A 43,754-nucleotide genomic window follows, 5' to 3' on the forward strand; every position below is an offset into this window, starting at 1 on the left:
TGGTAGTGTGGGGTCTCCCCATGTGAGAGTAGGGAACTGCCAGACATTAAATTAGTGAGAAAGCCACCCATTGGGTGGCTTTTTTGCGTTTGGGGGGTAGGTGATGAGGCGTGGCAGTGTGGAGCGAAGAGTGAGGTGTTCAGTCTCAGGGCGACTCTGATTGTGAGGGCTCTGCCTAGGGGAATGAGGCATTGAGACCACTGCATATTTTATTATCCTGTAGGCTAACTTCTAACTTCTAACTTCTAACTTCTAACTGCTAACTGCTAATGTCTAGCTTCTAAATTAACAGTCTGATTAGCAGAGGACTAGGTTAACCCCTCATTAGTGCAGAGATATTCTTTTCCTGCCCATCTCGTTTTCAGCAATTAAGTCACTTCGGTGAAAGGGATGATGACACGAGTGGGTGTTCTCTTTGTTGACGTGGCTCGTGTGACTTCTCGTGATTAATCATCAGCTTAGTGAATGTGCTTTGTATTTATGGCACTTATTGTCATCGAGGACCAATAATCCACTCAGTAACTTACGAGTACGTCTACTTCATTTTTTATCATCTTAACCCTTATCGTAGTTCCTTTTCTCATCTAAAATCACCCTCAGTATTTATGCTACATCTTGTTGTTGCTAGTCAATAATTCACTTAGCAACTAACTTGTGTGATCACCTTGCTTATTGTGCTCGTGCTTTTTATTCGGTTTCTTATCATCGTATTGGTTATAGTCATGCATAAGCCCTTATTACTGGCTTTGGCAAAATGACATCTATATAGAAAATACAGATAAATGGCAGATATGGTTCGAAATGATGGGCTAATTAGTAGTCAGCTCAGTAATTAATTTTTTTGTATCTTAGGCGAAATTGATAGTGGCTAATAGGTGCTCATTTTGTTTACTTAGCCCGTTACTTCTCATGATTGAAAACAGAAAAAATAGAAAGCGGTAAGCTAATCAAAAATTAGCTTAATAATTAATCACTGTAATTATGATAATTTTTAAGCTTAGCTAAATAATAACCAACTTAGAAATTAACTTTTATTATTAAATTATTATTGCGCTAGTTTTTATTGTATCCCTTATCATTCAATTATATAGATGCCAATAAATCATATTTTACGATGTATTAAAATATAAAATTGATTGATTTAAAACGAATGGTCTGGCATTACTTATTGTCCTCTATATTTAATGAAATTTGCTATTAAACATAATAAAACTATACCATTATAATTATTATTCCTCCCTAATTAATAATGTTTGATAGTTAAAGTTTAAAAATGATGAGTTTTAGTTTTTACTATAAATAACTAAAAAGACAGTTGTAAATTGTTTATTTTTTATTTTTTATTTTTTAGAGAGGGTATATGGTTTTGCTGAATGGAAAAAACTTAAAACTTCATGATATAGAATCAATTATGAATGGTGAAGATATTGCTGTGGATTATATGGTAGTGGAAAAATTAGAAGAAAGCCATAACCTATTAATATTAGAGGCCGAGAAAGGAGCAAGGATATATGGTCTAACAGTAGGTGTTGGCTTAAATAAAGATACGGAATATATAAAATTAAATGGTAGGTTTACTGAAGAGCTAATTGAAAAATCAACGATATTTAATAAAAAACTAATACGCGCACATTCTGTGGGTATAGGTAAGCCAATAGATAGCTGTTTAATTAGAGGGATCATGGGAATTCACATTAACATGTTACTTAATGGTTATAGTGGAATTCAACCTAGAATAATTAATAGCTATGTCGAATTACTTAACAGAGATATCATTCCTTTTATCCCAAGCATGGGTTCTATTGGTGAGGGGGATATCACTATATTGAGTCATATAGGGCTTACATTATTAGGTGAGGGAGAGGTAATTTACCAAGGTAAAACAATGTCTTCTTCAAAGGCACTTCAACTTGCGGGCATTACTCCCATAGAACCTTGGGCAAAAGATTCACTCTCTTTATTATGTTCAAACGCTTATTCTGTTGCTATAGCAGCAGCTGCGTTATTAAAAACAGCACATTACATAAATATAAGTGAGTTATTGTATTGTTTAAATCTTCAAGCCTTAAATGGTAATCTCTCACCTTTAAATCAGCAGGTTTTGGATGCTTGTGCATACCCTGAAGTTATTGCAATGGGAGAAAAACTTAGAAGCCTATTAGTTGGTTCTTCGTTGGAATGTTACGACGATGAACGTCATTTACAAGACCCTCTAAGCTATCGTTGTGGGATATATCGGCTAGCAGAGTTGCGTTTAAGCTATGAACAAGCTAAAGAACAGCTCCTCATTCAAGTAAATGGATCAAATGATAATCCATGCGTGCTCACTAAACATGTAAATAATAATTTGGCTGAAAATGATTGTCGTCAGGCAGTGCTTCCAAGTGGAAATTTTGAAACACTACCTTGGGTTTTATCTATCGAAAAATTAAGTTTAGCGATTGCTCATAATGCACTAGCAAGTGTACAGCAGATAGTAAAACTTAATGACCCTTATTTTACACAGCTAACTCGGTTTTTAGGTAATAGAACTGCATTTCATGCACTTGGTGCCATTGAAAAGCCCGCAGTTACTTTAGCAATGAGAATTAAATATCTAGCAATGCCAGCTTCATTAGATTACTTCTCTGTCGCAGGTGGTGTTGAGGATACTGCGACGAATGCACAATTTGTTGCTGAAAAATTAAAAAATCAATTAATGTATGGATATGAATTAGTTTCGATTGTGTTTTTATGTGTGGTACAAGCAATTAATTTAAGAAAAGAGAAAGATCCCTCTTATTTATTATCTTCAAAAACAGACAGTATTTATCATATGATAAGTGAATGTATTGATTTAAATGGTGAAGATAAATCACTTTCAAAAGAATTAACATTGATACATGATTATATCTTAAATTATGAAATATAATCATCGGGCAGTTAATTAAGCTAAATTGAAATTTAATGACGGGTATTTAGTCAGTATTTTTTTAAACCAAGGAGTAAAACTCTCCGGTTGTTGATTAACTTCATAAATAAGTTTAGAAATACTAACCCAACGGATGGATGCGACTTCTTCAATATTGGGATAGATTACTTTATTATAGTGGCCAACATATAGGTGGTCATATTCATGTTCTATTAATCCTCCACTCACTTCAGCATGGTAAGTGAATGAACCAACATGAGTTAAAGGCGTGATGAACCCTAATTCTTCATTAAGTCGTCGTTGTGCGGCTTGTAGGGTATCTTCATGTGGTTTTGGATGACTACAGCATGAATTAGCCCATTGGCCAGCAGAGTGATACTTATGAAGCGCTCTTTGCTGGATAAGCAATTCATTTTGGTCATTAAAAATGAAAATAGAGAAGGCGCGATGTAAGCGACCGAGTTGATGTGCGAGTAATTTAGGCATTACACCTATTGGTTCATCATTTTCATTAACTAAAATTAACTGATCTTCCATTTTTATTATTTCCATTAAAAACTATACGTATAGTTTATTATAACTAAAAATAAAAGTTTGCAAATTAGAGCTATTTATCTCTTATTTTAGTTTAATTCTTAGTCTTATTTTTTTTAACTCGCAGCTATTTTATTATTTATATAGCTGCGATAGGGTTGTCGTGAGGATTATTTTTGTTGTAATACCCAAACAGCAGCTTCAACCCTAGATTTTAAGTTTAATTTTTTAAGCAAATGTTTAACGTGAACTTTTACTGTACTTTCTGCAATATCTAGTTTGCGAGCTATCATTTTATTGGACAACCCTTGTGAAATGAGTTCTAAGATGTCCGCTTCTCTTGGTGTTAAGGATGCAATATGGTTTTCATCTTGTGTTGTATTATCCCTTAATGATTCAGCAAGTACTGAAGCTAGCGTTGGGCTGACAACTAATTTTCCACTGGCAGCCTCTTTAAGAGCCACAATAAGCTCTTCTGGTTCCATATCTTTAAGTAGATAACCATCAGCCCCTCTTTTTAACGCGTTGACTAGGTCATCACTATAGTTAGAGACGGTAAAAAGGATAATTCTTCCAGAAAGTTCCCTTTTTCTTAGCTCATCTAGAGTTTCAAAGCCATTCATACCCGGCATATTCAGATCGAGAAGAATTAAATCAGGGTCTTGTTCTGCTGCGATTTGGATACCTGTTTTCCCATCTCCTGCCTCTCCGATGACTTGTAATGAAGGTTCTAAACTAATCAGTTGTTTGACCCCATTTCTTAGCATCGGATGATCATCAATAAGTAGGATGGTTGATTTTTCATTCATTATATTTGTATTCTCCATAGATGATTTTTCCGGTGTTTTAAGCGTCAGGTAAAGGGAAAGTCACTTTAACTTGAGTCCCCCCTTGCTCTCTAGAAATAATAGAACACTCACCCTTAAGACTCAGTGCCCTTTCCCTCATAATAATTAGCCCATAATGGTTAAGTTTATCAGCATTAGATGAGATTCCAGTGCCATCATCAGTAATAGTAATGCTAGCGATACCCGCATGTTGACTTAATGATACTTCAGCCCGCTTAGCATTTGCATGTTTTAGGATATTACTAAGGGCTTCTCGGATTATTTGTATAATATGGATTGATTGGTGTGGCGAAATACTTTTCGCTGGTAGGTTATAATTTAATCCTATTGAATAGCCCATTCGTTCACTGAATTCGCTGATTGTACTCTCTAGAGAGGGTAAGAGCCCAGGCTCAGTTAATTTAAGCCTAAAGGTGGTTAATAACTCTCTTAACTGACTATACGCGGTATTAATCTCACTGCGCATTTCAGTTAACAACTGTTGAGGCCTTTCTGGTAATGGTTCAGGTTGCAATTGCAAATAGCTAATTTGCATTTTTAAGCAGGATAATGATTGAGCTATAGAGTCATGAAGCTCACGAGCAATGGCTGAGCGCTCATCCATTATCAATAGCTGTTGTTGTTGCTCTATTTGATGCTCCATTGCTAACATGCCTGAAATTTGCTTGGCCAATACAGAAACTAGATTGCTTTGTTCATCTGAAAGGACTTCTGTATCTTCAATTTCACCGATGATGACACCATATCGGTGCATGTTGTCAGACAAATCCCACTGCATAGTTATTGCTTTTTTTATTATCGGGGAGGGTTGTTTTGTAACATGATTATCTAATTCAGATAGCCCTATTGAATCACAACATATTTCATGAAAATAGGCATCATTACTTTCTTCGTATAACCGTAAGCTGAGATTTTTTAATAGGGTAATATTTTTGAGCTCAATCAGCACTTTTTGTAAGCGTGAATACAGAGGCTCCGAAGAATGTAAGATTTGGTTTGATTGATATAAATAAGATAAAACGCGATTTTTTGTCATCAGGTCCGCTGTTTTTTCTGCAACCCTTTCCTCTAATTGATGGTAACTTTGAGCCAACTCATCGGACATTTGGTTAAGTGTTTCACCCAAAGCGTTTAACTCATCTTGTTGGTGATTTTTAGGGTAGCGCTGACTAAAATCTTTTTGGCCAATAGCAGTCACCATTGACAATAATTTTACCCATGGGTAATAAATTTTCCGTCTTAGGTGCCACATTGTTCCCATTAATAACAAAAAAACTAAGCTAATAAAAACGAGCTGGGTCATTGCGACATAAGCAATTTTTCTTTCTGTTTTTTCATCAATATTATGGACTAGTTCATCAAGCTTATTAACGAATGATATTACTTCGTATCTTGCATCATTTGGTGACTCAGCAGCCATTAGCGCTGGTTTCAGTGTATGTAGCCAATAATTATGAAGTTCATTAAATTGGGGGGTTAAATTTTCGACTTTTACTACTTGTGTTAGTTCTGGGCTTACTAAATCATTTTCTAATATGCCTAGATAACGTTGATTTTGAGTATTTAATGGTACTAAGGAAAGTAACCTGTAGCTTTGCATTCTTAAGGAGCCTGATTTATTTATTGCATGGGCATTGCCTTGGACGCTAATAATCATACGATTTGAAATCGTCATTCCAATAATCCCCAAGATCGCAATAAGTAGCATCAGGCCGATTACTTGGTTAATAATTGAAAAGCGACGATACAGAGTCGGCATTTTTCCTTCCTCAAAAATAAAGCTCATAGTAAATTAAAAAGCTTGAACACCTAGTATTGTTCATAAAGAGCATAATATTAAATATACTACTTTGGTGGTATATTTTTTCGGTGGTGTGAGCGCTAAAGCAAAAAATTAAGCTTTAATATATATACTGATGATTTCAACTAATTGATATTTAATGGTTAATCTATTTTTTTGTTATATTCTAAAATACACATCTACGTATTATAACGTAAATTAAAGATGAATTTCTTTTGATTTAGATCAGTTTGCTTATGTTTGTAACTCGATATGCAATTAAATTTATAGCGAACAAATAAAAATGGTAAACAATGGAGAGAAAGATAGCACTCAACCGTCTGTGCTATCTTATTTTTGAGGTTAACTTTTTTTAAGTTTTTTGAATAAATTGATTATTGCAACTAGAAGTAAACCTACGATTAAACCAAAAAATAAATTAATAATGGTAGGTAAGACAAACTGCATTGTACTGCCAATAATAGGGGGCAAAATTGCGGTAAAAGCAATTTCATCGATCCATTCTGAAATGTAACTAATACCATGTGTCAAAATACCACCACCAACCATGAACATTGCGGCTGTGCCTACAATAGATAAGGTTTTCATTAGATATGGTGTGATATAAATTAAAGCATTGCCACATTTTTTTAATGCTGTAGATGCTTTCTTCTGCAAGTAAAACCCTAAGTCATCTAATTTAACAATACCTGCGACTAGCCCATAAACACCTATTGTCATTACAATCGCAATAATAGAAAGCACAATAACTTGATTCATAAAGGTCGTTGAAGAAACAATCCCTAATGTTATTGCAATGATTTCAGCAGATAGTACAAAGTCAGTACGGATAGCACCTTTGATTTTTTTACTTTCAAACTCGCTTAGCATTTCAGGAGATAATTGTTTTTGCATAGTAGCGGCTGTTTTTGTTTCGGGGTGCAATAACTTATGTGCAATTTTCTCTGCACCTTCAAAACATAGGTAAGCCCCACCAAGCATAAGTAATGGTGTAATAGCCCAAGGTAAAAAGGCACTAATTAGTAGTGCTAAAGGGACAAGTATCAATTTATTAATAAACGAGCCTTTAGCAACTGACCAAACAACAGGAAGTTCTCTATCAGCCCGTACTCCTGTGACTTGCTGAGCATTTAAAGCGAGGTCATCACCCAAAACGCCAGATGTTTTTTTAGCTGCCATTTTAGTCATGACGGAAACATCGTCTAACACTGCGGCAATATCATCAAGTAATGTGAGTAAACTGCTTCCAGCCAAAATAATATCCTCATTATTTTCTTTTTTAAGGTGTAGTTAATGTTTATTAGGTTGGTTTAGCGATAATTAGTTCACTTGGTATTAACCATAATCTATAAAATTTAATAATACCATTACAGTTAAAAATGCCGCGCATTGAATTATTAAATTTTTATGACAATGGAACCAATGCGTTTTTTGTGTTTCTAACTAATTAATTTTAGTGAAGTAACACATTTATAGTTGGTCTTTCGGTCTGACTTAACCACTTTGGGTTATAAATAATTTTAAGTAGATTGGTATAAGGTTAATACATGTCTTCTCAGCCAGTTTTGAGCATTGTTGTTGCCGTTTATAATGGTGAAAAATTTCTACCTCAGTTTTTTGAAAGTTTAATAGCGCAAAAATTAGAGAACTGGGAGCTTATTGTTGTTAATGATGGCTCTAAGGATGATAGTGAAAGCGTTATCAATGCTTATGCAGATAAGTTTGCTTGTTTCAAAGTATTATCTCAGGAAAATCAAGGTGTTTCGGTTGCTCGTAATACTGGAATGGCTGAAGCAACGGGGAAATATATTACATTTCCTGATATAGACGATGAAATTAACCCTAAAATGTATGGACGTCTATTAGAAATCGCATTATCTGGAGACCTAGACGTTGCAACCTGTAATGGGACATATGTTTATACCAATGGTGACGCACCGAAGGCTATTTTCCCACCAAACAAAGTACCCTCTACGGGGGTGATATCTGGTCCTGAATGGCTTGAAAAAGGGTTAAGCTCACGTAAGTTTTTACATGTGACTTGGTTGAACTTATACCGTTTAGAGATGTTACGCCAACATAATTTTTTCTTTGAGCCTAAGTTGCATCATCAAGATATTCCTTGGACGACTGAAGTTTTGTTAGTAGCAAAACGTGTGCAATTTATTAATGAACAGTATTATCGTTATTTGATCCATAACCAATCAGTTTCTCACTCATTGACGGGTGATGAACGCTCAGTTCGTAAGATAAACACTTATTTGAAAATCATTGATATGTTGCTAGATATTTATCGGCGCTATCCTGAGCAAGTCAAACAAGCACCAGCTTGCTTATGGCAGGTTGGTAAGGAAGGCTTAGGGGTGATCCAAGCCTTACTGGCAATTAAGTCACCTGAAACACAAAAAGAGATGGTGCAGCAGTTTTTTGATAAAGGTTACTGGCAAGTAGTATGGGAACATGCGACGACAGTAAAACTTAAGTGGCGTTTAATTAGGCGCTATACCAAATTAAAAGAAATCCTTAAATCATAATCTTTTGAAAAGGTAGCTGACAGAGGCTACCTTTTCATTATTTATTTACCTAATTGCTTAAGGGAATTTATAAACATTTCCCATAGTTTTGGGTTATCGAGCTTTGTGGCAACTTGTGTATGGCATTCGGCTTTGGCCGGCATACGAAAATCAGTGACAGTCATCCCTGTAGTTAAAGTACCTTGTAACTCGATATCAATTGGCGCTTTAACTGTTTCCATTATCGATGGGTTAATAACATAAGCGACGGCACAAAGGTCATGGACAGGTGCATGGTCGCTATAACCATTACGTTGGCGATAACCTGTTGTGTAGTAATTTAGGGATTCCACAACAAATTGGCTAATTGGTGTATTCAAACGAGCAATTTGTTCCATAATTAGATCATTTGGCCTAGCCTGGTGGGTGAGGTCTAATCCAACCATGGTAATCGGCCATTTTTCATTAAATACAATATGGGCGGCTTCAGGGTCTATGATGATATTAAATTCAGCTACAGCAGAGCGATTACCGGTATGGTAGCCTCCCCCCATCAGAACGACTTCTTTTACTAACTCTACAATTTCAGGTGCTTTTCTGACGGCTAAAGCAATATTTGTTAATCCACCAATAGGAACGAGAGTAATTGTTTTAGGGGGATGAGATTTGATTGTATCGATGATCAAATCGACAGCATGGCGTTGGTCAATTGGCTGTGTTGGCTCTGGAAGATGTGTCCCATCAAGCCCTGTGCTTCCATGAACTTCAGGGGCAGTTTGTATTGTCCTTACTAAGGGACGAGGGCAGCCAGCAGCTATAGGGATATTATTTGCACCAACGAATTCCATAATTGCGCGTGCGTTGTGAGTCACTTTGTCTAGAGTTTGGTTTCCAACGACAGTCGTGACAGCGAGTAAATCTATATTTGGGTTACCTAACGCCAAAAAGATAGCCATAGCATCATCATGTCCAGGATCACAATCTAAAATAATTTTGTATTTCTGCATTTTTGCTCCTTTCATTATGTTATTTACTTTTGATTAACATAATATAAGGATTTATTTATTATTTTGTGATTTAAGCTTCATTTTAATGAATACTAATGTAATGAAACTATTCATTAATGTTACTAATATCATAGTGACATAATTAACATATTAATAACAATCATGTTGAGTTTATAAAGATTATGTGTTTCTTATATCCTTTAGCTTGGAGTATAAATACACTTTATTAATAAGTTAATAAACTAGGAGGGAGCATGGATAATTATCTCAATAAATTGCCAGATGTAATTGATTCTGTTGCAACTAACCAGTTTTACCCTAATTTATTATCATGGTTATCTTCATTCATCACATTTGATAATGCGATTGTATATTCTTTTGAGAAAGGTGCGCCTCCTCGATTTCTATCTAAAGTCGAACGTCGCAATAGTGATAGTGTTAATAGGATCTATCAGCGAGGTGCTTATTTAATGGACCCATTCTATCAAGAAATCCAGAAAGGGGGCGCTTCGACGGTACTCACGCTAAAAGAATTGGCACCTAAAGGTTTTTATCACACTGATTATTATCTTAATTTCTATCGTAAAACGGGTTGGTGTGATGAAGCGGGTTTATTGTTAGAAATCTCAACAGGTAGGCAACTAGGGATCTTTTTTGGTAACGAAGATAGACCTTTCTTCTCAGGAAAGCATACACAAGCCCCACTTAAAGATGCTTGCGATATTATTCGTAGTATGGCTAGGCTTCATAAAGAAGTCTCTCCTCATGCAGTTTCTCATCATTACCGAAATGCGGATATGCAAACGCGGTTTGGGTTAACCCCAAGAGAGTGTGAGGTTGTTGAACTGATCCTTGCTGGTAAAGGCTCCCCACAGATTGCACAGTCGCTTTTTATCAGTTTAGGGACAGTCAAAAATCATCGTAAGAATATTTACCAGAAATTAGATATTAATTCGCAAGCTGAATTATTTAACTTATTTATGAATAGGCCAATTCAATAGGTAGGGTGAATTTCCTTACCTCAAAATATTAGAATTATTTAGTTTATTTATCATGGTGTTAGTTTTATCTAATATTTATTAGAATACTTTTAAGTATTTCAACTCATAAATTGTTATATTATTAATATGGCAATAATTATCTAATTAATTGAATTTTATTTAAAAAAATAAACTTTACTAAATTTTATTTTTATATAAATATTCTACTCACGTCACAAATGTTAACTTTATGTTTCGAATGTCCCTAAAGGGCTATGTAATTGTTAATGCAAGGTTAAGATAATCAGGTTATCGAAAGATACTAAACAGGGTATCCGTTATGAATAACCAAGTAGAATCACTAACTTATTATGCTGCAACTAAGAAATATGACTTACGCTTTCCTACATTAAAAGAAGATCTTGATGTGGATGTTGTCATTATTGGTGGTGGCTTTTCAGGGGTCCACACGGCACTCGAGTTGTGTGAAAAAGGTATTACCAATATTGCTATCTTGGAGGGGCGTCACCTAGGCTATGGTGGTTCTGGGCGTAATGGCGGCCAAGTTATGGCAGGTATTGGCCATGATATTGATGCAATTAAAAAATATGTTGGCCCTGAAGGGTTAGAAACGATCTTTAAGCTCAGTAACATGGGGGCTGGGATCATGCGTGAGCGTATCGCTAAATATGATATCGATGCTGATTTCTGCCGCGGTTACGCTTATTTAGGTAGCAACAAGCGCCAAGAAAAAACCTTACGTGGTTGGCTAAAGGATTTTAAATCCGTTGATCCCGATGAGGAAATTGAATTCTATAGTGGTACAGAACTGAAACAGATTATCGGTTCTGATGCTTATACCTGTGGTATCAAACACATGGGGGGTGGGCATGTTCATTCATTGAATTTGCTATTGGGTGAAGCAAAAGCAATAAGTGAAATTTATGGCGCTAAAATTTTTGAAAATAGCCAAGTATTAAATGTTGAGTATGGAAATACCATCACGGTAAGAACGGCGATGGGCACGGTTAAAGCCCAAAAAATGTTATGGGCTTGCGATTCGTTCTTAAACGGTCTTGAACCAACAATTTACCCTAAAACGATTAATACTTACGCATATCAATTAATGACGGAAGAATTGCCGGACGAGCTAATTGAACAGATCAGCCCAATCCGAGGCGCATATAGTGACATTCGCCCTGTAATTGATTACTACCGTGTGACGAATGAAAACCGTTTATTATTTGGCAGTTCGACGCATTTCCTTGAGTACATTCCATCTGATCTTAAAGCATGGAACCGGAATTTAATGTTAAAAGTCTTTCCTTACCTCAAAGATGTCAAAATCGAACTTGCTTGGGGGGGGCCAATGGCCTGTAGTGCAAATTTATTTCCCCAAATTGGTACATTACCACAGCATAAAAATGTGTTTTATGCTCAAGGGTATTCCGGTTTCGGTGTCACGCCTAGCCAAATTGTCTGTAAAGTTCTTGCTGAGGGGATGGTGGAAGGTTCGCATCGTTATGACTTAATGAGCTCTATTCCTCATGCCAACATTATTGGTAAAGATAGCATGCGTAATGTCATTGTTTCACTTGCCAAAATTATGCATCAAACATCGGGTTATTGGCAGGGGCGGCGCTAGTTCGTTATCAGTCCATCTATTTTATTAAAATTGATTAAAGGTAAAAATCATGATTAGTCCATTATTATTGAATAAACCACTGCCGGAATTACTGAATGTAGGTAGTGTTACAAACTTAGGGTCTGTAGTTGTCGAGGGCGATCCTCAAGCGAGTGTTGCGATGATACATGGCGAACCCACTGATAATCTGACATGTGGAATTTTCGCTTGTACAAAAGGTAAGTTCAAAATGGTATACCCATTTGATGAAATGGCGACCGTTCACGAAGGTTCAGTCAAGTTAACCGATGTGAAAACGGGTGTAACGGTTGAATATCATAAGGGTGATACATGGTTTGCAGCGAAAGGGACAGAAGTTTTGTGGGAAATTGATGCCCCGCGTTTTGTCAAACATTACCTAGCTTGTGTCAATGCCTAATTAATTCCTATTAAGTGGAGTGATAACGATGAGTGAGTTAACCCTATTACCAGAGGTCAGTGAATTTCTGAAACGTCAACATGGCCATTTTATCAACGGGTTGCCGGTTTCTGGCATGGGCGATACTTTTTTTAATGTCGTTAATCCAGCCACTGAGCAAGTCATTGCGAAAGTGAAAGAAGGCACATTAGCAGACGTTGATGCAGCAATGGAAGCTGCTCACGCTGCATTCAAAGGGGCTTGGGCAAATACAACACCGATGGAGAGAGGGAATTGCTTAAACCGCCTTGCTGATTTGTTTGAGAAACATCTTGAAGAACTGGCTCAGCTAGAAACCCTTTGTTCAGGGAAAACAATTCAGCTTTCTCGTTTTCTTGAAGTGGGTTCGTCCGCACAATTTTTACGTTATTTTGCTGGTTGGGCAACGAAAATCAGTGGTGAGACTCTCAATGTTTCATTGCCTTCATTTAATGGTGAAAAATACACGGCATTTACACAGCGGGAGCCTGTTGGGGTAGTAGCAGGTATTATTCCTTGGAATTTTTCCATAATGATTTCTATTTGGAAATTAGCCGCTGCATTAACTTGCGGTTGTACCATTGTGTTAAAGCCGAGTGAATTTACCCCTTTAACGATGTTAAGGGTAGTTGAGCTAGCAAAAGAAGCAGGTATCCCAGACGGGGTTATTAACATCATTAATGGTGGAGGTCGTGAAGTTGGGCCTGCACTGATCCATCATCCTCTATGTTCCAAAGTGACATTTACGGGTTCTGTACCAACGGGGCTAGCGGTAGGGCGTACCGCAATGGAAGGAAAATTAACCCGTGTTACGCTTGAGTTAGGTGGTAAAAATGGCGCTGCATTCTTAGCGGATTTACCCGTTGAAAAAATAGTCAATGGCATCATTGAGGCTGGATATCTGAATCAGGGGCAAATTTGTGCAGCCGCGGAGCGTTTCTATATTCCATCTAAGTTAATGGAACCCGTATTAACTGAGTTAAAAGCCCGCTTGTCTGTGATGAAAGTGGGGGCGCCGTTAGATGAAACAACAGAAATGGGGCCACTCGCAAATAAAGCGCATTATGAAAAAATTCTCGCTTTATTTGAAAAAGCACGCCAAGAGGGTAATGAAATTATTTATGGTGGCCAGCCTATTGCTGGTACAGGTTATTTTGTACCGCCAACCATTATTCGTGCAAATAGCCCAGATGATGCGTTGATGAAGGAAGAAACATTTGGCCCTGTAGGGACATTCCTCAGTTATGACAATGAAGATGAACTTATTGAGTTAATGAATAGTACTCCATTTGGTTTAGCGGCTAGCTTATGGACTAATGACCTAAGTAAAGCGATGCGCATGATTTCACAAATTGAAGCGGGGACTGTTTGGGTGAATATGCATACCTTCCTTGATCCAGCAGTGCCTTTTGGTGGAATTAAGTCATCAGGGGTTGGGCGTGAGTTTGGTAGTGCCTTTATCGAGTATTACACCGAGTTAAAATCTGTCATGGTGCGTTATTAGTATTTAGCTAACATGAAATTAATCAATATTTCCCGGCGATTAAGCCGGGTTTTTTGTATTTTATTGCGCATAGAGTGCAAGTTATGGTTAAGATAGGTTAATTATCATTACTGGTAGATAACCTAATGCAAAAAGTGTTGATTACAGGGGGGAGCAGGGGGATTGGCCGTGCTACCGCCATCCAGTTAGCAAGCCTAGGTATGCATGTGTTGGTCAATTATAAAAGTGACCAACAGTCCGCAGAAAATCTTGTTAGGGAAATCCAAGCCTCAGGTGGTATGGCTGATGCATTTCAATGTGATATTAGTGATGAAAGTGATGTTGTTAAGCTATTTGACACTATCAGGCAACAGTACGGTGACCTTCATTTTTTAGTCAATAATGCCGGTGTTTTATTTCAACAATCGACTACTGAGGGGTTGTCAGCGGAACGTATTAATAAGGTGCTGGCGACTAACGTAACTGGGCTACTGATTTGTTGCAGAGAATTCATTAAGCATGCCCGTTTCTTTAATCAATTTCAAAATAAAGCCATTGTTAATGTTTCCTCAGCTGCGGCTCGGTTAGGGGCTGCGGGGGAGTATATTGATTATGCGGCTTCTAAAGGTGCTGTGGACTCTATTACGAAAGGGTTGTCATTAGAACTGGCTGAGCTAGGTATTCGTGTGAATGGAGTACGCCCTGGCTATATCTATACACAGATGCATAAGGATGGTGGTGAGGAAGGTCGAGTGGATCGCATTGCGGCACAGTTACCGATGAAAAGAGGTGGAGAGCCTAGGGAAATTGCGGAGATTATCACTTGGTTACTGAGTGATGCTTCATCCTATGTCACAGGGACAATAATTGATGCGGCTGGTGGCCGTTAGGGCTAAAAATGCTTTTCTTGGCGAATAATGAACCCTGATGAAACAAGTTCTGTCCGGTTGGTGACTTGTGCTTTGGTAAAAATATTCCGCAAATGCGTTTTTACCGTAGACAGAGATACACCTAATAATAATGCAATACGTTTGTTGCTTGCACCTTCTCGTACTAAGTGGATAATTTCTTGTTCTTTAGGAGTATAAGAAACTAAGGAATCAGGCAGCACATCAAATGTCATTAGCTCTGCAACAGGTAAAATTGCATTTAACCGCATGATTTCTTGTTGGCTAAAAGGGCTATCTCGCATGATTGAAATTCCAGCAATAATCTTATTTTTCCGCCGAATAAAGATTTCAGCCATATCCGTCATATTATTTGGTTGCATAAAGTCATGGAAGAATGCCTGATTTTGCTGACGTGCCTCCGCCCCCATTCTCACTAAGCGTAAGTCACTGCTACGAAAGTTATTCGGGTGTAAAGGATCTAGCTGATAAAAACAGGCAAGATAATCTTGGTGCATTTTTGCGGGAACCCCATAAAGTATATAGTTATCGGGTTGCCAGTGGTCATTAACCAGATAATACACGGATGCTGATATAGGAATAATATGAGCAATCGTATTTAGGCAGCAATCAATCAATGTTTGTTGGTGAGGGCTAAACAATAAAGAGCTCATCATATTACCTTCCGTAGCCAATCGAATTATTATCATGCGCCTTATTGATATTAACATAAAGTAAACATGTTAATAACGTGAGGTTGCTTGCAGTATTTAAAAATCGTTAAAACCCATCCAATAATGCTCTATTGCTTTTGGGTATCTTTAGTGAACTTATTATTAATATATTAACAAAGCGTTTTTTTGTTATGCATTGATATCTAATTAATTATCTATTTTTTGATTCAGTTGTTGGTACTTTTTGCGCTGTTTTTTGGTTCCCCCCTCTCTCTGGGTATCGTCCTTTAGAACGATAGCGAGTCGTTTGTGCTTATTTTTATAGTGGCAATTCAGTCACTATATTTTTACAAAAAATTCACATTCATGACTGTGTATGGAGCGAGAGGGAAGAAAAATGAATTTATCCTCAAAATTGTCGTCACATCTAGAGAATGGGAAAGTTGGCTTTCCTACAACATTGGCAAGTTCTGCCGGTTTGATTATGGCTAGTCCTGTTATCTTAACGGTTATTAGTGGATTCGGCATTGGCGGTGATACTTTTGCTTTAGCGGTGTTGTTGAGTTTTATTATGATGCAAGCTCAGCTAACAACATTTTCTGAAGCTGCTGCAATCCTACCAACATCAGGTTCGGTATATGATTATATTTCTTGTGGAATGGGGCGCTTCTGGGCAATTACTGGGGCGCTTTCTGCCTATTTAATAGTGCATGTCTTTGCTGGAACGGCCGAAACAATTCTTTCTGGAATTATGGCGTTGGTTAATTTTGAGCATTTAAATACGGTTTTAGAAACCAGTAATTCCTCGTGGATGGTTGGTGTTGGGCTTGTTGTTACTTTTGGTATTTTAAACGCTTTTGGGATCGAAGCTTTTGGTAAGGTGGAAGTTGTGCTGACGTTTGCTATGTGGTCTACATTAGTGATCTTCAGCATAAGCGGCTTGTTATTACCATTTCATGTACAGACGGATGGTTGGTTTGGTCAGCCATTGAATACAGACCCAACATTAGTGCTGAGTTTTATTGGAATGGCCATGTTTATGTTTGTAGGGTGTGAGTTAGTGACACCAATGGCGCCTGAGATTAAAAACTCAGCCAAAGTTATTCCGCGGGCAATGACAACAGGGTTGTTCTGTGTCGCTCTGTGTATGGTGCTATTTGGAGCCGCATTAGCGAACCAAGTGGAAAATGTGGTGGTTGACCCACAAACGGGAACCCGTTTATTGGAAACACCAATGGCTATTCCAGCATTTGCGGAATTAGTGATGGGTGAGTTTGGTAAATATTGGATTGGTGTGGCACTTTTACTTGCTGGTGGAGCCACAATCAATACTTTAATGGCCGCAGTACCGCGTATTCTTTACGGGATGGCACTTGATGGTGCATTACCTCGCATCTTTGCTTACTTACACCCACGCTTTAAAACACCAGTATTTGGTATTTTAGTTGCTGTGATGATCCCTTGTTTACACGCCTTTGCTATCCAAGGCGATCTTGACCGCATCATTCCTTTAGTATTAGCCGCTGTGTGCTCTTGGGGAGTTGCTTATTTATTGGTAACTATTTCCGTGGTGCTATTGCGTATCCGTCGCCCTGATTTACACCGCGCTTATCGTTCACCATTCTTCCCTCTGCCACAGATTATTTCGAGTGTGGGCATTATTTTAGCCATTGTTTATATCACTCCACCGGGTATGAGTAAGTCTGATGTATATATTCCTTTTGCAATAATGTTAGGTTTAACTGCTGGTTATGCCTTAATTTGGACGGTTTTTGTGCAAAAAGTTAACCCATTCAAACCGCTAAGTGTAGAGTCAGTCCTATCAAACTCATTCCGAGATGAAGAAATTGAGGGAGGCCAACTTGAGCCATTACGCAACCTCGCCTAAATATTCGCTATGGCAGCGGCTAGGCAGCAGATTAACCAAAAAACGTTTACCAGTGGGCTATCAAACTGGGCTAACACTTAATCGTATTGAGCGAGATATGCTTCCTTATCCGTGTGAATGGCGGGCACCGGGAACGCTCCTTATTCAATTACAACCTGAATTAACGATTGAAGTCACTGAGCGCCCAAGAAAGCTGTTTCTTGCTTTTATTGTATATAGCCGTTTTGCCGTTTCTGGTATTTGTCATCAGGATATTAATGCAAAAATTGAAGTAAAAACGCGAGGAAGTGTAAGGAAAAAACATATCCATTTTGTATCTAAACAAATAGATGGGGCTAAGGTTATTGGCTGGTTGAATGAATATCCCATTATTCGGCAAACATTAGAAGAGTTGGATTTTAACCGATGCCAAATAGAGCTTAATCATGGTCAGTGGCGTTGTGAGATTGAACCTTTTACTGCATCAGAGATGGTCAGTCGTATTCCTGCAACACGACGTTATCTGAGGCTGGAGAGCAAGCAACGTCATCGTTTATTGAGCGCATTACAGTTAATTAGCCAACTGATGGAAAAAAACGGATTATCCGTTGAGTTTGAATAAGTTCTTTGATAGTAATAATTATTATTATCAATTGATTCATTGGAATGAGATGTGAAATCTTTGCCACTTTTAGGGTGTATTTTGTTTTCTTCAGCAGCTATCGCAACCTCTTCAGACTGTATTCGTTTAGCGGAGCTTTCTACTGCCGAAGGGGTGCATAACAGTAAGGGGGATAGCTGTTTATTTTTTGAAGCATCACAGCAAAATTTTATCAAGCAACGTGGAGAGGGGGTTTCCAAGGTCACATTACTAGACGCTAAGCAACAACCCATACGTACTCTACAAGAATATGGTTCGGCGCAAGAGCCTCATTCTGCGGATTATTTAGTCCCTACAAATGGGGTTTATTATCTTTCTTTGAAAGGTGAGCCGGGGAAGCCTTGGCGTCTGCAATTTGATGTCAAACCTTATCAGCCGTTAGATATCAAAAAAGAGGGAGAGCCTGTAAGCCCTAAGTTGCAAAGCCTATTGGATGAGTATTATAGCGATGGGGACTCAGCCGCTTTCTGGCAAGCTGTTGCGATAGAAGGAACTCCACTGATTGAGGATCTCGCTGGTTCGCAAAAGCGAGCAACTTTTTTATGGCGGGGGGCGAAATCCAATGCGTATATTTTAGGAGCGCCATCGGGGAATCATGAAAGAATGGCGCATTTGGCGGGAACTGATATTTGGTACCGCTCTTTTATTATCCCTGATAAGACATTGTCACAATATAAAATTGCCCCTGATATCCCAATGGTTCCTGAAGGTGGTTTCGCACAGCGTAAGGCAATATTAGTGACAGCACAAGCTGACCCGTATAACCCCAACGTTATTCCATCTTTAGCTGAAGATAAATACAACCGCTTCTCCTTATTGTCATTAGCGCCACAAATACGCCAATGTAATTTCCCATTAATAAAGCACTCGCAAGTTCAAGGAAGTTTGGAAACTTTTACACTTTCTAGCCGTGTTTTGAATAATGAACGAGAAATTACGGTATATCGCGCAAATATGCCGATGAAACACCCTGCGCTGTTAGTGTTGTTAGATGGTCAGATTTATCAACAAAATTATCAAATGGTGAAGTTTTTTGATAAATGGATGAATAACGGTGATTTGCCAGCTATGGATATCGTGTTTGTCGATAGCATAAGTTCGGAACGTCGTGGGGAAGAGCTGCCTCCTAATCATGACTTCCCTCAATTGCTGGCGGATGAGTTAATGCCGTTACTGGTAAAAAAGGGAATCCAAGCGGACGCTAAACACACTATTATTGCGGGGTCTAGTTATGGAGGGCTTGGGGCAACTTGGAATGCCTTACAGCATCCGGAGGTATTCGGCAATGTGTTAAGCATGTCAGGGTCTTATTGGTGGTCACCAAAGGGGGAAGACCCTGAATGGCTGATCCGGGAAATTGAAACCATGCCGAAGCAACCCATTCGATTTTTCCTTGAGGCGGGTTTATTTGAACAAAGAGGCAGTTGGGGCGGAATTATTCAAAATCATTATCACTTGTTTGACGTATTAAAGCATAAAGGCTACCAAGTTGATGCAATAGAATTACCCAGCGGCCATGATTACATTTCTTGGTGTGAAACACTGTATGAGGGCACAAAGAAACTCTCATCACAGTGGTAAGCAATAACCGGATTAGTGCTTAAAGCAGCTTGTAATGAGCTGCTTTTTCATTTTTATGACAACCGTATTCATTTCGCCATAAAAGCGTCATTCAACTGTCATCTAGCTCCTTTAGCATGCCTATCATTATTTAAAACATACTTATTCATTTTTCATTATTGATCGGCAAGGAAACTGTTATGACTGGTAATTTTATGAAGTCTTTTTTAGCTGTCACAGTAAGTACATTGATTTTAGGAAGTACAATCCCTGCTTATGCCGCAGATAAAAATGATGCGGTTTCAGAAAACCGTGCTGCCCAAGGCGATATCACTAAATTTGGCGGAGCACGTCGTTTAGCGACTGAACAAACTGACATCATGAAAGCGGCGCTTCACAATGGTCAAGCCAAAAATGTGATTTTATTTATCGGTGATGGTATGGGGGATTCTGAAATTACCGTCGCACGTAACTATGCAGAAGGTGCAGCTGGCTTTTTTAAAGGCATCGATGCCTTACCTATCACAGGGCAATATACTCACTATGCATTAGATAAAAAAACGCAGAAACCTGATTATGTGACTGACTCGGCGGCTTCCGCAACTGCATGGTCATCGGGTGTGAAAACATATAATGGTGCATTGGGGATCGATGTATTTGGTAATGACCACGAAACGTTAATTGAAATTGCGAAACGTAATGGAAAAGCTACGGGCAACGTGACAACCTCTGAAATTCAGGATGCAACTCCAGCCGCGCAGTTCGCCCATGTCAGTGCACGTAAATGTTATGGACCTGAAGAAACATCAGAAAAATGTGCGGCTAATGCCTTAGAAAATGGCGGGCGTGGCTCGATTTCAGAGCAGTTATTGATCACTCGCGCAGATGTGACCCTTGGCGGTGGTGCGAAGAGCTTCAAACAAGAAGCAAAAGCTGGGGACTATAAAGGTAAAACGTTAGAACAACAGGCTATTGAACGTGGTTACAACATTGTGCGTGATGCAAATGCGTTGAACAACGTCACTGTTGCGAATCAAGATAAACCTGTTTTAGGTTTATTCCATGATGGCAATATGGCAGTCGCGTGGGAAGGGCCTAAAGCCGTTCATTATGGCAACATAAATAATGCACCACTTGAATGCAAACCTAATTCTAAATTAGATCCAAATGCGCCAACGTTAGCGCAAATGACTAAAAAAGCGATTGATTTATTAGAAGTCAACCCGAATGGTTTCTTCTTGCAAGTTGAGAGCGCATCCATCGATAAACAAGATCACAAAGCAAATCCGTGTGGCCAAATTGGTGAGACCGTGGCTCTCGATGAAGCCGTTCAAGTTGGTTTAGATTTTGCTAAACAACATGGTGATACTTTGGTTATCGTGACTGCGGATCACTCACATTCGAGCCAAATCATACCGGAAGGCACTAAATCAACAGGGCTAACTCAAGCGTTGATTACTAAAGATGGCTCTGTGATGGTGGTTAACTACGGGAACTCTGAAGAAGATGACTCACAGGAGCACACTGGCGCTCAGTTACGTGTAGCTGCCTATGGCCCACATGCGGCAAACGTAATGGGTCTGACTGACCAAACCGATTTGTTCTTTACCATGCGTGATGCAATGGGATTGAAGCAATAAACCAACCCTGTAATATAAATTCTCCGCGACAGGATGTTGCGGAGAATTTTTTTAACGGCCTTCTTTCCTCTCCCCTTTATTCAACCATTCCTTAATAGCTTTATGAAATATTTGAACTTATTTATTTATTGGTTATCTTGATTTATTATTTTTTAATAATCAAAACGAGAGCTTATTTATAAGCGCAGCATGATGAGAACCAATTTATGAGAGAAGTACGGAAACTACAGCGAGATGAAATTCCAGCGGTTTGGTCTATTGATCGCACTGAATTAATTGAGCACCTATATTTACATCAAGATGGGAAATTGGTGCTATCAAAGCAGCGCTTTGATATGAAAGGTTGGCCTGAAGGTGAACCTGAAGCTTACACTCCACATTTGTTGGAAAGTTATGACCAAGGGGCCATTTTTATAGGGGTGTTTGAACAAGGGAAACTGATTGCAGCTGCGAGTTTAGACAATACATGGCGTGGTGAGCAAAAAAATTTGCTGCAGTTGTCTTTTTTACATGTTAGTCACCCACATCGTGGTGAAGGTTTGGCTGGGCTGCTATTTCAGCAGTGTGTTGACCTAGCCATTCAAAAAAACGCTAAAGGGCTGTATATATCGGCGACACCATCAGAAAATACAGTACATTTCTACCAATATCTTGGCTGTACTTTGATTGAAAAACCTGACCCAGAATTATTTGCTTTAGAGCCGGAAGATATTCACTTTGTATATTGGTTTGATTAGAGTGTTTTGTTAATGAATATGTTTGTTGGCTATTGATTTTGTCGTCAAATTGAACAATAAATATTGAAATTCACACAAAATCAGATATGATTGATAATCATTATCATTTGAGATTGTTGAGGTCATTATGCCAACTAGCATATCAAAAACAGCTGGCTTACGGCGCATAGGGGCTGGTTTATGGGGTGTTTTCGCCGTGATATTGCTGAGCATTACCTATGTACTCAGCAATATGGGGTTAGATAACCTCAAAATCACCATGATCATTATGATGATCGCGACTGCAGGTATGTTGTTTAACCGTGGTTCTCGGCGTTTATTGATTATCCCAGCCGTTGTTTCACTCGTGTGTTTTCTGGCTGCATTTGTATTACAAAGGTAGTATTTGGTTAAATAATGAGTGAATGCATTAGGAAAAATAATAGAGGGAAAGTGAGCGCACGGTAGAAAGTGCTTTCAAGTCAATTTGAAGTGAAAAACACTGACTGCATCAGTGGTGTGAAAGGGGGGATTAGCCCCCCATACGTCTATAGAATACTAACACCTGAAGCTAGCGCGTCTAGCAATTCCGTCACCCTCGCAACTCACTAAGTTTGTCTGGTTACACTAATTCGGTGTAGCTTTTGGTCGCCGTTTTTTGGTAAAAAATAGCCAGTCAATAATGACTGGCCACTTCTAGTTTGGGTGAATTTATCGGCGTGTTAATTTCACTGATACAGTTAGCGCTTAATCGCTTGATAAACTTTAAATTTCCCTGTTTTAGCTAGCACCTCATGGCTACCGAATGCTTTATCCAGTAAATCAGGGTAAGGTAAAAAAGCATTGGCGACTATGCGCAAGCGCCCGCCCTTTTTCAGGAATTTAGGTGCTTGGTAAATCATATTTTCAACTGCACGGTAGCTAGTATTTAGCCCATCATGGAAAGGTGGATTAGAAATAATCCAGTCAAACTTATCATGAATATCTGAATAAGCGTCACTTGCAACCACTTTGCCTGTTAGCTGATTAGCTTCAAGTGTAGAAGCTGCGGAATCTAATGCAGAGGCACTGACATCACTTAATGTAAGTTTTATTTCTGGGTTTTGGGAACCAATAACGGCCGCCAATACGCCATTACCGCAAGCTAAGTCTAATAGGTCACCGCTCATAGGCTCTGTAAGTGTAGATAATAATAAATCACTACCGATATCGAGTTCCATATGGCTAAATACGCCTGGTAATGCATTAATTCTAACATTATCAATTTGATAATGACGCCACCAGCGAGAAATATCAAACTGGGTCGGTTGCTCTAGTTCGCCATAATACAAACCACAGCGGCGTGCAGAGTCAATTTTTTGCAAGCTAGCGATGCCTTCCATTATAGACTCGGCACTTTTTACCCCGCTACGGTTCTCCCCTACGATAAATATTTGGCTACCAGTAGTGAGGTGGGTACAAAGATCATCAAGCTGAAAACAAGCTTCTTGCTTGTTTTTTTGCCAAAAATAGATGAGTGTATTACAGGGCTGAATAAATTCAGCTGGGGTTGTCGCAGAGTATAATGCCATTTCCCCCATTAACGGTTGTAAACGTTGCCAGTGGTGATACTGGTTTGTAATGACACGAACGCTTGCTGCTTCTAAGGTTGCTGCAAGTTCATCCTGAATGTCACCGGCCAAAATGACATGACGATCTGTAAAGTGTTCGAGATGGCGCTGTATAACTTCGCTGGCAGGTGTCAGTAATGACATATTCTGTCAATCTCCTAAAATAATAGATAACCGATAACACATTACCAGAAATGGGAGAAATAGCATTGCTCTGTTGGCGCTATTAATCCCCTTTGATAAGATGTGGTTGTACAATTGCGACTGGAAAAATAAATGACACGACGTGACAGGCTTTTAGAACAAATGGGGATCACTCAATGGATGGTGAGAAATCCAGCTGTGTTACGTGGTGAACGTGGTGTAAGGATCCCAGCGTCGACTAAGCTTATTATTATTACTGATGAGAACCTCGATTTAAATAGCCAACTGCTAAAAGATATTTTTCTATCAATGAATATTGTCTCTGATGATGTTGTTTGTGTTAATTCAGAGCAGTTAGGTTTACTCCCAACACCAATAATAACGCCTTGTTGGGTATTAGGTGGCGAAACCCACCCCGAAGGTTCAAAAATCACGTTTATTTCACCTGTTTTGTCTGAGCTGATGTCAAGTCACAGCGCTAAACAGGCACTATGGAAACAAATTTATCAATATGATGAAAATATCAACACTAAAGCAATCTGATCTCGCAACTGCTTTCTTAATTGAGAAGTTAAGTCATGACTTCCCATGGACTGAGCGTGTTTTTTATGGGAATCAAGGGGAAAAGTATCATAACATTAAGATTTCTATTAATAATCAAGTTGTTGGGTATGCAATAACTCAGTGTGTGTTGGATGAAGCCACTTTATTCAATATTGCTGTCCATCCTGACTATCAAGGACAGGGGTATGGTCGTTTATTACTCGAGCAACTGATCAGCGATTTAGTTAAAAAAGGTATCTTAACCTTGTGGCTAGAGGTTAGGGAATCGAATGCATCAGCATTACATCTGTATGATAAGCTTGGCTTTCATCAAGTAACAGTACGGAAAGATTATTACCCGGCGAAAAAAGGCCGAGAGGATGCACTTGTCCTCGCTCTAACATTATTGAATGACGAATAAATACGGTTATCATTTTAAATGTGGAATTAAAAACCCCAGCACGAGACTCGTGCTGGGGTTTTGTTATTTAGGTTCTTATTTTTCTGTTTCCGAAAGAATGGTTTTATTCATCAGCTTAATATCTTCTTTCTGTTGTATTTTTGCTTCTGCTTGTGCATTCACTTCTTCGTTCAGGCCTTTATAGGTGGAATAACACATGATTAGCATCATGATAGATAATGGAACGGCCATCGCAACAAGGGCTGATTGTAAGCCGGATAACCCCCCAGTCATGATGAGTACTATTGCAATCGCTGCAATGATCACACCCCAAATTGTTTTCGTCACATGAGATGGGTTTGGGTTCCCATTTTCACTTACCATACCGAGTACGAAAACCGCTGAGTTTGCTGAGGTAACAAAGAAAATCAACACCAGAACAATAGCTATCATACTAATAAAGGTTGAGGCTGGAAAATAATCTAAAAATTTAAATAACGCAGAAGTAACATCGGTTTTTACTGCGTCAGCCAGTGCTGTTTGTCCTAGGTTTTGAATAAGATGGATTGCAGACCCACCCATCACGGCGAACCAAGCGAATGCACTTAATACAGGAATGAATACGGCACCAATCATAAATTCTTTAATCGTTCTGCCTTTTGAGATACGCGCTACAAAGCTACCGACTAATGGTGCCCATGCAATCCACCAACCGAAGTAAAAGAGTGTCCAGTTCGCAATCCAAGTTCCATCGTTGTACGGCTCGGTGCGAAAAGACATACTGACAAAGTTTTGTACGTAATCACCAATGCCTTGGAATAACACTTTTAAAATCGTTTGTGTTGGACCAGAGATAAAGATAAATGCCATCAACCCTATAGCAAGTACGATATTTAGGTTGGATAGATGCTTAATTGCCCCCTGCAGCCCTGAAATAGTGGAAGCGATATATACGACGGTGATAATGGCAATTAAACCAATTTGTACATAAATACTAATTGGTAACCCCCACAAATAGTTCATTCCACTGTTAACTTGTAGTGTACCAAAACCGAGTGATGTTGCGATACCGATAACGATGGAAAGCATCACTAACACGTTGATCCATTTACCAATCGAGCCGTAAATACGATCACCAAGTAATGGGTAAAATACTGAGCTCATTGATGCAGGGAGTTTCTTTCTAAATTGAAAGTAACCTAATGCAACGCCGACGAGTGCATAACAAGCCCAAGCTGATACCCCCCAGTGTAGGTAGACATATTGCATCGCCGCTTTGGCTGATTGCTCTGTAGAGCCTTGGCCAATTGGTGGACTAATATAATAGGAGACGGGTTCCGCTACCCCCCAAAACATTAAGCTAATGCCAATTGATGCGCTAAATAGCATCGCAATCCAAGTGACGGTGCTGTATTCCGGCTTGTCATCATCATCGCCTAGACGAATGTGCCCAAATTTAGAAAAACCAAGGAACATACAAAAGGCAAAAAAGATAAAAACGGAACCTAAGATAAACCAACCTAGGTTGTTGTAGATAAAACTTAAAGCTGAGTGTGAAAATGCTTCCAGTTTGTCAGGGATAAAGGCGCCAAAACTAATTAGCGCCAAACTAAAGGCTAACGACACGTAAAATATAGACTTCTTATGATTCATCATACCTCTTCTCCGGTTGCTCACTTATTTTTTTTGTATGAGAGTTGGCTTGCAGGGAATTCCTATTGTGTTTGTAAGGTTATTTTTCGTTAATAGCTACTGTTGGTTTACAGAGAATAGCCATGCAAAGATTGCGTAGTCAACAAATAATTAACTTGTCATTAACAGAATCGGTAAATATATATTACCTATTATATTGTTTTTATTGATGAAATAATGCATGAATAAATTTTAGTCAATATTTTGTTTGATCATTATTGAGATCTGGATTAACATCCATAAAAAATATGTTAACTATAAGTTTACAAAGTGAGGGCAATTATGAGCAATGCAACCAAAGTCATTTCGATCAATGATCACCTTGATATTGATAACGCATGGACGATCCCTGCACGTTATTACACTTCTGATGATATTTTTGAGTATGAAAAAGAAAAAATATTTGCTAATTCATGGGTTTGTGTTGCCCATATCAGTGAAGTAAAAGAAAAAAACTCGTATATCACTCGTGAACTTATTGGTGAAAGCCTCGTGATCGTTCGTGGTCGTGATGATGTTTTACGTGGTTTTTATAACGTATGTCCACATCGTGGTCACCAATTAATCAGTGGTGAAAGTGGCAAAGTTAAGAATGTGATTACTTGCCCTTATCATGCATGGGCATTCAAGCTGGATGGTCAATTAGCACATGCAACCAATTGTGAGAATGTGAATAATTTTGAATCAGATGCCATGTCATTAAGCTCTTTCCATGTGACTGAACATGCAGGGTTTATTTATGTCAATATGACAACTGAAGAACCTCAACCAATTGAACAGCAATTACCTGGTTTAGCAGAAAAAATGCAAGAAGCCTGTGCTGTGATTGGTGATTTAAAATTGGCAGCACGTTTTGTCAGCCGTACCCCAGCTAATTGGAAAACTATCGTTGATAATTATATTGAATGTTATCACTGCCCGACTAACCATGTTAGTTTCGCGAGTTCAGTGGATGTTAGCGTATATGAACATCAATTATTGGATAACTGGACCGTACAAATCGGTAAAGCTAAACCTTCAGAGTCTTCATATCAGTTTGATGAATCTGTATTAGATCCTCGTTTCTTTGGTTTTTGGATTTGGCCAAGCACAATGTTCAATATGCCGCCAGGAGGGGATTTTATGACGGTTATCTATGAGTTCCCTGTCAATGCCGGAGAAACATTGCAGCATTATGATATTTACTTCCTTAATGAAGAGTTGACGGAGTACCAGAAAAATTTAGTCGAATGGTATCGTACCGTTTTTCGTCCTGAAGATTTACGTCTCGTTGAAAGTGTTCAAAAAGGCTTGAGATCTCGCGGTTACCGTGGGCAAGGCAGAATTATGGTAGATAGGCAACGCAGTGGTATTAGTGAACACGGTGTGGCTCATTTCCATAAGATTTTAGCTGGTGCGCATAGCGAGTAATTACGTTATTGAATATAAATGAACGAGGAGAAGTCACAAATGCATAAGTTAACTAACCCAGCGCTATTTCGTCAGACATGTTATATCAATGGGCAATGGGTTGATTCAGGTCAGAAAATCCCTGTGACTAATCCTGTTGACCAATCTGTGCTGGGAGAAATTCCCAGCTTGTCGGCAAGACAAGTGGATGAGGCTATTGAGCAAGCTCACATGGCGATGGAAGGTTGGCAGCAGCTTACCGCCAAGGCTCGTTCTATCATTTTACGACGTTGGTTTGAGCTTATCGAAGCCAATGTTGATGATCTCGGTCGCTTAATGACCTTAGAACAGGGTAAGCCATTACATGAAGCTAAAGGTGAAATTCGCTACGCCGCTTCATTTATAGAATGGTTTGCAGAGGAAGGTAAACGTGTTTATGGGGAGACTATCCCTCAGACTGTTGGGAGTAACCGGATTTCGACAATTAAGCAACCTATCGGGGTGTGTAGTGCCATTACACCATGGAATTTCCCCGCTGCGATGATCACCCGTAAAGCGGCACCGGCTCTTGCGGCAGGGTGTAGCATTATCATAAAACCAGCGACAGAAACACCTTTTACGGCTCTTGCATTAGCTCAATTGGCCGATGAGGCGGGTATTCCAGCAGGGGTTTTTAATGTTGTGACGGGGGAATCGCGTATTTTAGGCGAAAGACTGACAAAACATGAGCTTATCAGTAAGTTTTCGTTTACAGGTTCGACACAAGTAGGCCGAATATTATCAGAACAGTGTGCATCGACTATAAAGAAAACGTCGTTAGAACTCGGTGGTAATGCGCCTTTTATCGTCTTTGAGGATGCAGACATTGATAAAGCAGTAACTGCCGCTATTCAAGCCAAGTTCCGTAATGGTGGGCAAACCTGTGTTTGTGTTAACCGTTTCTATATTCATACTGCTATTTTTGACGAATTTAAAACCAAGTTTGTCGCAGAAGTGGCCAAATTAACCGTCGGAAATGGGCTTGCTGCGGGTACCGATATTGGGCCAATGATTACATCTAAGGCAATAGAAGGAATGAATGCATTATTGCAAGATGCATTAGCGAAAGGTGCTAAATTATTAACATTAGGTAATGAAATCAAAGAACAAGCCAACTTTTTTAATCCAAAAGTATTGGTAGATGTTGATGATTCAATGGACATTGTTCATGAAGAAATTTTTGGTCCTATTGCCACATTGATCCGCTTTAATGATGAGAGTGAAGTAATTTCTCGGGCAAATAATACTATTTATGGGCTAGCAGCGTACTTTTTCTCTCGGGATGTGAATCGGGTATATCGTGTCGCAGAAAAGCTGCAAAGTGGTATGGTCGGCATCAATACTGGTTTGATTTCTAATGAGGTTGCGCCATTCGGCGGTGTGAAACAATCTGGTTTAGGGAAAGAAGGCTCTCGTTATGGCATTGAGGATTATTTAAGCATTAAGTACTTGTGTATCGATATTGGATAAGGAAGGAGAACAGTGATGAACCAAGCAAAAATCGCGGTAAATGTTAGCCGAATAGAGCAGGTTAGCCCAAACATCAAAATGTTCGAATTCGTTGCACAGGACGGTACTTTTATGCCCTTTAGTGCGGGGAGCCATGTTACCGTTCATATGGGGGGAGAGGCTGGCTTACAGCGTGCGTATTCACTCATTAGTGATCCGCAACACTGTGGGAGTTATTGCATTTCTGTTCTGCGTGATGAAAATTCAAAAGGTGGCTCAGCTTTTATGCATGAGCAGTTATCTTTAGGGGATAGTTTATATTTATCCCCTGCCCAGAATTTTTTCTCGCTTGAGAAAAACAACAAGTGTAAGCATGTTTTGATCGCTGGAGGGATCGGTATTACGCCATTTCTTTCTTATTTATATGAGTTAGAGCACGGCAATATGGATTTTGAACTCCATTACTGTTTTCGTGACCGCAAAACGGCGGCTTTTGTCGAACATTTACAAGAGCGTATTGGCGACCGATTGCATGTATACGATAGCAGCCAAGGGCAGCGAATGTCAGTTGAGCAGTTAATCAAAAGCCAACCAAGTCATAGTCATGTTTATGTATGTGGTCCGGAATCATTAATTAATAATGTGATTGAAGAAGGTCAAAAACATCTTGGCGAGTCACAGATTCACTTTGAAAATTTTGGCGAAGTCGCGAGTGAAGGTGAGTCATTTGAAGTGCATTTTCAGCGTTCAGGGATTAGCTTAGTTGTTGGTGAAGATATGTCTATATTACAGGCAATCGAAGCAGATAAACGCATTAATGTGGAATGTTTATGTCGTAATGGAGTCTGTGGTACTTGTGAAACGGCAATATTAGAAGGGGAGGCAGACCACCGAGACCTATACCTTGATGATGATGAAAAAGCGCAGCAAAAAACCATGATGCTGTGTGTGTCTCGCGCCAAAACTAAGCGGCTAGTGCTTGACCTATAACCGTGTTGCCCCATGATTACCCAATGGGGCAATGATTAACCACTCAGATATCTTTTAACTCAAACATTAAAAATATCTGCTGTTCATCATTAACATGTTGATAAGCTGTAATTTGTTTATCTTGAAAAACAACCTGCCCTCGGCCAGTATCGAGTACTTCATCTAGCCATGATTTATGACTAATGACTAATTGATACAATAAGCGTTGTAGGTCGAGGTAGTCTATTTCAGATGAGAGGCTGTTTAAATTACTGGCTAAAATTTCACCCGCTTTGTCTGTGAAAACAACAAGATGATTGAAATGAGAAAGTAAAACATCAAAGTAGCATTTGATTTTACGTAAGCGTAATTCATTATTTTTACGTTCAGTATTGTCTAAGCTAATCCCGACTAATTTAGTTACTTTTCCATTTGAACCCCGAACACCTGTGGCACGAGATGTTATCCAGCGGTATTCACCTTCCCAGTTAATTTTGAAATCCATTTCATGGGCTCCACCTTCGCGGATGATTTTGGAATAACCATTAACCAGTTTTTCTTTAGAGTGGTGATCCATTAATGCCCAGAAATCTTCATTACTGGTGATTTTGATGCCATAAACGGCTTCAACGTTATCAGAGTAATTGAGCTCTCCGCTCATTAAGTCCCATTCCCATGTGACGATATCCGCAGATTCTTGGAGGTGGACTTCATTTATATTACGCATGACCCCTGCATTGGTGACAGTAATTAGGCTATTGGTGTATTCACCGTATTTCAACCAAATTTTGTCGACATCCAATAGTGTGGCGAGTTTTTCAAGGTTATCTTCATCTATCATGCCACCTTTTGTCCATTTATTGACCGCGGTTCTTGAGACACCAAGGGCTTCAGCTGCTTTTAATTGGCTCATTTTTTTCTGTTTTAGCAGTTTTAATAAACGTTCTTTGAATGTCTCTGCTTCTATCATCAATGCATATCCACCTTTTGCTAATAAAACTTAATTAAGTGCGTTCATGGTGTAAATTGTTGGTGAGGAATTGCTCTAAATTTTCAATAAACACTCTAAGATTAGCACTAGTTCGGATACTTCTCGAATAAACAGCATAAACATCTGCTGTTTGGTGCCATTGTGGTAAAACACGTATCAATTGACCAGATTGCAATTCGGGAAGCACGCTCCATAGGGAGCGCAGCAGTATGCCTTCGCCACTTAAACACCATTGTTTGGCTACTTCACCATTATTGACGGTCAGCTTACTGTTAGGTGTGACTGTCATACTTTCTTGTTGCTGCTCAAGTTTCCAAACAGCTGGAGCTTGGTTGCGTTCCTTGATAGCAATGCACAAGTGTTTTTGCTCAAGCTGTTGCGGATATTTAGGGTAGCCATATTTAGCCAAATAACTTGGTGATGCGCATAAAACCCGCTGGTTATGGGCGATACGTCTAGCAATGAATTGCTCGGAAATGGCGCCTCCGATACAAATATCAACATCAATATTTTCATTGATAATATCGACGGATTTATCTGTCAGTGTAAGGTCAATCCCTAGTAAAGGGTAACTTTCCCGTAATGTGAGGATGAACGGGTTAATGTATGTACTACCAAACCCGGTGCTACAACTAATGCGAAGCGAGCCACGGATCTCTTCTCGACATGCATTAAGCTGCTCTTGCATATGTTCAAGTTCTGCTAACATCGCTTCACTACTGCGTAAAATTATCTGCCCTTCATGGGTGAGTTTAATTGAACGAGCAGTCCTAAAAAATAATATTTGCCCTAAATTTTCTTCGAGCAATTTAATTCGTTTAGAGATATAAGCAGGGGAAACCAACAGTTGCTGAGCTGCTTGAGAAAAACTCATTAGGCGCGCAACAGTCACAAAAACGCGGATATCCTCTAATGCTGGGAGCTTGTTCATAGTTTGTAAACCTAAGGATTACACTTCATGCCTATACTTTATCACAGCAAGCCATAAACTGGAGAACAAACATACCCAATTCATTTATCAGAGGTTTTCACTATGTCACAATTTAATATCGCAGTAATCCCAGGTGATGGCATCGGTACAGAAGTGATCCCTGAGGGGATAAAAGTTTTAAAAGCGGCAGCGAGTAAACATAATATAAAGCTTAACTTTACGTATTTTGATTGGTCATGTGAAACTTACCATCGTACGGGGCGTATGATGCCTGAAGATGGCTTAGAACAATTGAAAAAATTTGATGCTATTTTTTTAGGAGCGGTTGGTTTCCCTGGGGTGCCTGATCATATTTCTTTGTGGGGGTTATTACTGCCAATTCGTCGCGCATTTAACCAGTATGTGAATCTTCGCCCCGTACGTTTGTTTGATGGCATCAAGTGCCCACTTGCGGATAAAAACCCCGGAGATATTGATTTTTATGTGGTGCGTGAAAACGTGGAGGGTGAGTATTCGGCTATTGGTGGTATTCAATATGAAGGTACTGATGAAGAAATGGTGTTGCAGCAAAGTATCTTCACCCGTAAAGGTACCGACCGTATTTTAAAATATGCGTTTGACTTAGCACAATCGCGCGACAAAAAACATTTAAGTTCCGCGACTAAATCGAATGGTTTGTTTCATTCAATGCCTTATTGGGACAGTCGGGTAGCTGAAATGGCAAAACAATACCCAGAAATTAAAGTCGACCAATTCCATATCGATATTTTTGCTGCCAACTTAGTTCGAATGCCTGAGTTTTATGATGTGATTGTTGGGTCAAACTTATTTGGTGATATTTTGTCTGATTTAGGGCCTGCTTGTACTGGCACGATTGCGATTGCACCATCTGCAAATATTAACCCTGAAAAAGAATTTCCATCAATGTTTGAGCCAGTTCATGGCTCTGCGCCAGATATTGCAGGGCAAAATATTGCAAACCCAATCGGTACTATTTGGGCCGCAGCCATGATGATGCAGCATTTAGGCTGCCAAGATATCCACGATACTATTATGAGCGCAGTGGAAACCGCGATTAAACAGCGCCGGAACTTAACTCGTGATATGGGTGGGGATGCCAGTACACAAGCACTTGGAGAGGAAATTGCTCACTTAGTGGCGCTTTAACCAGTGGTTTATATTGTTATCATTTAGCTAATTTGCTACAGGGTCGAGGTACTGTTTTACGTGTACCTCGATGCTTTGATTGTTAATACCCCCAAGATCTGCGAAAATATCCACCAATTTTGATTAACAAAACGGATTTGCTGCGCTTAGAGCCAAATCAAGCCTCTTCGAATGCCTATACAAATCTGTATATAAACGAAAAGAACGGTTAAATGACAGATCAGAACTTTCTCCATGAAGTTAGCACACGTAGAACGTTTGCTATCATATCCCACCCCGATGCGGGTAAAACCACAATCACTGAAAAAGTGTTATTGTTCGGGCATGCTATTCAACGGGCTGGTACGGTAAAAGGCCGGGGTTCTAACCAGCACGCTAAATCCGACTGGATGGAAATGGAAAAGCAGCGTGGTATTTCGATTACTACCTCTGTCATGCAATTTCCTTATAACGATTGCCTTGTTAACCTACTTGATACCCCAGGGCATGAAGATTTCTCGGAAGACACTTACCGGACGTTGACTGCGGTTGACTGCTGCTTGATGGTTATTGACTCAGGTAAAGGGGTTGAAGACCGGACACGTAAACTGATGGAAGTTACTCGCTTACGTGATACGCCAATCTTAACATTCATGAATAAATTGGACCGTGATATTCGCGACCCAATGGAATTAATGGATGAAGTGGAAAACGAGCTGAAAATTGCCTGTTGCCCAATCACATGGCCTATAGGTTGCGGTAAATTATTCAAAGGTGTTTACCACTTACTGCGTGATGAAACCATCCTATACCAAACAGGTCAAGGCCATACAATTCAAGAAATTCGCATTATTAAAGGGTTAAATAACCCTGAATTGGATGCTGCTGTGGGAGACGAACTGGCAGCCCAATTACGTGATGAACTTGAGCTTGTTCAAGGCGCATCCCATGAATTTGACCATGAAGCATTTTTGCAAGGTGAGTTAACCCCGGTATTTTTTGGTACGGCTTTAGGTAACTTTGGTGTTGACCATATGTTAGACGGGCTAGTCGAATGGGCTCCACAACCACAAGCGCGTAAAACAGATTTGCGTGAAGTGAAAGCAACAGAAGAAAAATTTACGGGCTTTGTGTTCAAAATCCAAGCTAATATGGACCCGAAACACCGTGACCGTGTTGCATTTATGCGTATTGTTTCAGGTACTTATGAAAAAGGCATGAAACTACGTCAAGTGCGTATTAAAAAGGATGTGGTAATTTCTGATGCCTTAACCTTTATGGCTGGTGACCGCTCTCAAGTTGAGAATGCTTATGCGGGGGATATTATCGGCTTACATAATCATGGGACTATCCAAATCGGTGATACCTTTACACAAGGTGAAGAGTTGAAGTTTACGGGTATCCCTAACTTTGCACCTGAATTGTTCCGCCGTATTCGTTTACGTGACCCATTAAAACAAAAGCAACTGTTAAAAGGCCTTGTTCAACTTTCGGAAGAAGGTGCGGTACAAGTTTTCCGTCCGTTAACCAATAATGACTTAATTGTTGGCGCGGTCGGTGTGTTGCAGTTTGATGTGGTAGTGGCACGTCTGAAAAGCGAGTATAACGTAGAAGCTATTTACGAAGCCGTAAACGTTTCTACAGCTCGTTGGGTTGAGTGTGACGATGCGAAAAAATTCGAAGAATTTAAACGTAAAAATGAGCAAAATTTAGCACTTGATGGCGGTGATAACCTATCTTATATTGCGCCAACAATGGTGAACTTAAATCTCACTAGTGAACGCTACCCTGATGTTAGGTTCCGTAAAACACGCGAACACTAATACGTTTTTTCTCTCCCGCTACTAGTTTTGTAGCGGGGGATCTTCTTTCGACCTTCTTTTAAAGCCTATTTTTCTGTTTTTTATCGCATTTGCATCAAGAATATTCTGTCTTTGTCTTCTTTCTCTTTATTTTTAACGTTTTTTTACTTAGGCTATATTATTAGTTAGTCCATCACAGTGAAAGGAAGGTTTTTTATGAAAAAAGCAACGCTATTAAGCTGTTTGGGGGTTATTGGGTTGAGCTGGGCGCTCACGGCTTGTAGCTCATCATCAGATAGCGCTTTGAAAAAACAAGCTTCAGAAACGTGGGACAGCGCGTCAAAAACCGTTGAAATGGCGGGTAAAGATACAGGAAATGCAATTTCGAGCGGTGCAAAAAATACGGGTGAGTATATTGATGACTCTGCGATCACCGCTGATGTGAAAGGAAAACTACTCGGTACGAAAGGTATTTCGAGTAATAATGTATCAGTGAAAACTGTTAATGGAGTGGTTTATTTATCAGGTTTTGTCACCTCGACGGATCAAATTGACAAAATTGTACTGGTGGCATCACAAGTTAATGGGGTGAAATCAGTCCAAAATGGTCTGGTGCTTGCCAACTGATTGGTAAATAAATGTATCAATAGCGCAAATTGCTGAATATTTATTATACAGATCCGTTAGAATGGGCTTTCGTTAGAAGGCTCATTCTATTTTTAGGTGGCTTGAGAGCCTTTAGTCAAAAATACAAGAAATAACGGATTAAGGGGTAGTATGGGGAAACACGTCGCAGTGACATTGGGCACTATTGAGCCCCTCGCATTTTTAGACAACATTAACTCGGGGAAAACCGCACTGATATGTGAAGGTGGTGGGCAACGAGGGATTTTTACTGCGGGCGTACTGGACGAGTTTTTAATTTCCGATTTTAATCCTTTTGACTTAATGATTGGTACCTCTGCTGGGGCACAAAATCTTTCTGCTTATATCTGCGGCCAAGCAGGTTATGCACGACGAGTGATTACTCGCTATACCACCAATTCTGCTTTCTTTAACCCACTACGGTTTATTCGTGGGGGGCACCTTATTGACCTTGACTGGTTAGTTGAAACAACGGCAAAAGAATTACCATTGCGGATGCAAGCAGGGCTTGAATTACTTGCATCAGGGCGCGAGTTCTATATGGGGACAAGCCGCAGCGATGACTTTATGGCTGAGTTCTTACAACCTACAGCAGATTCTTGGTTAGATATTATCCGTGCTTCGAGCGCTATTCCTGGTTTTTATCGAACAGGTGTTGAGCTTGGTGGGACTTTGTACCTCGATGGTGGGATCAGCGCGGCGGTTCCAGTTGAAGAGGCTTATCATCGTGGTGCTGAGACGATTGTTGTGATCCGTACAGTGCCATCACAAATGTATTTTACGCCTGAATGGGTGAAAAGAATGACTCGCTGGTTAGAGGGGGATAGTAATGGCTTGCAGCGCATGGCTGCAATGTTAAAAATTCACCTTAAAAGCTACCGTAAGACGCAGGAATTTATTGAAAATCCACCTAAGGATGTACAGATCTTTGAAATTTACCCACCGGTTCCACTCAAGAGCAGTGCGCTGGGAAGTAAAGTTTCTTCATTGAACCAAGATTATCATACGGGTAGACGATGCGGCCGCTATTTTATGGCGGCACTTGGGGATGCGTTTATTGAAAATAGGCGTAGATTTAGCCGTACCTTAGAGCAAAAAATAGAATTAAACCCGATTGATATACAAATCGAGCCAGAAGAACATCGAGATTTAGTCCCTACAATGGCTGCACAGCCCCTAAAAGGGATGCAAGCTAGTGAGAAGCTAGATGGATAATCTGCGGTTTATTGACACCCATTGCCATTTTGATTTCCCACCTTTCAGTGATGCATTTACTGACAGTTTAGCGCTTGCTAAGCAAAATGGGGTGAGTAAGATTATTATCCCAACTGTCAGTGTCGATAATTTTGCACGCGTGTGGCAACTCGCACAGCAGCACTCATCGTTGTATGCCGCGATGGGCTTTCACCCTTTGTACTTAAGCCAGTATCAAGATCAACACATTGATATTTTAGTCGATTACCTTAATAAAAAAGATAAAAACTGTGTGGCGATAGGGGAGATAGGGTTAGACCTTTACATGCAAAATCCACAGTTCGAGCATCAACAAAAGATACTTTCTGCACAATTAAGGCTGGCAAAACAATTCGATTTACCTGTTATTTTGCATTCACGAAAAAGCCACGATCAGCTAGCGGCGATATTGCGCCGTATGGATGTCCCTGCTTGTGGTGTTATTCATGGCTTTGCAGGGAGCTTATCTCAAGCACAAGCTTTTGTTAAACTTGGCTATTATATTGGTGTTGGTGGGACGATTACTTATGAAAGAGCCAATAAAACACGTAATGTGATATCTAATTTACCCCTTTCCTCGTTACTGCTAGAAACGGATGCACCGGACATGCCAGTGTCAGGTTTTCAAGGCGAGCCAAATCGGCCAGAACGTATTCAATGGGTTTTTCGTGCATTATGTGAACTTCGCCACGAATCCCCCGCAGAAATTGCCCAACAACTTTACAACAATAGTTTGTCGTTATTTAATCTAACGGAGTAAAACCGCAAATAAACGATAAATAATATTTATGTAAGCTTGCTACCTATCTATTTTGCTCCATTCATATTTTGCTTTGGTTGATGAGATGTTTAGTGCCTTTCCAGACTAAACCGAGTCTTGTTTGTGATTTTTGTCACATTATTTGAATTTTTATTGTTTATTGCACCACGTATTTGTGATGAGTATTGCGGGTTATTCATGATGACTAGGTATAATCATCAAACTAAGAGACAAGGTGACGTACACGTTTCCTTATATATCAATTTAAAATCAAGTGAACAGGGATCCTTCCATGCAGCTCATTATGAGTATTATAGGAATGGCGGTGCTTATCGCGATAGCCGTCCTATTTTCTAGCAATCGCCGGGCTATTCGACTCCGCACAGTCGGTGGTGCATTTTTAATCCAACTTGTTATTGGCGCATTTGTCCTTTATGTTCCCGCGGGGCGTAGTGTGCTCCAAGGAATGTCTGACGCTGTTTCTAAAGTTATTGGTTATGGTCAAGATGGGATGAGTTTCATCTTTGGGGGCCTTGTTTCCGATAAAATGTTTGAATTATTTGGTGGCGGCGGCTTTATTTTTGCTTTTCGCGTGCTGCCTATCATCGTCTTTTTCTCATCACTGATTGCGGTTCTTTATTACTTAGGCATCATGCAGTTAGTGATTAAGGTATTAGGCGGTGGTCTGCAAAAAGTCTTAGGAACCTCCAGAACAGAATCGTTATCAGCCACAGCGAATATCTTTGTTGGTCAAACAGAAGCGCCACTGGTGGTACGTCCATATATCGCAACAATGACAACATCTGAGCTATTCGCCATCATGTGTGGTGGTTTGGCATCTGTTGCAGGGTCAGTATTGGCGGGTTATGCTCAAATGGGCGTCCCAATGGAATACCTGATAGCTGCATCCTTTATGGCAGCGCCGGGTGGGCTATTATTTGCCAAGCTGATGGTACCAGAAACAGAAGATGTTAAAGACAGAGTTGATGCGACGGATTTAGTTGCTGAAGACGAGCGCCCTGCCAACATTATTGATGCAGCCGCTTCAGGGGCTTCATCAGGGATGCAACTTGCGCTGAACGTGGGTGCAATGTTATTGGCTTTTATCGCGTTGATCGCGTTAATTAATGGTATTTTAGGTGGAATTGGTGGCTGGTTTGATTATCCTCAATTATCACTGGAGCTATTACTCGGTTGGTTGTTCGCACCGATTGCATTTCTCATTGGGGTGCCATGGAGCGAAGCGACAGTCGCAGGGTCTTTCATTGGCCAAAAAATTGTTGTGAATGAGTTTGTTGCATTCATGAACTTTGGTGAGTACATGAAGGCAGATGCTGAGGTTTTAGCCGCGGGTAAACAAGTGTTATCTGACCATACAAAAGCGATTATTTCTTTTGCGCTGTGTGGGTTTGCTAACTTATCATCTGTCGCTATCTTATTAGGTGGGTTGGGCGGAATGGCGCCAAGTCGCCGCGGTGATGTCGCACGCTTAGGCATGAAAGCGGTTATGGCAGGTACACTGTCTAACTTAATGAGTGCAACAATTGCAGGCTTCTTCCTGACTTTAGGTGCAGCGGCAGTTGCTTGATGTTGTTTCGAGGGGCAAAAGCTGGCTCTCTTAAACAAATATAACGGAAGGGCTCTTGTCCTTCCGTTTTTAATTTGATGCGTTATATTCTTTTGTGAATTTTTATATCAATCGAAAATTTTCAACTACTCTTAACGTAGTAAATTAATGATAAAGCATGTATCGAAAAGCCATTTGAGAGAATAAAATGGCCGTCAGATTAGGTATAATTGTAATATGTATCACATTTATTATTTTAATAATGTAACATTCAGTCGATTAATGTGATTTGTAGCACATAAAATAACGCTATTCCATGGTCTACTATCATTAGTAAGCTGCTATGGAACTGCTAGTTCTCAGAGTAAAGTTACTCTAGGGCATGATGCGGTGAGAAGGATCTCAGCTGCTCAGTTCGGAAAGTATCCGACTAGCATCTTTAAGGAACCAAGCCCGCTCGCCAACAAAGAACGTGTCGTTCTGAAGAATTAACAACGTTGGAGAGTTATATGACTGATTTAAAAGCAGCCGCACAACGCGCGCTGACCCTGATGGATTTAACCACTTTAAATGATGACGATACTGATGCAAAAGTGATCGCATTATGCCATCAGGCGAAAAGCCCAGCAGGTAATACAGCTGCAATCTGTATTTATCCTCGCTTTATCCCTATTGCACGTAAAACATTACGTGAACAAGGTACTCCAGACGTCCGTATCGCGACAGTAACGAACTTCCCTCATGGTAATGATGACATCGAAATCGCATTAGCTGAAACTAAAGCGGCGATTGCTTATGGTGCAGATGAAGTTGACGTGGTTTTCCCATATCGTGCGCTGATCGCGGGGAATGAAAAAATTGGTTTTGATTTAGTGAAAGCCTGTAAAGAGGCTTGTGCTGCGGCAAATGTGTTGCTGAAAGTGATTATTGAAACCGGTGAATTAAAAGAGGCGGCATTGATCCGCAAAGCTTCTGAAATTTCAATTAAAGCTGGCGCTGATTTTATTAAAACATCAACAGGTAAAGTGCCTGTTAATGCAACATTAGAAAGTGCAGAAATCATGATGCAAGTGATCCACGATATGGGCGTAGCCAAAACGGTTGGTTTTAAACCGGCTGGTGGCGTTCGTACTGCAGAAGAAGCAGCAGATTACTTAGCATTAGCAGGAAGAATTTTAGGTGACGATTGGGCTGATAGCCGCCATTTCCGTTTTGGCGCATCAAGCTTATTAGCAAATTTATTAAATACGCTAGGTTTTGACGTTAAAAAATCAAGCAGCAATTATTAATTTTCGCAATATTGTTAACCGATAAATTCGACTTTAAAGGAGTATATCGTGTTTCTGGCACAAGAAATTATTCGTAAAAAACGCGATGGTAAACCACTAAGTGAAGAAGAAATTCGTTTCTTTATCAATGGTGTTCGTGATAATTCAGTATCAGAAGGTCAAATTGCTGCATTAGCAATGACTATCTATTTTAATGATATGACGATGCCTGAACGCGTTGCTCTGACATTGGCAATGCGTGACTCAGGGACAGTTCTTAATTGGAAATCACTTAACCTGAATGGCCCATTAGTCGATAAACATTCGACTGGTGGAGTAGGCGACGTGACTTCACTGATGCTTGGCCCTATGGTTGCAGCGTGTGGTGGTTATGTTCCGATGATTTCAGGCCGTGGTTTAGGTCATACTGGTGGTACATTAGATAAACTCGAAGCAATTCCAAATTTCGATATTTTCCCTGATGATTCCCGTTTTCGTGACATTATCAAAGACGTAGGTGTTGCCATTATTGGCCAAACAAACTCATTAGCACCTGCAGATAAACGCTTCTATGCCACCCGTGATATTACGGCAACAGTTGATTCAATTCCGCTGATCACCGCATCAATTTTAGGTAAAAAGCTGGCGGAAGGCCTTGATGCTCTTGTTATGGACGTCAAAGTTGGTTCCGGAGCATTTATGCCGACTTATGAAAAATCCGAGCAACTTGCAGAATCGATCGTTAAGGTCGCAAATGGCGCTGGTTGCAAAACAACCGCGTTATTGACTGATATGAATGAAGTATTGGCATCAAGTGCAGGTAATGCGGTTGAAGTGCGTGAAGCCGTACAATTTTTAACAGGTGAATACCGTAACCCACGTTTGTATGAAGTGACTATGGCACTGTGTGTTGAAATGTTAGTGTCTGGATCATTAGCGGCTAATCGTGATGAAGCACGCCAGAAGTTACAAGCGGTATTGGATAACGGCAAAGCTGCTGAAGTCTTTGGGCGCATGGTTGCGGCTCAAAAAGGGCCAGTTGATTTTGTTGAAAATTACAGTAAATACCTACCAACCGCAGTATTAAGCAAAGCGGTCTATGCACCAAAAGACGGTATTGTCACACATATGGATACCCGTGCATTAGGTATGTCAGTCGTGACGTTAGGTGGGGGACGCCGTAAAGCGTCAGACCCAATTGACTACAGTGTTGGTTTGAGTGATATCGCGGCGTTAGGCTCTAAAGTAGATACACAAACTCCATTAGCTATTATCCATGCGAACAGTGAAAAAGCATGGGAAGAAGCTGCGAAAGAAGTGCGGGATGCAATGGTGATTGGAGATAAAGCTCCACAAGAAACACCGATGGTATATCGCCAAATCAGCGAGTAATAAACAGAGATTTTAGTGGTATGTTGACTTGAATGTACCGCGGGAGAAAAAATATGAAACGCACATTTATTATGGTTTTAGATTCCTTTGGGATTGGTGCAGCGCATGATGCGCATAAATTCGGTGATGAAGGTTCAAACACATTGGGCCACATTGCAGATGCATGTGCTCGTGGTGAAGCAGATATTGGTCGTAAAGGCCCTCTTCATTTACCTAACTTAACTAAATTAGGTTTAGGTAAAGCAGGAGAAGAATCAAGCGGTTCATTCCCTGCGGGGTTAGATCCTAATGCAGAAATTATTGGTGCATACGGTTATGCAAGCGAAATTTCTTCAGGTAAAGATACGCCATCAGGTCACTGGGAAATAGCAGGTGTGCCTGTGCTTTTCGATTGGGGATATTTCTCTGATGAAGAAAATAGTTTTCCACAAGAATTGCTGGATACCTTAGTTAAAAAAGCCAACTTACCGGGTTATTTGGGTAACTGCCACTCATCAGGTACGGTCATCCTTGACCAACTGGGTGAAGAACATATGAAAACGGGGAAACCGATTTTCTATACTTCAGCAGACTCTGTATTCCAAATTGCTTGTCACGAAGAAACCTATGGCTTAGACAAACTGTATGAGCTGTGCGAAATTGCTCGCGAAGAGCTAACTAAAGGTGGTTACAATATAGGTCGTGTTATCGCTCGCCCATTCGTTGGCGATAAAGCAGGTAACTTCACACGTACTGGTAACCGCCATGACCTAGCAGTTGAGCCACCAGCTCCAACAGTATTAAAAAAATTAGTTGATGAAAAACAAGGTGAAGTCGTTTCTATTGGTAAAATTGCCGATATTTATGCGCACGTTGGTATCACTAAGAAAATCAAAGCAACAGGTATTGATGCACTGTTCGATGCGACCGTTGAAGAAATGAAGCTGGCGGGTGATAACACTATTGTATTCACCAACTTTGTTGATTTTGACTCCGCATATGGCCATCGCCGTGATGTAGCAGGTTACGCCGCTGCATTAGAACTATTTGACCGTCGTTTACCTGAGTTAATGAAACTGGTTAAAGAAGACGACATTCTGATTTTAACCGCAGACCATGGTTGTGACCCAACCTGGCCAGGTACTGACCATACACGTGAGCATATCCCAGTGCTGATTTATGGCCCGAAAGTTAAACCAGGCTCATTAGGCCACCGTGAAACGTTCGCGGACATAGGGCAAACAGTCGCAAAATACTTTGATTTGTCTCCGATGGAGTATGGTAAGCCAATGCTCTAATACCCATTACCCGTCATACTTTGAGCTGTAGCGGTGTTGGCTGCACAAAACCACCCTAATCACATACTTGTGTATGCTCATAGGGATGGTTTTACTTGCCGCCTTGCTACAACTCAAATTATTTAGGGTAATTTCGAGCAATTAAAGGGCGATGGGCGAGTTTTGTCGTCATGCTTTTAGCTGTAGTTCGTTGGCTGTACAAAAACACCCTAATCACATACTTGTGTATGCTCATAGGGATGGTTTTACTTGCCGCCTTGCTACAACTCAAATTATTTAGGGTAATTTCGAGCAATTAAAGGGCGATGGGCGAGTTTTGTCGTCATGCTTTTAGCTGTAGTTCG

37 protein-coding genes are annotated in these 43,754 nt (G+C 40.0%); 27 read left to right on the forward strand and 10 right to left on the reverse strand.

The window, feature by feature from the left end:
- Window positions 1–1,360: 1,360 nt before the first annotated feature.
- Window positions 1,361–2,911, forward strand: a complete 1,551-nt coding sequence (locus tag ACIPUA_RS17745) for an aromatic amino acid lyase (RefSeq protein ID WP_449059936.1) — start codon at window positions 1,361–1,363, stop codon at window positions 2,909–2,911.
- 15 nt (window positions 2,912–2,926) lie between these two features.
- On the opposite strand, the gene idi is transcribed toward ACIPUA_RS17745, so the two are convergent.
- The 4 genes from idi to ACIPUA_RS17765 form a co-directional block, all read right to left on the reverse strand.
- Window positions 2,927–3,448 (reverse strand): isopentenyl-diphosphate Delta-isomerase, encoded by a 522-nt coding sequence (gene idi / locus ACIPUA_RS17750; RefSeq protein WP_048608609.1) that lies wholly within the window; start codon window positions 3,446–3,448, stop codon window positions 2,927–2,929.
- A gap of 167 nt (window positions 3,449–3,615) precedes the next feature.
- A complete protein-coding gene (gene narL / locus ACIPUA_RS17755) occupies window positions 3,616–4,254 on the reverse strand; it encodes a two-component system response regulator NarL (protein ID WP_226619212.1) in 639 nt (212 codons plus the stop codon).
- 37 nt (window positions 4,255–4,291) lie between these two features.
- Window positions 4,292–6,052 carry a nitrate/nitrite two-component system sensor histidine kinase NarX gene (gene narX, locus ACIPUA_RS17760; protein WP_048608607.1) on the reverse strand — a complete coding sequence of 587 codons (1,761 nt, stop codon included), beginning with the start codon at window positions 6,050–6,052 and terminating at the stop codon, window positions 4,292–4,294.
- 384 nt (window positions 6,053–6,436) lie between these two features.
- A complete protein-coding gene (locus ACIPUA_RS17765; protein WP_449059937.1) occupies window positions 6,437–7,348 on the reverse strand; it encodes a DUF808 domain-containing protein in 912 nt (303 codons plus the stop codon).
- A 293-nt stretch (window positions 7,349–7,641) separates the two neighbouring features.
- On the opposite strand from ACIPUA_RS17765, the gene ACIPUA_RS17770 reads away from it, so the two are divergent.
- Complete coding sequence (locus tag ACIPUA_RS17770) at window positions 7,642–8,628, forward strand: glycosyltransferase (protein ID WP_071547688.1); 987 nt, start codon at window positions 7,642–7,644, stop codon at window positions 8,626–8,628.
- Between the two features lie 41 nt (window positions 8,629–8,669).
- Here the strand turns inward: ACIPUA_RS17770 and uriH are convergent, their stop codons facing one another.
- A complete protein-coding gene (gene uriH, locus ACIPUA_RS17775) occupies window positions 8,670–9,614 on the reverse strand; it encodes a uridine-preferring nucleoside hydrolase UriH (protein WP_042849085.1) in 945 nt (314 codons plus the stop codon).
- 254 nt (window positions 9,615–9,868) lie between these two features.
- On the opposite strand from uriH, the gene ACIPUA_RS17780 reads away from it, so the two are divergent.
- The 5 genes from ACIPUA_RS17780 (at window position 9,869) to ACIPUA_RS17800 (ending at window position 15,048) form a co-directional block, all read left to right on the forward strand.
- The gene (locus ACIPUA_RS17780) at window positions 9,869–10,615 is read left to right on the forward strand and encodes a helix-turn-helix transcriptional regulator (RefSeq protein WP_042849084.1); all 747 of its coding nucleotides are present in this window, start codon (window positions 9,869–9,871) and stop codon (window positions 10,613–10,615) included.
- A gap of 319 nt (window positions 10,616–10,934) precedes the next feature.
- Entirely contained in the window at window positions 10,935–12,239 is a 1,305-nt protein-coding gene (locus ACIPUA_RS17785; protein WP_042849083.1) for an NAD(P)/FAD-dependent oxidoreductase, read from the forward strand.
- A 49-nt stretch (window positions 12,240–12,288) separates the two neighbouring features.
- Complete coding sequence (locus ACIPUA_RS17790; protein WP_042849082.1) at window positions 12,289–12,657, forward strand: cupin domain-containing protein; 369 nt, start codon at window positions 12,289–12,291, stop codon at window positions 12,655–12,657.
- Between the two features lie 28 nt (window positions 12,658–12,685).
- Complete coding sequence (locus ACIPUA_RS17795) at window positions 12,686–14,179, forward strand: aldehyde dehydrogenase family protein (RefSeq protein ID WP_042849081.1); 1,494 nt, start codon at window positions 12,686–12,688, stop codon at window positions 14,177–14,179.
- A 125-nt stretch (window positions 14,180–14,304) separates the two neighbouring features.
- Window positions 14,305–15,048 (forward strand): SDR family oxidoreductase, encoded by a 744-nt coding sequence (locus ACIPUA_RS17800; RefSeq protein ID WP_042849080.1) that lies wholly within the window; start codon window positions 14,305–14,307, stop codon window positions 15,046–15,048.
- 2 nt (window positions 15,049–15,050) lie between these two features.
- On the opposite strand, the gene ACIPUA_RS17805 is transcribed toward ACIPUA_RS17800, so the two are convergent.
- On the reverse strand, window positions 15,051–15,719 hold the full coding sequence (locus ACIPUA_RS17805) for a helix-turn-helix transcriptional regulator (protein WP_094301196.1): 669 nt from the start codon (window positions 15,717–15,719) through the stop codon (window positions 15,051–15,053).
- 397 nt (window positions 15,720–16,116) lie between these two features.
- Here ACIPUA_RS17805 and ACIPUA_RS17810 point away from each other — a divergent pair, with 397 nt between their 5' ends.
- The 6 genes from ACIPUA_RS17810 to ACIPUA_RS17835 all read left to right on the forward strand — a co-directional run bounded on the left by ACIPUA_RS17810 (window position 16,117) and on the right by ACIPUA_RS17835 (window position 22,566).
- The gene (locus ACIPUA_RS17810) at window positions 16,117–17,607 is read left to right on the forward strand and encodes an APC family permease (RefSeq protein WP_042849078.1); all 1,491 of its coding nucleotides are present in this window, start codon (window positions 16,117–16,119) and stop codon (window positions 17,605–17,607) included.
- A complete protein-coding gene (locus ACIPUA_RS17815; protein ID WP_449059938.1) occupies window positions 17,582–18,208 on the forward strand; it encodes a DUF3156 family protein in 627 nt (208 codons plus the stop codon). The genes ACIPUA_RS17810 and ACIPUA_RS17815 overlap by 26 nt, the downstream gene beginning before the upstream one ends.
- Window positions 18,209–18,259: 51 nt before the next feature.
- Complete coding sequence (locus tag ACIPUA_RS17820; protein WP_232370515.1) at window positions 18,260–19,828, forward strand: alpha/beta hydrolase-fold protein; 1,569 nt, start codon at window positions 18,260–18,262, stop codon at window positions 19,826–19,828.
- Window positions 19,829–20,007: 179 nt separating this feature from the next.
- On the forward strand, window positions 20,008–21,447 hold the full coding sequence (phoA, locus tag ACIPUA_RS17825) for an alkaline phosphatase (RefSeq protein ID WP_042849075.1): 1,440 nt from the start codon (window positions 20,008–20,010) through the stop codon (window positions 21,445–21,447).
- Between the two features lie 206 nt (window positions 21,448–21,653).
- A complete protein-coding gene (locus ACIPUA_RS17830; protein WP_042849074.1) occupies window positions 21,654–22,184 on the forward strand; it encodes a GNAT family N-acetyltransferase in 531 nt (176 codons plus the stop codon).
- 127 nt (window positions 22,185–22,311) lie between these two features.
- The gene (locus ACIPUA_RS17835; RefSeq protein WP_449059939.1) at window positions 22,312–22,566 is read left to right on the forward strand and encodes a DUF1435 family protein; all 255 of its coding nucleotides are present in this window, start codon (window positions 22,312–22,314) and stop codon (window positions 22,564–22,566) included.
- Between the two features lie 337 nt (window positions 22,567–22,903).
- Here ACIPUA_RS17835 and rsmC read toward each other — a convergent pair whose 3' ends face one another.
- A complete protein-coding gene (rsmC, locus tag ACIPUA_RS17840; RefSeq protein ID WP_129466887.1) occupies window positions 22,904–23,917 on the reverse strand; it encodes a 16S rRNA (guanine(1207)-N(2))-methyltransferase RsmC in 1,014 nt (337 codons plus the stop codon).
- A 132-nt stretch (window positions 23,918–24,049) separates the two neighbouring features.
- Here rsmC and ACIPUA_RS17845 point away from each other — a divergent pair, with 132 nt between their 5' ends.
- Together ACIPUA_RS17845 and rimI are read left to right on the forward strand one after the other, a co-directional pair.
- Complete coding sequence (locus tag ACIPUA_RS17845; protein ID WP_042849071.1) at window positions 24,050–24,460, forward strand: DNA polymerase III subunit psi; 411 nt, start codon at window positions 24,050–24,052, stop codon at window positions 24,458–24,460.
- On the forward strand, window positions 24,429–24,881 hold the full coding sequence (rimI, locus tag ACIPUA_RS17850; protein ID WP_042849070.1) for a ribosomal protein S18-alanine N-acetyltransferase: 453 nt from the start codon (window positions 24,429–24,431) through the stop codon (window positions 24,879–24,881). Before ACIPUA_RS17845 ends, rimI begins: the two co-directional genes overlap by 32 nt.
- Before the next feature lie 75 nt (window positions 24,882–24,956).
- On the opposite strand, the gene ACIPUA_RS17855 is transcribed toward rimI, so the two are convergent.
- Window positions 24,957–26,516, reverse strand: coding sequence for a BCCT family transporter (locus tag ACIPUA_RS17855; protein ID WP_449059940.1), 1,560 nt, complete (start codon window positions 26,514–26,516; stop codon window positions 24,957–24,959).
- A gap of 318 nt (window positions 26,517–26,834) precedes the next feature.
- On the opposite strand from ACIPUA_RS17855, the gene ACIPUA_RS17860 reads away from it, so the two are divergent.
- From ACIPUA_RS17860 to ACIPUA_RS17870, 3 genes are read left to right on the forward strand one after another with little or no spacing between them, the layout of a single operon-like run.
- A complete protein-coding gene (locus ACIPUA_RS17860) occupies window positions 26,835–27,962 on the forward strand; it encodes an aromatic ring-hydroxylating oxygenase subunit alpha (RefSeq protein WP_042849069.1) in 1,128 nt (375 codons plus the stop codon).
- Between the two features lie 39 nt (window positions 27,963–28,001).
- Window positions 28,002–29,450 (forward strand): NAD-dependent succinate-semialdehyde dehydrogenase, encoded by a 1,449-nt coding sequence (locus ACIPUA_RS17865; protein ID WP_042849068.1) that lies wholly within the window; start codon window positions 28,002–28,004, stop codon window positions 29,448–29,450.
- Window positions 29,451–29,465: 15 nt separating this feature from the next.
- A complete protein-coding gene (locus tag ACIPUA_RS17870; RefSeq protein ID WP_042849067.1) occupies window positions 29,466–30,419 on the forward strand; it encodes a PDR/VanB family oxidoreductase in 954 nt (317 codons plus the stop codon).
- A gap of 43 nt (window positions 30,420–30,462) precedes the next feature.
- Here ACIPUA_RS17870 and ACIPUA_RS17875 read toward each other — a convergent pair whose 3' ends face one another.
- Both ACIPUA_RS17875 and ACIPUA_RS17880 read right to left on the reverse strand, forming a co-directional pair.
- Window positions 30,463–31,368 carry a helix-turn-helix domain-containing protein gene (locus tag ACIPUA_RS17875; RefSeq protein WP_042849066.1) on the reverse strand — a complete coding sequence of 302 codons (906 nt, stop codon included), beginning with the start codon at window positions 31,366–31,368 and terminating at the stop codon, window positions 30,463–30,465.
- Between the two features lie 34 nt (window positions 31,369–31,402).
- Window positions 31,403–32,320: a LysR substrate-binding domain-containing protein gene (locus tag ACIPUA_RS17880; protein ID WP_042849065.1), complete on the reverse strand. Its 918-nt coding sequence runs from the start codon at window positions 32,318–32,320 to the stop codon at window positions 31,403–31,405.
- Window positions 32,321–32,422: 102 nt separating this feature from the next.
- Between ACIPUA_RS17880 and ACIPUA_RS17885 the strand changes: the two genes are divergently transcribed.
- The 9 genes from ACIPUA_RS17885 to deoB all read left to right on the forward strand — a co-directional run bounded on the left by ACIPUA_RS17885 (window position 32,423) and on the right by deoB (window position 43,410).
- The gene (locus tag ACIPUA_RS17885; RefSeq protein ID WP_048608596.1) at window positions 32,423–33,487 is read left to right on the forward strand and encodes a tartrate dehydrogenase; all 1,065 of its coding nucleotides are present in this window, start codon (window positions 32,423–32,425) and stop codon (window positions 33,485–33,487) included.
- A gap of 212 nt (window positions 33,488–33,699) precedes the next feature.
- Window positions 33,700–35,289 (forward strand): peptide chain release factor 3, encoded by a 1,590-nt coding sequence (gene prfC, locus ACIPUA_RS17890; protein ID WP_042849063.1) that lies wholly within the window; start codon window positions 33,700–33,702, stop codon window positions 35,287–35,289.
- A 195-nt stretch (window positions 35,290–35,484) separates the two neighbouring features.
- On the forward strand, window positions 35,485–35,895 hold the full coding sequence (locus tag ACIPUA_RS17895; protein WP_042849062.1) for a BON domain-containing protein: 411 nt from the start codon (window positions 35,485–35,487) through the stop codon (window positions 35,893–35,895).
- Between the two features lie 150 nt (window positions 35,896–36,045).
- A complete protein-coding gene (locus ACIPUA_RS17900) occupies window positions 36,046–37,128 on the forward strand; it encodes a patatin-like phospholipase family protein (protein ID WP_131680811.1) in 1,083 nt (360 codons plus the stop codon).
- The gene (locus ACIPUA_RS17905) at window positions 37,121–37,906 is read left to right on the forward strand and encodes a TatD family hydrolase (protein ID WP_071547691.1); all 786 of its coding nucleotides are present in this window, start codon (window positions 37,121–37,123) and stop codon (window positions 37,904–37,906) included. Before ACIPUA_RS17900 ends, ACIPUA_RS17905 begins: the two co-directional genes overlap by 8 nt.
- Window positions 37,907–38,210: 304 nt before the next feature.
- Window positions 38,211–39,494, forward strand: a complete 1,284-nt coding sequence (locus ACIPUA_RS17910) for a NupC/NupG family nucleoside CNT transporter (protein WP_173424848.1) — start codon at window positions 38,211–38,213, stop codon at window positions 39,492–39,494.
- 488 nt (window positions 39,495–39,982) lie between these two features.
- Window positions 39,983–40,762 carry a deoxyribose-phosphate aldolase gene (gene deoC, locus ACIPUA_RS17915; protein WP_048608471.1) on the forward strand — a complete coding sequence of 260 codons (780 nt, stop codon included), beginning with the start codon at window positions 39,983–39,985 and terminating at the stop codon, window positions 40,760–40,762.
- Window positions 40,763–40,810: 48 nt separating this feature from the next.
- Entirely contained in the window at window positions 40,811–42,133 is a 1,323-nt protein-coding gene (gene deoA, locus ACIPUA_RS17920) for a thymidine phosphorylase (RefSeq protein WP_449059941.1), read from the forward strand.
- Between the two features lie 53 nt (window positions 42,134–42,186).
- Window positions 42,187–43,410: a phosphopentomutase gene (deoB, locus tag ACIPUA_RS17925; protein WP_042849057.1), complete on the forward strand. Its 1,224-nt coding sequence runs from the start codon at window positions 42,187–42,189 to the stop codon at window positions 43,408–43,410.
- The last annotated feature ends 344 nt before the right edge of the window (window positions 43,411–43,754 follow it).

It is taken from the genome of Providencia sp. AGC89, assembly GCF_053543535.1.

Excerpts from the sequence above, each read along its gene's own strand:
- ACIPUA_RS17900 (WP_131680811.1), top strand. The coding sequence starts at position 36,046 with ATGGGGAAACACGTCGCAGTGACATTGGGCACTATTGAGCCCCTCGCA.
- ACIPUA_RS17885 (WP_048608596.1), top strand. The coding sequence starts at position 32,423 with ATGTCACAATTTAATATCGCAGTAATCCCAGGTGATGGCATCGGTACA.
- prfC (WP_042849063.1), top strand. The coding sequence starts at position 33,700 with ATGACAGATCAGAACTTTCTCCATGAAGTTAGCACACGTAGAACGTTT.
- idi (WP_048608609.1), bottom strand. The coding sequence starts at position 3,448 with ATGGAAGATCAGTTAATTTTAGTTAATGAAAATGATGAACCAATAGGT.
- ACIPUA_RS17770 (WP_071547688.1), top strand. The coding sequence starts at position 7,642 with ATGTCTTCTCAGCCAGTTTTGAGCATTGTTGTTGCCGTTTATAATGGT.
- ACIPUA_RS17790 (WP_042849082.1), top strand. The coding sequence starts at position 12,289 with ATGATTAGTCCATTATTATTGAATAAACCACTGCCGGAATTACTGAAT.
- ACIPUA_RS17795 (WP_042849081.1), top strand. The coding sequence starts at position 12,686 with ATGAGTGAGTTAACCCTATTACCAGAGGTCAGTGAATTTCTGAAACGT.
- ACIPUA_RS17785 (WP_042849083.1), top strand. The coding sequence starts at position 10,935 with ATGAATAACCAAGTAGAATCACTAACTTATTATGCTGCAACTAAGAAA.
- rimI (WP_042849070.1), top strand. The coding sequence starts at position 24,429 with ATGATGAAAATATCAACACTAAAGCAATCTGATCTCGCAACTGCTTTC.
- deoC (WP_048608471.1), top strand. The coding sequence starts at position 39,983 with ATGACTGATTTAAAAGCAGCCGCACAACGCGCGCTGACCCTGATGGAT.
- ACIPUA_RS17860 (WP_042849069.1), top strand. The coding sequence starts at position 26,835 with ATGAGCAATGCAACCAAAGTCATTTCGATCAATGATCACCTTGATATT.
- ACIPUA_RS17830 (WP_042849074.1), top strand. The coding sequence starts at position 21,654 with ATGAGAGAAGTACGGAAACTACAGCGAGATGAAATTCCAGCGGTTTGG.
- ACIPUA_RS17875 (WP_042849066.1), bottom strand. The coding sequence starts at position 31,368 with ATGATAGAAGCAGAGACATTCAAAGAACGTTTATTAAAACTGCTAAAA.
- ACIPUA_RS17780 (WP_042849084.1), top strand. The coding sequence starts at position 9,869 with ATGGATAATTATCTCAATAAATTGCCAGATGTAATTGATTCTGTTGCA.
- ACIPUA_RS17835 (WP_449059939.1), top strand. The coding sequence starts at position 22,312 with ATGCCAACTAGCATATCAAAAACAGCTGGCTTACGGCGCATAGGGGCT.
- ACIPUA_RS17870 (WP_042849067.1), top strand. The coding sequence starts at position 29,466 with ATGAACCAAGCAAAAATCGCGGTAAATGTTAGCCGAATAGAGCAGGTT.
- ACIPUA_RS17895 (WP_042849062.1), top strand. The coding sequence starts at position 35,485 with ATGAAAAAAGCAACGCTATTAAGCTGTTTGGGGGTTATTGGGTTGAGC.
- ACIPUA_RS17810 (WP_042849078.1), top strand. The coding sequence starts at position 16,117 with ATGAATTTATCCTCAAAATTGTCGTCACATCTAGAGAATGGGAAAGTT.
- ACIPUA_RS17845 (WP_042849071.1), top strand. The coding sequence starts at position 24,050 with ATGACACGACGTGACAGGCTTTTAGAACAAATGGGGATCACTCAATGG.
- narX (WP_048608607.1), bottom strand. The coding sequence starts at position 6,052 with ATGCCGACTCTGTATCGTCGCTTTTCAATTATTAACCAAGTAATCGGC.
- ACIPUA_RS17905 (WP_071547691.1), top strand. The coding sequence starts at position 37,121 with ATGGATAATCTGCGGTTTATTGACACCCATTGCCATTTTGATTTCCCA.
- ACIPUA_RS17855 (WP_449059940.1), bottom strand. The coding sequence starts at position 26,516 with ATGATGAATCATAAGAAGTCTATATTTTACGTGTCGTTAGCCTTTAGT.
- ACIPUA_RS17910 (WP_173424848.1), top strand. The coding sequence starts at position 38,211 with ATGAGTATTATAGGAATGGCGGTGCTTATCGCGATAGCCGTCCTATTT.
- uriH (WP_042849085.1), bottom strand. The coding sequence starts at position 9,614 with ATGCAGAAATACAAAATTATTTTAGATTGTGATCCTGGACATGATGAT.
- rsmC (WP_129466887.1), bottom strand. The coding sequence starts at position 23,917 with ATGTCATTACTGACACCTGCCAGCGAAGTTATACAGCGCCATCTCGAA.
- deoB (WP_042849057.1), top strand. The coding sequence starts at position 42,187 with ATGAAACGCACATTTATTATGGTTTTAGATTCCTTTGGGATTGGTGCA.
- ACIPUA_RS17800 (WP_042849080.1), top strand. The coding sequence starts at position 14,305 with ATGCAAAAAGTGTTGATTACAGGGGGGAGCAGGGGGATTGGCCGTGCT.
- ACIPUA_RS17865 (WP_042849068.1), top strand. The coding sequence starts at position 28,002 with ATGCATAAGTTAACTAACCCAGCGCTATTTCGTCAGACATGTTATATC.
- ACIPUA_RS17880 (WP_042849065.1), bottom strand. The coding sequence starts at position 32,320 with ATGAACAAGCTCCCAGCATTAGAGGATATCCGCGTTTTTGTGACTGTT.
- ACIPUA_RS17745 (WP_449059936.1), top strand. The coding sequence starts at position 1,361 with ATGGTTTTGCTGAATGGAAAAAACTTAAAACTTCATGATATAGAATCA.
- phoA (WP_042849075.1), top strand. The coding sequence starts at position 20,008 with ATGACTGGTAATTTTATGAAGTCTTTTTTAGCTGTCACAGTAAGTACA.
- narL (WP_226619212.1), bottom strand. The coding sequence starts at position 4,254 with ATGAATGAAAAATCAACCATCCTACTTATTGATGATCATCCGATGCTA.
- ACIPUA_RS17805 (WP_094301196.1), bottom strand. The coding sequence starts at position 15,719 with ATGAGCTCTTTATTGTTTAGCCCTCACCAACAAACATTGATTGATTGC.